Raw genomic sequence first — 57,166 nt, forward strand, 5'->3', positions numbered from 1 at the left:
TTGAGGATGCGCCACAGGCACTACAATCTGAAATTGAGGATGCGCCACAGGCACTACAATCTGAAATTGAGGATGCGCCACAGGCACTACAATCTGAAATTGAGGATGCGCCACAGGCACTACAATCTCGATGGGCTGAAGCCCTGAGATAGAGGTATCATCCTGCCCGGCGTAGAAGTTTTATGAGTAGGCGTTTAGGGGCAACCATCCTCCTGGTGTAGCTGACCTCCCGGCTTTGCCCCGGCCCGAGGGTCAGATTTCGAAGCGGTCCGTCTCTACTGCTTTGCAGGAGGGCATGGTCGCGTGGTAGCACAGGGTCTCCCCATCTGAAATATGAATAATCAACACGCCTGACAAAAAGATACCGGTGCCCCTTCAGACTCTGTTGAAGGGGCACTCACAGGGAGATGGGAGAAATGGCGGGAAAAATACGAATAGGCATTGATCGGGAGTGGCGGCATCGCCGGCGCACATACTGCGGCATATCAAAAAATGGACGACGTGGAAGTGGTGGCTGTAGCGGATGTGGTGCCGGGAAAAGCCGCAGAATTTATTCAGCGGTTCAATTTAGGGAATGCAGAGGCCTTTGATGACCATCAGAAACTGCTCCAGCTGGTCTGGATGGTGTCAGTATTTGTACACCCAATATTGCTCATCATCAAACAAGTGTCGATGCACTACAAGCCGGAAAACACGTTTTGGTGGAAAAACCGATGGCGGTTACATTGGAGCAGGCGGTGGAGATGGTGGAAGCGGAAAAGAAATCGGGTAAGATTCTCACCGTCGGTTTCCAACCGCGTTATGATCCCAATATGAAAACGGTGAAGGAGATTGTCGGATCAGGAAAGCTGGGCGATATTTATTATGTGCAAACAGGAGGCGGGCGTCGGCGTGGGATGCCAGGAGGAACCTTTATTCGTAAGGACCTTGCAGGCGCCGGAGCCATGGCGGATATTGGTTGTTATTCCTTGGACATGGCTTTGAATGCACTTGGTTATCCCAATCCGCTTTCGGTTACTGCCAGTATTTCAAACCATTTTGGCACAAGCCCGACTTATCATAAGGAAGCAGATCAGTTTGATGTAGAAGACTTCGGAGCAGCTTTTATCCGTTTGGAAGGTGGCATCGCACTCGATTTTAAGATTTCTTGGGCGATGCATATGGATACTTTAGGTGCGACCCAATTCCTCGGCAAAGACGGGGGTCTGAAAGTCACGCCTGCCGGCAGCGGGCCGTGGAGTGGAGTTTGGGATGGAGGAGTCGGTTCAATTACGCTTTTCCATGATGTTTTGGGACGACTTTCGGAAACATCGATTCCAGTCGAGCAACATCAACTTGATATTTTCTATGAAAAGGTTCGGGATTTTGTTGTGGCAATAAAAGAAAACAAACCGGCTCCCATTCCAAGTAAACAAATTTTGAAAAATCAAGCGATCATTGATGGTATTTTTCAATCTGCTGAAATAAGACGAGAAGTCGAAATCCTTCTCCCTGAGGTTTAAGACAAACACCCTTAGGAGGATGAAAAAGCCAAATGAGATCCAAATGATTGGGAGACTGTTCCTCGTTGCTTTACAAGGGAACAGTCGGTTGTTTTATTGTGGAAACGGAGTGGTGCGAAGAAATTTTGAGAAACGGAATGGGTAAATCAACCGTTCACACTGGTGAACCTCCAAAGGAGATAAAAAGGAGGTGCTGATGTTTAGACCTTGGAGGAGAAGGAAAAACTCTTAAGATTGAAGGACTTTGAATTGGACAAGGAGTGATTACGATCCCTGGAGCCCAACCCATGCAACCCGATTGGATGAATCAATTGTTTATCCCTTTGGGAGCGGATCTGGTCCTGTTTATTGTAAAAGCCTTGATTGTCGTTTTCTTGGCATCCTGGCTACTCAATAAGTATGTTAAACCCTTTTTTCCGAAGCGCTCGGAATCGGTAGTGGAGGAACAAAAGGTAGAGGAACAAAAGGCGAAGGAACAAGGTACGAATTCATAATTGGAGAACAAGTTATGGCTGCTGGCGAGCAAAAGGTCAGCGGCTGTTTTTATTTGATATCAGGGCTGTTGATTAACCAGAAAATGGGCGGCGGAAGGGAGTCGTGTGCTGCCAAAGCGACCTTTGCGCCATGGGCACTACAATTTGAAGTTAAGGATGCGCCACAGGCACTACAATCTCGATGGGCTGAAGCCCTGGAATAAAGGTAGCCATCCTACCCAGCGGAGAATCTGGAGGGAGGGCGTTTAGGGGCAACCTCTTCCCTGTGTTGCTTCCGTAAGGCTTTGCCCCTGCCCGATGGTCAGATTTGGAGCGGCCAGTTTTCACTTCCTTGCCGGATGGCAACGGTCGCGTGGGTGAACACGATCTCCCCACCCAAAATATGGCTAATCAACACGCCTGATTTGATATATAGAACTCACTGTGGTCGTGTCCGGTTCTTTTCCAATTCAAGTTTGACAAAGGGATGGGATTCTTGTGTTAAAAAAATAGGTTGGCTGAAATAACAAAACAGAGGAAGCCGATGGTCTTTTCAAATGGTTGCCGTCAGAAAAGGCGAGAAGTTCGCCATTTCAAGGCGGAGGTTCGCGTTTTAGTCGTTGTCGGTCTTTCGCATTCTGTGTCATAATAGGTCTAGGGTACACATCGGATGAGCCATACCGGAACCCCGTGATATAAAAGGAACGTTACTGCACCCAGCGGAAGTCTCCCGCGGTGCCTACTTAGTGAAAAAATTTATGCACTTTTAATTGGGAGGAACGATCTATGAAATCCACGGGTAATGTGGAGGGTCGGTATTATGAGCGCTATCAGGTGGAAGACGTCCTGACGTTCTTCTCCGGTCAACTGATCTCGGCCAAATCGGCGGACGGGATGCAGGTTCTACTCCAGGAGATTTCTCTTAAGGAGCCATTACCCCCAGGTGTGGAAAAAACGTTGACCAACCTGGAAAATGAGCATTTGGCACCGATTTTGGATGTCATTGAGGAACCGGATCGGATTGTCCTAGTCCATCCTCCGTTGACCGGTGAACCACTTTCACTGATGATTCGGCCGCGGCAGGGGATGGAGCCGGCTCAGGCCCTTTCAGTCTATCGTCAATTGTTGCGGACCACAGTTCGGTTGTCCAAGCTTTCGATCCCCCTTTATACAACATTGGATCCACGGAATATCATTATGGAGGGATCGGAACTCTTTGTGCTGTTTGTCAGTTTTGAAAAGATGACCAAAATGGAAGACGATGTGAAATGGCGTTTTCTTCTTCATTTTTTGCTTACGGGCTTCCGACTGGATAGATGGCCTGAAGATCCCGAATCGGAACGCAGTATCCGGGAACTCCCCAAACCGATGAAGGATCTGGTGTTGAAGGCGATGGATCCGGAACAATCCATGGAACAGGTATTGGAGGCGGCGGAAAAAACAGTTCCCCCGAAAACGGAAAAGGAAACTTCCAAAAAAGGAATCTCTTCTACCCGCAAGTGGGTCTATCCGGGAATTGCTATGGTTTTGCTGGTGGCAGGTGTGGTCGCAGGCAACCAGTACATACTTAATAACCAGGGGGCCGCAGCGGATCAAGAGGACAAGGAGAAACAATTAAGCATCAAAGGAAAAGGTACATACTCAAATGTCTCCTTCGCGAAGGATCAAGCGACTACAAAGGCTCTACCCCCCTCTATAGATACTTCATTCCGATTGACTGGCGAGTTTTCCCAAAAGGAGAACAAGCCTTTTTCCCTGTCGGTGGTTTCCGAGAATGTGGAGTCGGATTTCGGCGTTCGCATTAGCGGGAAGGGAAGGGTCCATCTGTTTCAGTATGTAAATGGAGAGACTTTTAAATTGGCGGATTCGGGAGACAGTTTCTCGATTCAACCCGACAAAAAGTATCAACTGGAAGTGATCTATCTACCAGGCCAACCTTTCCGGATCTCCCTCTCGGAAAAGGGAAGTTCCTCAAAGTGGGTGGCAGTGGGGCAAGTACCGGTGGATTCCGTGTTCAAGGTAGAGATGAAGGGGATGAAAGGGACTCAGTTTGCAAATCCCGAAATCGCCCAGATCGATTCAGAACCTAAGTCTTTGGCCGGTTGGATGGAAGGGCAGCCCTGGGTGTTAGTCGACGGCGACGGAATATTACATCCGGATCGCTTTGAAGTGGGGTCCAATGCACGAGTTCATATGGATCAAGAACAGTCTTCTTTTTCTTTCAAGCGTGGGGAGGACTTTGACGGGGACCCGCTTCGGTTGGAGTTGGAGAGTGTGACTGGGGAGCATTATACACTTTCCTGGATGAAAAACGGGCTGATTGAATTATCTCGAGTCGGCTATGAAACGGAAAAGCTGGGAGCCAGCTATCTGGGTACAAAGTGGGATCCCACAAAAGACTCCGGAGTCGCTATCACCAGTGATTCTAGTGAGTTTTCTATTGAGTTGACTCATCAGGATGTGAAGCGGAAGATTGAGACGCATCCGGACAAACCGGTCTCCCTCCGGAAGATCTCCATCGTGACTCAATCAGAAATCACTTTGATGAAGGAGAAATCTGATTCTCCGGAAACTGGCATTCATAGTTGAATCATCTCATAAATGTGAAAAACGCCCGATCCTGTGATCAGGGCGTTCTTTTATGGGGGAAAATAAGATCAGCTGGAGATTCGCTTTTCAAAAGCAGTTTGCAATTGGCGGGTCACTTCTCCGGGCAATCCGGAGCCCACTTTGCGGCTATCGATCGATACGACTGGGGTGACCTCCAAGGTGGTCGAGGAGAGAAACACCTCGTCGGCACGGAAGAGTTCTTCTGCGGAAAAAGTTTTCTCCCTTACGGGAATTCCTAATTCCTGGGCCAATTCGATAATGACATCCCGGGTGATTCCGCGGAGGATGAAGTGGTCGGCAGGATGGGTGATGAGCTGACCGTTGTTGACGATGAAAACATTGGTGGAGCTACCTTCTGTCACCTGGCCATCTCGGTGCAGAATGGCTTCCTGACAACCATGATCCACCGCTTTTTGTTTGGCGAGGACAGCTCCCAGCAGATTGAGGGACTTGATATCACAGCGAAGCCAGCGCAGATCCGGTTCCGTAATCGCGCGCACACCTTGTTGGAGGCTTTGCAGGGGGCGGGTGACTACTTGGGTATAGGCGACTAGCCTGGGATACACTTTTTCAGGGAAGGGGTGGTTCCGAGGGGCGGTTCCGCGGCTCACTTGCAAATAGATGGTTCCTTCCTGGAGACGATTTTGACTGACCAATTCTTCCAGCAGAGTGTCTAGACGTTCCAGGGGAAAAGGGAGAGAAAGTCCAATTTCATTGGCGCTTTTCAGCAGACGGCTCAGGTGTTGATCCTTGCAGAACATTTTTCCGCCGTAAACCCGAATCACTTCATAGACGCCGTCCCCAAACTGATATCCCCGATCTTCGATGTCCACGTGGGCTCGATCTCGAGAGATGAACTGTTCGTCAAACAGAATAACCATGTTATCTTCCTCCCATGTATTTGCACAAGTTAGAATTAGTGTGACTGATCGGCGGCAAATTGACAAGCAGTACTTTCTTAAAATCGGAAAAGGCAAACCTGAATAAAGGGGCTGAGGAATCAAGAGACCCGTGGTGTCCACTCGATCTTCAACCGACGGGCCTTATCGATGAAATTCAGATTTTATTCTATATATAGTAGTGGTATAATGTAGTCAAGTCTACATATTGCGATTTTCATCGTAGCTGAATACATCCAGTCAGTCGCAAAAGAGGGGGAGATGAGTTTTGAAGATCCAACGGTATTTTACTCGCAAGGGCGATGATCCCTTCAATAGCGTCGAGTATGTGAAACGGGATTGCCGCATCACCAATCCTGACGGATCGGTTGTTTTTGAAATGAAAGGGGCGGAAGTTCCGAAACAGTGGTCCCAAGTGGCCGCAGATATCATGATTTCAAAGTATTTCCGGAAGGCGGGGGTTCCCCAGACTGATGAAAATGGGACTCCGCTCATAGATGAAAACGGGAAGCCGGTCACCGGCCCGGAACGAAGTGTTCGCCAGGTGATTCACCGGCTCGCCGGTTGCTGGCGTGAGTGGGGTGAAAATAACGGGTATTTTGATACAAAAGAGGATGCCAAGGCTTTCTACGATGAGTTGGTTTATATGTTACTCCATCAGATGGCAGCCCCTAACTCCCCCCAGTGGTTCAACACCGGGCTGGCTTTTGCCTACGGGATCACTGGTAAAGCCCAAGGGCACTACTATGTGGATCCGGAGACGGAGGAGTTGCGTCGGGGAGAAGATGCTTACAGCCGTCCCCAACCCCATGCCTGCTTTATCCAGTCGGTGGACGATGATTTGGTGAACGAAGGCGGGATTATGGATCTCTGGGTGCGGGAAGCCCGTCTCTTTAAATACGGCAGTGGGACAGGCACTAATTTTTCCAATATCCGTGGGAAAGGAGAACCTCTCTCCGGGGGAGGGACGTCTTCGGGACTGCTCTCTTTCCTGAAGATCGGCGATCGGGCTGCCGGTGCTATCAAGTCCGGAGGAACGACTCGTCGGGCTGCGAAGATGGTCACCTTGGATCTGGATCATCCCGATGTGGAAGAATTTATCAACTGGAAGGCCAATGAAGAGAAAAAAGTGCGGACGCTGATCGAAGCAGGCTATGATCCATCCTTTAATGGAGAAGCCTACGAGACGATCTCTGGGCAAAATTCCAACAACTCCGTCCGGGTTCCCAATGAATTTTTCCGGGTGCTAGATGAGGAGGGAGGATGGGATCTGATTCGCCGGACGGATGGGGAAGTGAGCAAGACCGTGCCAGCCAAAGATCTCTGGAAACAAATCTCAGAGGCGGCCTGGGAGTGCGCGGATCCCGGTCTTCAATATGACGGGACGATCAATGAATGGCACACCTCACCTGCTGGCATGGATGGTCAACTGGGGGCCCGCCACAACCGGATCAATGGCTCCAACCCTTGCAGTGAGTATATGTTCCTGGACAATACAGCCTGCAACCTGGCCTCCCTGAATTTGCTGAAATTCTACGATGTAGAGAATACCCAATTTGACATACCGGCGCTGAAGCATGCTTCCCGTCTCTGGACGGTGGTGCTGGAGATCTCTGTATTGATGGCTCAGTATCCCTCCCAGGAGATCGCGCGGCTGTCTTATGAGTATCGCACACTGGGATTGGGTTATGCCAATATCGGTACCGTTTTGATGGTATCGGGAATCCCTTATGACTCCGATGAAGCTTTGGCGATCACAGGAGCGGTGACAGCGATCATGACTGGAACCGCCTATGCCACTTCGGCGGAGATGGCCCGGGAACTGGGGCCTTTCAAGGCGTTCCCTCTCAACCGGGAGCATATGCTCCGTGTGATTCGCAATCACCGCCGGGCAGCCTATAATGTGGCTGGTGAAGAGTACGAAGGTCTGACAGTGCCACCCATGGGAATTCACCCCACCCACTGTCCGCCGGATCTGCTGGAGGCGGCACGATGGAGCTGGGATGAAGCACTGGAATTGGGGCAGAAGCATGGCTATCGCAACGCTCAGTCGACACTGCTGGCCCCGACGGGCACCATCGGCTTGCTGATGGACTGCGACACGACAGGAGTGGAACCCGATTTCGCCCTGGTCAAGTTTAAAAAGCTGGCTGGCGGTGGATATTTCAAGATCGCCAACCAGTCGATCCAACCGGCTCTGAAGAACCTGGGTTACTCTGAAGACGAAATCCGGGAGATTTTGACCTATGTCACCGGAACCCTCAGCCTGACCGACGCTCCCCATATCAATCGGGAGACATTGAAGGAAAAAGGATTGACTGATACGGAGTTAGACCGGGTGGAAGAAGTGTTGCCCACGGTCTTTGAATTCTCCTTTGCCTTCAACCCGTGGACGTTGGGTGAGGAGTGTATCCAACGACTCGGTTTTGAGCCGGAAGAAGTGCAATCTCCAGATTTCAACTTCCTGCAGGCGATCGGATTTACACGGGCCCAGATCGAAGAGGCGAATGATACAGTTTGCGGGATGATGACTACCGAAGGAGCTCCCCATCTGAAAGAGGAGCATTATCCGGTCTTCGATACCGCCAATCCCTGTGGAAAGCACGGAAAACGGTTCATCCATTACATGGGGCATCTGCGGATGATGGCTGCGGCTCAACCGTTCCTCTCTGGAGCGATCTCCAAGACGATCAACATGCCTGGGGATTCCACTGTGGAAGATATCCAGCATGCCTATCATGAAGGGTGGAGCCTGGGTCTGAAAGCAGTGGCTCTGTATCGGGACGGATCCAAAAGCTCTCAGCCCTTGAATTCCCGCGGGGATGACCAAGGGGACGGAGAGGAAGCGGAGGCGGATCCCGAGGATCAGCTGGAGATGGCGGGATCTCTGACAGCTGCGACTTCCGGTTTGAAGGAAGTGTATGCCAATGGACATGTTCCCAGTGTGCGGCGCCGTTTACCGAAAAAACGAGGCGGAATCACCCAGGAAGCCCGGGTAGCCGGTCAAAAAATCTTTGTCCGCACCGGTGAATATGAAGATGGCTCCCTGGGCGAGATCTTTATCGATATGCACAAAGCTGGAAGCACGATGCGTGGGATGCTGGATGCCTTCGCTGTGGCAGTCTCCTTAGGATTGCAATATGGGGTTCCTTTGGAAAAGTACATTAACTCCATGACCTTCACTCGCTTTGAACCGGCGGGAACCGTCAATCATCCTAACATCAAAATGTCCACTTCCGTCATCGATTATGTGTTCCGCCTGCTCGGGATGGAGTATCTGGGACGAACTGACTTTGTTCAGCTTCCCCCGAAACAGGAAGAACTTCGCATCTATGCAAACCGGCGGAAGCGGGAGCAGGTGGAGACAGAAGAAAAGAAAGAGAGAGCCGCTACTCCGCGGCATGCCAACACGGAGTTGGAACAAGCTTTCCAAGAAGTTACCGGAAGTCGGGAGACACCCCAGGACAACCTGGAGGCGATCCGTGCCTCTAGTGGTGCCCCGATCTGTGTCGAATGCGGTGGGATGACCAAACGCAATGGCTCCTGCTATGTCTGTTTGGATTGTGGATCCACTACTGGCTGTTCCTGATGGGTATAAAGAAGTCCCGCATCTTGTTGGATGCGGGGCCTTTTTTATTCAGGAATGGATCACTCTCCACAACGTACGAGCGATCACCTCATGTCCCTTTCTGTTGGGATGGACGGGTCGATGACCGATCAGGGGGATATCGGAGATGGTTCCATTCCGATAACCGTGAATCAGTTTTGCTTCCCTGCCCAGAAAGGCCGAATGGATATCCACTAGAGGGACTCCCCACCCCTGGCATACCCCGCCGAGCACCTGATTAAATGCTCCTACCCACTGGCGGGCAAATCCGGAGTTTGGAAAAGGATTATACAGATTACAGACGAGAAACGGGCGGGAACGGGCCCAATGAATCCAGGCAAAGATTTGATCCATATGGTGGGAGTATTGAGTCAGCGCTTGTTCATACAAGTAAGGGGTTGTGGACATCATGCCCTTGATATACGTAAAGATCAGATCATTGCCACCGATCCACAAGGTTAACAGATCCGCCTGGCCCACCGCCTGCAACAGACGGGGCGAACGAGCGAGTCGAAGGAGGAGCCGGCGGCTGGTCCATCCCTTGCGGCTTACGTTCAGGAGGCGGAAGGAGGCATGTTCCTTGTGGAGGCCGTAGGACAGTAGATTGACATAGCCACGTGTGCGGGGAGCCGAATAACCTTCTGTAATGGAATCTCCCAGAGCTGTATATAGGAACTTTCCGGAAGGCGTCGTCAACAGTGTCCCCCTTCGTCAGTTGATCATAGTTATGTCTATTCACGACGAGAGAGGGAAGGAAGGGCGTATTCCTTTGGGAGTGTCATATTTCTCATGATATAATGGGGTTCGTTCTGCGAGGGGTCAGTGGATGACAGAAAAGGATGTGACCGATCATGGGCATTTATGCGATCAGCGATCTTCACCTTTCTTTTAACAAAGTGGTGGGTTTGTACGATGTCAATTTTGAACAGGATATCGATAAACCGATGGATAAATTTGGCTGGACGCGTCATTATGAACAGATCAGGGATCACTGGTTGGAAGTGGTGAGCCCTGAAGATACGGTGTTGATCCCGGGGGATATCAGTTGGGCACTCAAATTGGACCAGGCACGCTATGATTTTGAGTGGATTCATGCGTTGCCGGGTAACAAAGTTCTATCACCCGGAAATCATTGTTATTATGCCCAGAGTAAAAAAAAGGTGAGAGAGACTCTCCCCTCTGGAATGAAGTGGGTGGACGCCGATTATACCCTGGTGGAAGAGTATGCGGTGGTGGGCACCCGGGGTTGGAATTTGCCGGGGGATTCCACCTGGGATGAGGCGTCGGATCGGAAGATTTATGACCGACAAGTGGGCCGCCTGCGACTGGCGTTGGAGTCGGCTTGCAGAGAGCATCCGGATAAAGAGAGAATCGCTATGTTACATTTTCCCCCAGTGACTGCCCGAGTGAATACATCCGATTTTATGGAGTTGCTCCAGGAATATGAGGTGAAAGTCTGTATTTATGGTCACCTTCACGGGCGTGCCCACCGAGATGCGGTGGAAGGGAGAGTCGAGGGTGTGCAATTGAAGCTGGTCTCTTGTGATTATCTGAATTACAAACCGATCCCTCTACCTTTATGAATATAGCAACACTCCCCCTCTGACTGACAGAGGGGGAGTGTTTTAATCCAGCAGATCTGTTTGAAGATGTTTCCTCACAGCCTTTTCCAGACGGCCGCTCTGGATTAATTCGGCAGCTTTTTCCACATCTGTGTGCCCGACCCGGTCGTCGGTCAAAGGGGGAATCTGCTCCCGGATCAGCTGATAGGCCGCTTCCGTCCCCGTACCGAGCCGGCCTTCTCCATATTCTAACGCCTGGGCGGCACACAAGTATTCCACCGCTAATGTACGGGTTACATTTTGGATGACGGTGCGCAGTTTACGAGCGGCGATAGAACCCATGCTGACATGATCTTCCTGATTGGCGGAGGACGGGATGGAATCAACGGATGCAGGATGACAAAGGGTTTTGTTTTCCGAGACTAGGGAAGCGGCCAGGTACTGAAGGATCATATATCCTGAATGGAGCCCGCCGTTACGGGTCAGAAATGCAGGTAATCCGCTCAATTGCGGGTTGACCAGCCGTTCTGTTCTTCGCTCGGAGATACTGGCCAATTCCGCTACGGCGATCGCCAAAAAATCCGCCGCTAGCGCGAGAGGTTGTCCGTGAAAATTGCCTCCGGAAATCACTTGCTCTTCCTCAGGGAACAACAGAGGGTTGTCCGTTGCGGCATTCAGTTCTCGCAGCACTACTTGTTGTACATAGTGATAGGCATCCAAAGAGGCTCCATGTACCTGAGGGATGCAGCGGAGACTGTATGCATCCTGAACCCGTTTTTCACCGGGGAGGGTGGTCCGTTGGCTTCCGGACAGGAGTTGCCTCATTCGGTGGGCGGTTGCGGTCTGTCCCTGTTGTCCCCTGGCGTGTTGAAGAAGCGGATGAAAGGCATGGGGAATACCGTTAAGGGCTTCCAGAGTCATGGCCGAGATCACGTCTGCTGCCAGCAACAGTCGATGGGTATCCAGAATCGACAATGCGGTCAGGCTGGCCATCATCTGGGTGCCATTGATCAATGCCAGCCCTTCCTTCGCTTCCAACTGAACCGGTGAGATCCCGGCTTGCTCCAGTGCGGTGGCCGCATCCATCCGTTGGCCGTGTCGCAGGACCTCTCCTTCCCCCAGGAGAGGCAGGGACATATGGGCAAGGGGGGCTAGGTCCCCACTGGCTCCCAGAGACCCTTGGGAAGGGATGATGGGATGGATGTGGTGGTTCAGCAACTGGATTAGGGTTTCCACTGTGACCGGTCGGATCCCCGAATACCCTTTGGCCAAAGCATTGGCCCGCAAAAGCATCATTCCCCGAACGGTCTCTTTATCCAAGGGATCCCCGGCTCCACAAGCGTGACTGCGAATCAAGTTAATCTGCAGTTCTGCCGATTGGGAGCGATCGATCAGAGTATCGCTGAATTTCCCAAATCCGGTAGTGATGCCGTAGACGGTTCGGCCGTCCTGAACCAGGGATTCCACTGTAGACCGGGAGCGGATCATCTTTGCGACAGCATTTTCGGACAGGGAGACGGGAGCACCGAACCGGACTACTTGTTCAAATGATTGTAGAGTGAGATCTTCTCCGTTTAGGGAGATCGTGGATGGCGATGTTGACATATTGCTTTCCTCCTTTAGCTGAAAAAAGTCCAAGCAAAAAGGGGAGCCGGGATCGACCGGTTCCCCTTTTTGCTTGGAGAGATCAACTGATGTAATGAAATAAGCAACTTGTTTTTTTTACCGGTAAGCACCGGCCTGTGAACTTGGATCCCTTTGTACATGGGTTGCCTCCGGGTGTCCATCGTATCTGCAAACCGAAAATAGGCAGAAACGACGGGATATAGATCGGGTGCGACAGAAGCCACACTTGAATAGCATATCTTTGACACCCCCACCACACCTGAAGGGGAGAGGGCTTGTTTTTGGCACGCGTTTAGGGTGGCTCACTGGGTGATTTTTAGCACCTGAACGGATCTGCCACACCTCCTCTTTAGTTTAACCATGGAACACGCGTTTGTAAATGGGTGTGGATTTCAGGGCGCAAGTAGCGCAGAACTTCTGTTTTCACTTCATACGTCCCCTGGGAGTTTTTTATAACTGCACACTGAGGAGAGGATTTTATGAATTGTCCCCAACGCAATATCCTGAAAAACGGCGGCTTTCAAAGCGGGTTGTCATCCTGGCAGGGAAAAGGAGTCCAGTTGGCTCCCAATCCGATACGCCGTGGGGATGTGTCTGTTCGATTAGAGAATGAGGGATTGCTGTACCAATACGTCCCAGGTCCTTTTCGCAGTAATTGCAGCTATTATCTCTATTTTCGCATCTATAATAACCGGCGTTCTTTGAAGCCGCCTCTCGTATTGGTCAGTGTGGCCTATATGGACCGCAATAAAAAGCTGTTGCGGACCACGCCAGTGTTGGTGGAACCCCCCTACACCCAGGAAGCTCATTTCAGTTCCTATTTTTCCATTGTTCCCCCCCCGCCGGTAGCCACCCAATATACTGCAGTCATCTTCCAAGTGCAAAAGGGTTCAGTTCTTGTGGATTATATTGCTTTAACGCCTCATGATGTATGAGCTGGGGGCCACTCTTAGGAGTGCCCCAGATTCCTGTGGGACCCCGGGGCGACGCCTTGACTTCTGGGAAAACTCAGAACATCAGTTTGCAAACTTTTTGGCCACTGGATACAATGAAATGAAGGAATTTTAAGTGCCTGAGTCGAATGGTTCACTACATATCCTCATTAGAGAATAACCATGTCATGTATAATAGGATAGACAGATTATGTGAGGCCCAAGTCGGAGCCACAGGAGATGTACCGATTCGGGATGGCCTGGACAGGAGGAGTTTCATGCCGACGCCAAGTATGGAGGATTACTTGGAAGTGATCTATAAACTGATTGAAAAAAAGGGGTATGCCAGAGTTTCAGATATCGCTGAAGCACTGGAGGTACACCCTTCTTCGGTTACTAAAATGGTACAAAAACTGGATCACAGCCAGTACCTGATTTATGAGAAATACCGGGGCTTGGTTTTGACGCCGAAAGGAAAAAAAATCGGCAAAAGACTGTTGGACCGTCACACGCTTCTTGAAGAATTCTTACGGATTATTGGTGTGGATGAAAGCCGGATTTACGAGGATGTGGAGGGAATAGAACACCACCTCAGTTGGGATTCCATCAACAATATCGAATACTTGGTGGAGTATTTCCAAAAGAATCCGGCGCGTGTAAGAGAATTGCAAGCCTTCAAACAGGAAAATGAGCTGGAGGAAATTGATTCCTGAATAACCCTGTGGTTTTCCATGGGGTTTTTTGCTCTCCAAAAGGCATAAACATGATACAGGGTAGCCCGACTGGTAGCCTAGCCTCTCTAACAATGTTGTGAATAAGTCGTCACAGGTAGGGTGGGGGGGCACATGGTAGGTTTTTGGCTCGTCAGAACTTGGGTACCGAAATGTGAAACCTCATCCCGACCGTCTAAAAGATGTAAATCACAACGCTTCTAAGGGGGTGATCCGGATTTTTGCCGATGCAGTGTTGGAAGGAGGAGGGATCAAAGCTTTTGGATTGGTGGGGGCTTTAAGTGTGGCCGAAGAAAAAGGATATGAGTGGAAACGACTGGCTGGAACCTCGGCTGGGTCTCTGGTCGCCGCTCTGCTGGCAGCAGGGTACCGAAGCGAGGAATTATACCGAGCGATGGAGGAGTATGATTTTACTCTGCTGACGGCGACGACGTGGTACCATCGTCTTCCCTATCTCGGCCCGAGCATTCGCCTATGGGTGAAAAAGGGGTTATACTCTGGCCGCCCCTTGGAACGGTGGGTCGGGGAAATGCTGGCCAAAAAAAATGTTTACACATTTGCCGATTTGAAGGAACGGAAGCTTTCGATTATCGCTTCAGATCTCAGCAGGGGAAGTCTGTTGGTACTTCCCCATGATTTAGAGGAGTATGGAATCCCACCGGAAAAATTATCTGTGGCTCGGGCAGTTTTGATGAGTTGCTCCATCCCTTTCTTTTTCGATCCCGTCCGAGTGCTCCACCAACCTTCCAAACAGACCAGTTATGTGGTGGATGGTGCCGTGCTCAGCAATTTTCCTGTCTGGTTGTTTGATCAAAAAAATCCCCGGTGGCCCACCTTTGGCTTTCGCTTTTTATCAGAGGAAACGGGAGGCCATCCGATCGAAGGTCCCATCTCTTTGTTACGGGCGATGTTTCTGACAATGATGGATGCTCATGATAACCGGCATATCAAGGATCAGGACCGGCTTCGGACGATTCAGGTACCCACCCAAGGGATTAAAATGACTGATTTTGACCTGGATAAAGAGAAGCGGAAGGGATTGTTCGATGCGGGGGTTGAAGCGGCGGAAAATTTCTTTAAACACTGGACATTCAAACAATATTTGGCGCTACGCGGATACGATCGGGGTCCTTCTTGGCGGCTTCATACGTTAGATTCTTAAAGGGGGGTGAAAAATGGGGAGTGGGGGAAAGCAGGCGGGGGAGTTCTCCTACCGGATTTTAACCAACAAAGAGCAGAAAAAATTACCGGGAGATCTCCGCAATTGGCTGGAAGAAGTGAAGCAGAGACGGGGAGTCCATCTCTATCAGCACCGTGGACATCAGTATTTGATGATTTCCGCCGGGATGAAGCCCAATCCGGGACATCGGTTGGAGTTGGTCGGTGTTAAAAAAGAAAGGGGGGAGCCTGGATTTCTCGTTCGTGAAGTGGCTCCCGAACCCGGTAAGATGCATCCCCAGGTGATCAGCTTTCCCTACTTGGTGATCCGTGTCAAAGGTCCTGTCCCAAAGATCCTTCATGCGAATTCCGGGGATATTTTCACCCAGGGAGCGGTTACCGAGGCCGATCCAAAAGCAAAGCAGATCACTGAATCTCCGAAGGACTGAGGTAGCCCTTCGGTTTTCTGTTCTATAGACTGGATGTTCTAGAAACGTTTGTGAAAATGTTGTCACACCCACAGGACACAAAATGCCTGAGGAGAGCGAAGCGATCCCCAGGCTAATTTCATTCAACGCTTTGAAGTTAAGGCATCTTGGTTTTATTCGATGAGCGGTTTCCGTTGCCGTTGATGACGCGAAAACGTCTCTTTTTCCGCTCCCGCAATTTTTCTTTTTGGGTGGTGGCCCTGGATTTCCGGGCCATGGCGGGGGTGGAGGGATGACTCAATCGAATCAGCCATCTGGGCGGGTGACGATATAGGTACCAGATCAGAACCACCGCGGCCAGAATCCCTAAAAAGAGGATCGTATCGGTGATCAACTTGGAAACCAACCCGATTGCGACAAGGGTCAGGATCACGCTGCGCCAAATTTTTGTTTTTGTGCTCAACACGGCGTATCTCCCTCGTTTCATAGAACCCAAATAGTTAACTCGAATGGACAATAGTGGATCCGTGGATCGGTTCTGTGGCCTTTTGATCCAGTTGAACCATTCGGTTGAAGGCGGCGATGGCCACCTCCACCTGATCATCCTCCGGTTGCCGCGTGGTCAATTTCTGAAGCCATAGACCGGGATAGCCGAGCCAGGTGAGGACTGGAACATCCCGGACCGCGTTGGTGATCCGGAGCAGTTCGTAGGAAAGGCCGATCACCACGGGAATCAGAAGCAACCGAGTGAGGACGCGGTCCCAGACGCTGTCGTATGAGAAGAAGGAGTAAAGGATTACCCCTACGATCACAGTCAGAATGATGAAACTGCTACCACAGCGATAGTGAAGTGTCGACTGTTTCTGTACGTTCTTCACTGTTAAGTCTGCCCCGGACTCATAAGCGTTAATCACTTTATGTTCCGCTCCGTGGTATTGAAACAGGCGTTTGATGAGGGGGGTCTGGGAGATGGACAGTAAGTACCCCAACAGGAGAAGTGTCTTGATCGCTCCTTCGATTAGATTCTGCAGGATCAAGTTGGTGACGATCCCATCAAAGAGGATGCTGGCCAAAAACGCGGGTAAAGCGGTGAAAATCATTTTCCCGATCACGAGGGAGAGAACACCGATCGCGGCGACGCCGAGGATCAATTCCAGCCGGGAGGTTGTTTCTTCTACTTCTTCTCCAGGTTCTAAATCATATCGGTCTGTTGCGAATTGAAGGTGGCGGGAGCCGGAGGCGCTAGATTCCACCAAAGCGATCACTCCGCGGATGAAGGGGATTTTTTTCAACAGATTCAAGCGGGTGTGATGGTTACGGGTCTGTTCAAACATCTCGATTTCCCCGTTTTTTCTCCGAATGGCGGTGACTTGGGTGTGGCGTCCGCCGAACATGACACCTTCCACCACTGCCTGACCGCCATATGCCACTGCTTTGGTTTCCATGAAGGTTCCACCTCCTGGTGGGATGTCCTTGGTTTGATGGACTGTTAAGATGTGGTTATACTATTGTAACACAATCTGTCCTTTGATCGCTTGGCTATGCAGGTTACAGGGGTTGAAGCGAGCAGGTATCCTCCATGTTTTCCGGGATTTTGTGGTATAATGGCGAAGGGTGGAAGAGAGGGGAAGGGGGGAATCTCATGACCAAAGTACTCGTTTTGCACGGACCCAATCTGAATGGATTGGGGAAACGGGAACCGGACATTTATGGAGACGGGACACTGACAGAGCTAAACGAGCAACTTCGTAGCAAAGGCAGGGAACTGGGACTGGAGGTGGAGACCTTTCAGTCCAATCATGAAGGGGATCTGATCGATCAAATCCACGGGGCCAATGAAAGGGTCGATGTGTTGGTGATTAACCCCGGTGCATTTACTCACTACAGTTATGCGATCCGGGATGCCCTCGCCTCTGTATCCGTTCCTGCGATTGAAGTACATATTTCCAATGTACATACGAGAGAACCCTTCCGGGAGCACTCTGTCACCGCACCAGTCACACGAGGGCAGATCATCGGATTTGGCTTCCTCAGTTATGAGCTGGCTTTGACCGCAGCTGTCACACTGGTCGGAGAGACTTGAATTCAAGGCTGTCGAAGATGATGGGATAGATCCTGTGCTACCTGTGCGGCGTCTCTGATCCAACCATTCGGTGCAAGGGTTCTCCCAGGATTCAACATAGCTGAATGTCCAGACAGCATCTTCCCCTTCCAAAACGTGGCTAATCAACAGACTTGGATGTAAAAAGGAGCGAAAAATATGGAAAAACGATTGGCTCGATTGCGCCGATTGCTGAAAGAACACGACATCGAAGCCCTGTTGATCTCCCAACCTGCCAATCGCCGGTACTTAACAGGGTTTACCGGTTCTTCCGGCTGGGTGGTGGTGACGCAACAGGAACAGATTTTGATTACGGATTTTCGGTACAGGGGGCAGGTGAAAGATCAAGCACCTCATTTTGAATTTGTGGAACATCAGGGGAATCCCTTTGCCGATATAAAACAGATTCTGGATCGTTCAGGCATCCGCTCCCTCGCCTTTGAGGAAAACCACCTCACTTTCAGCCAGCATCGGAAGCTGATCGAGTCGCTGGAGGGTTTGCAAACGGTCCCCGTATCCGATTTGGTGGAAAGACTGCGGTTGATCAAGGATGAGGAAGAAATCCAACGGATTCGGGACGCTGTTGCCATCTCTGACGGAGCATTTGCACAGATTCTGAAAGAGATTCGTCCCGGAGTGACGGAACGGGATATTTCTCTGCGCCTGGAATTCCTCATGCGGGAGGCGGGGGCGGAATCCTCTTCCTTTGACACGATCATCGCCTCTGGTCCACGCTCTGCTCTGCCCCATGGGGTTGCCAGTGACCGCGTGTTGGAAGCAGGGGATCTGGTCACAATGGATTTCGGTGCTTATTATCAGGGGTATTGCTCTGACATGACCCGAACCGTGATGATTGGAAGTCCCTCAAAGCAGCAACGGGAGATTTACGGGATCGTCCTCGAAGCCCAGAAGCGGGCGATTCAGGCGATCCAAGCCGGAATCAGCGGCAAGGAAGTGGATGCGACGGCAAGAGAGTATATCCGGGACCACGGATATGGGGAAGCCTTCGGCCACGGAACCGGTCATGGATTGGGGTTGGAGCTTCATGAAGGCCCCACCTTATCCTACCGGAATGAAAAGACATTGGAAGCGGGAATGGTGGTCACCGTGGAGCCGGGCATTTACCTGCCAGAGGTGGGCGGCGTCCGGATTGAGGACAATGTTTTGGTCACGGATGAAGGGCATGAAGTGTTGACGAAAAGCCCTAAAGAACTGATACAGATCGATTGATGACAGCAGAGGAGGCACAGATCGATGATTTCTACCAGTGAATTTCGTACCGGTCTTACGATTGAATTAGATGGAGATGTATGGCAAGTCATGGATTTTCAGCATGTCAAACCAGGGAAAGGGGCGGCTTTTGTCCGTTCCAAACTGCGGAATCTCCGCAATGGGAACATCCAGGAGCGTACCTTCCGTGCTGGCGAAAAAATGGCTCGGGCCCATGTGGAGAGCCGCCAGATGCAATTTCTATACGAGAGTGGCGGCGAGTATACCTTTATGGATAATGAGACCTATGATCAAGTGACACTTCCGGCGGGGCGACTGGAGCGGGAAGTCAAGTTTCTCAAGGAGAATATGAACGTCAACTTGGTCATCTATAACGGTGAGACCTTGGGAGTGGACCTTCCCAATACGGTGGAGCTAGAAGTGGTGGAGACCGATCCGGGGATTCGGGGGGATACCGCCACTGGCGGATCGAAACCGGCCAAACTGGAGACTGGTTTGGTGGTGCAGGTTCCTTTGTTTATCAACCAGGGGGACCGACTGATTGTTGACACTCGCAAAGGGGAATATGTCTCCCGAGCCTGAATTTAAAAAACCTGCCGGCATCTGTCGGCAGGTTTTTTATCAAGGCCAGATCCATTGGAATATTTTCATCAAAAAGGCAGTGATTCCCGCTGCCATCAGTGGACCCACAGGAATTCCCCGTAAAAAGAGGATGCCGAATATAGACCCGATCACCAGTCCGATGATCATTTGGGGATCCAGCTTTAAAAGATCCAATCCCTTCCCGTTCATATACGTGGCGATGGCACCTCCAGCGAGGGCCAGGATTCCGGGGACCGAGGTGAATACCTGGAGGACTTCTTTGAGGGAGATGCGTCCGGTAGCGAAGGGGACCAAAACGGCGATGGTCAGGAACAACAGCCCGATCTCCAATCCTCTACGCTCAACGGCGGGAAAAAAACGTTCCAGATGGGTTAATTTTAAGATGAGCAACAAACTGGCAGCAGTCGCGATAATAGGCGAGCGGCCGAGGAGCCCGATGATGATCAACAATACCAACAAGAGATCTGGATTCATACGCATCCCCTGTCCAACTTGGTTATTACAAGATATGTGAGGACAAGGGAGGTTATGAACTTTCATCTGTCATGAAATGATTCGCCCCTGTTGCCAGCGAGGGACGATGTCGTATCGATCCTTCTGCAGACAGTCTAAGAGATCCCGGCGATACCCCCGGGCGATTAAACGTCGCCCGGCCTGACTCATGGTCAAAATTTCGGTAAGATGTTCTCGACAAGAGAGATATCCCAACCGGAGTGCATGGGCCTGATCACTCAATTCAGCGGCGGGATTTATCTCCAAGAGATGGTGGAGGATGCAACCGGCGGCCATCCCATCTTCCAGGGAAAAACCTCCTCGAGTTCCTGCACAGAGAAAGATGACGTCCCGGTGGAGGCCCCGGATGGCTTTTGCGCAGGAGGAGGCATTCAAAAAACAGCCCACCCGGATTTCCGATGCCCGATTCGCTTTTAGAAGAGCCCGGGTTCCATTGGTAGTGGTCATGACAATTCCCTTGTTTTTCACTCGGTCTTTAGAGTAATCCGCTGGTGAATTTCCAAGATCAAACCCTTCCAAGCTTTTGCCGAATCGCTCTCCACCGCTTAACGTCCCGACTGTGGCCAGTTCCCGGGCTTTGGAAACCGTTTCGGCAGGAAGGATGAACAAAGCTCCGTTAGCCAGAGCGGTCACTATACAGCTGGAAGCGCGGAAGACATCAATCATGACGACGGTTCGGTTGACCAATTGGTCGGCGTGGAGATCATCCACGTGGGGGATGATCGAGGCGATCATAGGGTAGCTTCCTCTTGAGGGGAACCAAAGGTGTAAAAGGTGTCGGAACGCAATCCTCTGCGCAGAGATTCCACTGATAAGACTTCATGAGCGGGGATGTTGCCCAGATTGGTGTCAGCACCGAGGAGTTTCAGGAGGGTGATCTGTTGTGCGAGTTGAGGGCATTCCCACCAAATCCGCGAAGGATCCAGCTGTTTTTCCACGCTCAGAACGTAATCGGTGTCCACATCCCCTTTTTCATTAAACATCCCGATATCCCGCCCGGACTCTCTGCCTTCAACGATGATAAATTCTGCTCCATTCTCCCGGTCTTGGTGATAGGTTTCCACTAATTCAGCCACCGGGGTGATGGAGCCTTTTTGTTTTTTGCCGATTTCTGTGATCACCCGGAAAGAAGAGTCCCTGGCTGCTCGGATTGATTCTGAGCGTTGCTCGGGAGACAGTGTGATGGTACCGTCGGAGATCTCCAACCATTGAAATCCGATCTTAAACAGGGTTTCAAAATAGTGGTTCATCCCATCCTGATTATAAGCGACTTCAAAGAACGTGCCTCCGGGGTATAGATGTACATGATATGCTTCGGACAAACGAAGCTTCTCTCGCAACAGGGGGACCGGGGTCAGGCTGATGGTACCAAAACCCAGTTTGATGAAATCGATGTAGTCAGCTGCCAATTCCAGCAGGTCCCTAAAGGCGGAGAGACCCATGCCCTTGTCGATCACCATCGTCAGTCCCCTAGAACGGGGTTTCTCCTGTCTAGTAAGGGAAGGGTCCCGGAGTGGTCGTCCCCAGATCGGTTTTGCTAGTGGCTCCATATGGTTCCTCCTCTTCCTGAGTCATATACTACCCTATGCTATGCAGGAGAAGAGGTACAGGTGCCCGCTACTTTTTTAAGTGGGTCCGAGTCGATTCCGTCTCAAATAAACGCGACTGTGACCATGGGGGCTGCGCAGGCGTTCCGGCTTGCGGATGGCCCAAATCGCCAGGATGCCAGTGATTAAGGCCAATCCGGCATTTCCTAGATACAAGAGATATTTAGCATTGGCTAACGCGCCGAATACCGGGGGCCCCAGAGCAACACCGAGGAAACGGACGCTACCGTAGAAGGAGGTGACAATCCCCCGTTCTTTGGAGCCCACCGCCGACGTGATCAGGGTATTTAAACAGGGGAGAATCAGTCCACTGCCGATTCCGATTCCCACCAGATCTGTGATTAATAAATAGGTGTTGGACAGAAAGGGAACCAGCGCCATCCCGATCGTGACGATAAAGAGCCCAGTAACTATAAAGCGCTTCATGGTTTGGATCTTCTCTTTGACATGGTTTCCAGCCCACAAGGAGACGGAGCTCATCGCCAACAAGGGAATGGCCAGAATCAACCCCTTTATCACTCCCTCAATTCCGTAACGCTTCTCCAGAAAATCAGAGAGGAAAAACAAAACACCAAACAGGATAAACAATGTCAATGCGCCAGCGAGAAAGGTGACCAATAGCCATCTGCCATCTCGTTTCCATGTTTTTATAATGTTATCCTTGTATTTGGAAATGGGTTGAGGGTTCCGGCTTTGCTGCGGTTCTTTAATGAAAAACCAGAGAGCTAGGGCGATGGGGACCGTCAGGATCGGAAATGAGAAGAAAAGAGCATACCAGGTGATCAGAGCGAGCAAGGATCCCAGAATAGGGCTGACCACTTTGCCGAATCCGTTGGCTGCTTCGATTACGCCCAGGGCACTGCTTCGTTCTTCTTTTTTATACAGATCACTCACCAAAGCCATGGCGATCGGGGCTGTCCCTGCGGCTCCGATGCCTTGGATGATTCGCCCTGTCAGCATCAGCCAATAAATCCCTCCGCCCCAAATAGCGGCAAAACCGGTGAGCAATCCCCCGGCTCCATAGAGGAGAAGAGAAGGGGCGATCACCATTTTCCGCCCGTAACGATCTGAAAGGATGCCGCTCAAGGGAATGATGATACCTGCAGGGATGGAAAATAGGGTGATCAACAGACTGACCTGCAACGGACTGATTTTCAAATCCGATTGGATAGTGGGCAGAACGGGAATCAACATGGAATTTCCCAGTACCATGATGATGGGTACCGCACTTAAAATGGAAAGGACGAGTACTTTGCTTTGCTTCTCCTGTTGGTTTTTTCCAGACGCTGTCACATTGTTCACCTCACGACTTATTTCACTTTACTTCGTATAGATTGACCCAAATCCCCGGGAACTATTTTGATGTATGGCGGAGTGAAAAATGGTGAAGATGATAACAGATGTAACCCAACCTGAAGGGATGAGATGTCCATGGAATACCAAACTCATGTTTCATCCAGCCGCCTGCGGAGGGATTTGGCCTTCATCAGTGGACTGTTGGAGGGACAGGGACACGCAGAAGAGACACCTGAGGGGAAAGTTCTGGGGCGTTTGGTTCATGCGTTGGATGATCTGGCACAGGAGAATGAAAAACTGACGGTACGCCTTTCTGAATTGGAAGAGTACGTGGAAGCGGTGGATGAAGACCTGAATGAATTGGAACTGATCTTTTATGATGATGAGGAACTGGAAGACGAAGATATTGGCTTTTGGGAGGTCAAGTGCCCCCATTGCGATGAGTCTGTACTGGTGAACGAGGACGTTTTCGATACCGCCGAAGAGGCGGATCTCATTTGCCCTCGGTGCGACACGGTTCTTCGTGTCAATGATGAAGGAAATATTCAGGGAGAATCCACGTTGATCCAACAGTGATGGAAATCGTTTTTATCGGGCCCCTATGAGGGCCTTTTTTATTTTTAATTTGCTAGATTGAGGCGGCCTTTCATTTTTGCTTGACGGGGGGAATAATGATTGTCCTTTTGCCATATGGATTAGGTAAATCCAGTGTGGACAGGAGGTCAGAGGATGCTCGCTCCCATATTGGAAGTACTCCCTCTGTCCATTCGCGGGTTGATAGAATCCCTTCCCTCCCGGGTGTATGAATCTTTGGAAGAGATTCGGGTGCGTCAGGGAAGCCCGTTGGAAGTGGCCACTCCGTTTCAATCCATGTTCCTTAGCCCCCAGGGTCAGGTGGTGACACGAGAGCGGGAGGGGTATCGGCCGGACAGAGAGGACTGTCAGAAGATGCTGAACCTGGTCAGCCGCCATTCGCTGTATGCTCTGGAAGAAGAGTTGCGCAGGGGATACGTCACGATTTCGGGAGGTCACCGTATCGGTTTATCCGGTCGGGTAGTGGTGGAGGCCGGCAGAGTAAAACATATCCGTGATGTCACGGGATTTAATTTGCGTGTGGCCCGCCAGGTGAAGGGAGCCGCGCGGCGATGGCTTCCCCGGATCCTTCCAGGGGGACAGCTGGAAAATATATTGATCATCTCTCCGCCTCAATGTGGTAAAACCACCTTGCTCCGGGATCTGACCCGGATCGTCAGTTCAGGGGAGACGATCCCCTCCCGGAAGGTCGGGGTGGTGGATGAACGCTCGGAGATCGCCGGATGTATGGAGGGAGTTCCCCAACATGATGTAGGTCCCCGGACGGATGTACTGGATGGATGTCCCAAGGCAGAGGGGATGATGATGTTGATTCGTTCGATGTCCCCGGAGCTCCTGGTAGTGGACGAGATCGGCCGACGGGAAGACGGGGAAGCCGTCTTCGAGGCGGTGCACGCTGGTGTTTCTCTCTTTACCACGGCCCATGGAAGTTCGATGGAAGAAGTTTGTCGACGGCCGGGAATCGCTCAATTAGTTCGGGAAGCTGTGTTTGCTCGTTATATTTTGCTAAGCCGAAAACAGGGACCTGGGACGATTGAGGCGATTTATGACCGGGAGCTGAACCTGGTACAGGGATCCAGGGTGGTGAAGAGGGGATGTTGAAAATGATCGGTGCTTGTATGATCCTCCTGTCCACCACGACCTTCGGCTTTCGACAGGCTCGGGCCTATGCGGAACGACCTCGGCAAATCCGGCAAATGCGAGGGGCGCTCTCCCTGATGCGGACGGAAATCTCCTTTGGATCTAGACGGTTGGACCAGATTTGTGAACAGATTGGTCACCGGGAAAAGGAGCCGGTCCGAAGTTTGTATGCCCGCTGCGCACACTATCTCAGGGAGATGGATGGGGTTTCCGCCTTTGAGTGTTGGAAACGGGCGGTGGAAGAGACTTGGCCTGCCACTGAACTGAAACAGTCGGAGAAGGAAGTGATTACAGACTTTGGAAAAACTTTGGGAATCTCCGATCGAGAGGACCAATTGGCCCATCTGGCTCGGACACAGACGCACTTGGAAGTGGAGGAAGGCCGGGCGCGGGAAGAGCAGGAGCGTTACGAGAAGATGTGCAAAAGCCTGGGCATCCTGGGGGGAGCACTGATCGTGATCCTGATTTATTGAAGGCGGGGGGAGAAACCGATGCCTTATAACGTCGACGCCATCTTTCAAATCGCAGGCATAGGCATTGTCGTGGCTATGTTGCACACGGTCTTGAAACAGATGGGAAAAGAGGAATATGCCCAGTGGGTTACGTTGATCGGTTTTATCGTCGTATTGTTCATGGTGGTGGTGTTGGTAGACGATTTGTTTCAAACCATCAAAAACGTGTTTCTATTCTCATAGCAGCGGGGGGCGATCCACTTGGAAATGATCCAGGTGGTGGGCCTTGGATTGATCGCCACCTTCTTGATCCTAGTCATCAAAGAGCAGAAACCGGTGTTCGCCTTCCTGTTGGCCACTTTTACCGGTGTGGTGATCTTCCTCAGCCTGATCGACAAAATTGCTGATGTTCTTGGGATTCTGACCCAACTAGCTGAAAAAGCCCGGGTAAACTCCATGTTCTTGGAAACTGTTTTGAAAATTATCGGCATTGCATATATCGCAGAATTTGGGGCGCAAGTGACCCGAGATGCGGGTCAGGGCTCTATCGCCTCCAAAATCGAGTTGGCTGGAAAAATTTTAATCATGGTGATGGCGATCCCCATTATCACGATGATGATCGAAACTGTAGTGCAAATACTTCCTTCATGAGGATGGTTTCCATGGGTGTTTGGATCCGCCTGCTCAGCCCGGTGTTCCTTCTGCTTGTCCTGTTCCCTCCTCCTGTTGCGATGGCAGAGGAAGGGGGAGGGGTGGAGGACAGGGTGGTTCGAACTCAGCTGGATCAACTTGATACCGAGGAGTTGGAATCTTTCTGGGAGGAGCTGAGGAGGGAATACGGTCGTTATTTCCCCGGAGATCAGCCCCAGGATCTCTTCGATCTGGTGAGTTCCTCCGGCAAAGGGGCTACGGATTGGAAGGCGTATCTGATCGCTTTCGGCAAGTATCTGTTTCAGGAAGTTCTTTATAACGGCAAGCTGTTGGGGACGATTATGGTACTCACCGTATTCAGCATGATTTTGCGAACGTTGCAGTCTGCATTTGAGCGGAACCAAGTGAGCCAGATCGCCTATGCTATCGCTTTTATGGTGATCATCATTCTGGCAATGGACAGTTTCACTGTAGCGGTGGAGGCCGCTCAAACGGCGATCTCCCACATGATCCATATCATGATGGCTTTGGTGCCGTTGATCTTGACATTATTGGCTTCCATGGGAAACCTGGGTGCAGTCGGGATGTTTCATCCGATGGTCGTCCTCATGATCCACCTCATCGGAACCCTGATCCACGCGGTCGTATTCCCCATCCTCTTTTTCTCGGCCATTCTGAGTATTGTCAGTTGCCTGTCCGAGAAGTACAAGGTAAACCAATTGGCAGGATTGTTGAGAAAAGTGAGTGTGGGGATTCTGGGAAGCTTGTTGACCATTTTTTTGGGAATCATTTCGGTGCAGGGAGCTACCGCGGCGGTAGCAGACGGTGTGACCGTTCGGACCGCCAAATATGTCACCGGCAACTTCGTTCCGGTGGTGGGCCGCCTATTTTCTGACGCTGCAGACACCGTGGTGGGCGCCTCTCTGTTGGTGAAAAACTCCATCGGTTTGGTAGGTGTGATTCTCCTCCTACTGATCATCGCGTTTCCGGCTTTGAAAATCCTTTCCCTGGCTCTGGTGTACAGTTTCTCTGCAGCTGTCATGCAACCACTTGGAAATAGCCCGATCATCGAATGTCTCAGCATCATATCCAAGACTTTGCTCTATATTTTCGCCGCCTTGGCTACTGTGGGGATGATGTTTTTCCTGGCGATCACCATCATAGTAGCTTCTGGCAATATCTCGGTGATGATCCGGTAGGTGATACCATGATCGAACTGTTGAGCGGTTGGCTGAAACAAATCGTGGTCCTAGTTTTGCTCGCTGTCTTTATGGATCTCCTTCTGCCCAACAATTCCATGGACAGATATGTCAAGTTGGTCATGGGACTGTTGATCATTTTGGCCATGATTTCTCCGATCTTCCAATGGATTCGTCAAGATTTGGATCTAACCCAACTGACTTTGGATACGGCCCAGACGGAGGAAAAAAAACTTCCCTCTCTGTCCGGGATTCAACAGGAAAGCAAACGTTTGACTCGGACGCAAGACCGATTGGTGCGAGAGGAAGCCCAGCGGCGCCTGGAGCAGACGATTACAACAGAGGTGGAGCAACGCTTCCGGGTAAAAGTAGATCAAATCCGGGTTCAGACCGAGGCAGAGGCAAAAAAAGTCGGGATCTCCCAAGTGTCACTCACGGTGCATCCGGCTGAAAAGGAAGCGAAGGAGGAAATCTCCCCTGTCCAACAGGTGGAAGAAGTCAAACCTGTGAGGATTGATGGAGGCGGGGAGAGGAAGCGTGGAGGTGTGGAGAAGGAAAATTCCTCTTCCACACAGAGCGTGTGGGAGAAGAAAATCACCCGCTACCTGGCGAAAACACTCCAACTCCAGGATAGACAAGTACACGTGGAAGTTCTTCAGGGGAATCAGGGGAGGTGATCGATCGTGTTAAAGCAACTCCTGGATCGAGTGGAAAAATCCCTTGGAGACGGGGGAAACGGTGGAAAACGGGTGAGTGTCTTTCGTTGGTTGATCCTCATCGGGTGTTTCGGGGCGGCTCTCATGATCCTTTCATCTTTCTTCTCGGTTCGTGAAGAGGCGGGTTTGCCTGAAACCCCAACTTTGAAGAAGAGGGAGTCCAAAGAAGTCTGGAACAAAGAGGAAAAAAATATGACGATCAAAGATTATGAATCTCTCTATGAAGCGCGTTTGACCGAGGTATTGAGCAAAATTGTAGGCATCGATGACGTGGCGGTGATGGTGAACCTGGATTCCTCGGAAGAGACCGTGGTGGAGAAAGATGTTCGCAGATCCAATCAAGTGACAGATGAACAAGATCAAAAAGGGGGGACCCGGAAAAGTAATCAGGAAAATTCCGATGCAAAGGTGGTGTTGCGGAGAAACGGGGATGGGGAACAACCGATTGTGCTCAAGAAGTTGAAACCCGAGGTGAGAGGGGTGCTGGTGGTGGCCAGAGGTGCAGAAAATTTGAAAGTCAAAGCGGCTATGATCGAAGCGATCCAACGGGTGCTGGACGTTCCGATGCATCGCATATCCGTAATGCCCAAAGGATGAGGAGGGGAACGGGATGAATATGAACAAACAGACGGTCTGGCTGGTGACGATGCTGACATTGATGGTGGTTTTGTCCGCCTACTATATTGTGACAGGGCCGGTGGAACCGGCAGTGGATCAGACGGTATCGGAGGAGTCGGGGGATATTCAGGTAGAGACACAGGAGAAAGATGACGGGGATAAGAAAGATCATGAAGACAAGACAGATGACGGGAACAAGATCAAAGAGAAAGAAGAGAAGAAAACTGAGGATCAGTCGGCTTCAGCCAAGTCTGACAACGATTACTTTGTGGGCTATCAACTTCAGCGAAGTTCTCTTCGCTCTAAGATGACAGAGGAATATATGAAGGTGCTGACAGATCCCAAAGCATCCAAGAGTTCGTTGAAAGAGGCTCAAAGTAAGATTGACGAACTGATGAAAGTGGACAAATCAGAATCGGTTATGGAAGACTTAATCCGTGAAGAAGGGTTTCGTGATGCGGTGGTGATCACCAACGATGATCACTTTGTCGATGTGATCGTTCAAAGTGAGAAACTGAGCAAAAAACAGGTGGTCAAACTGATTGGGATGGTGAAAAAACAGTTGGGAGTTCCTGCCACGCAAGTTTCCATTGCACATCGGGGCTGAAGGAAAACCCTCCGTGGGAGGGTTCTTTTCTTGCAATCAGGAGAGTTTTCGACCTGAGCCGGATGACAAGATTGATTCCGTGGAATCTAAAACGTACAATGAACATAGTGCAAAAGATAGTGGCAAAAGTGAAATATTCGGGGGGAGGGAAACCTCGTTTTCGGTTGTGCCGTACTGATGAATTGATATAAAATCATACGGGTGGCAGGGGAGTTCGCTGACCTAGCTTGATGGTGTGTGGCAATGAACTCTCTTTATTCAGGAATTAAGGAGGAGTGATTGGACTGTGCCGATGAAGATGCATGAATTGCGGGAACTGATCCGGCTGGTAGATAAGTCTAAAATCGAAGAGTTTGAACTGGAGAATGACGGAACCAAAGTATTGATCAAGAAAGCGCTGCCGGAGAGGCAAGAGGTCGTTGCGGACTCTCCTAGCCTCCAGGTGCAACCTGCGGAGCCAGAGTCAGGAAACCGGGCGGAAGCCGCCCCCGTTGTTTCGGCTACGGAAGGGACTTCTCCTCAGCAGGCGCCTGCGGCCACCAAGGAAGAAGAGGAAAATTTGCATAAGATCGTCTCTCCGATGGTCGGGACTTTTTATCGCGCTCCTTCACCCGATGCGGCCCCTTATGTTAAGGATGGAAGCCAGGTGGATGAGAAGACGGTGGTCTGCATCGTGGAAGCGATGAAATTGATGAACGAAATTGAGGCTGAAGTACGGGGCGAGATCGTTAAAGTACTCGTGAAGAACGGACAACTGGTCGAATACGGTCAGCCGCTGTTTCTGGTTAAAGCCGACTAAACAGCGGAGGAGGAGAGAATGATGTTTAACAAAGTGCTGGTGGCCAATCGGGGAGAGATCGCCGTTCGCGTGATTCGGGCTTGTCGCGAATTGGGGATCAAGACCGTGGCTGTCTATTCCGAAGCGGACTGGGATGCGCTTCATGTCACTCTGGCAGATGAAGCCTACTGTATCGGGCCGGCGGCATCCAAAGATAGCTATCTGAATATGACCAACCTGATGAGTGTGGCTACACTGGTCGAAGTGGATGCGATTCATCCCGGATACGGTTTCCTGGCGGAAAATGCCGATTTTGCTGAGTTATGTGCAGCTTGCAATATCACCTTTATCGGTCCGGATCCGCAAGCTATTGTCAAAATGGGGGATAAAACGACGGCCAGGGAAACAATGAAAGTAGCAGGTGTTCCTGTGGTTCCCGGAACCGAAGGTGTGATCGAAGATTTGGAGACTGCCATGGAGACGGCCCAGGAGATCGGTTATCCCGTCATTGTGAAGGCGACAGCTGGCGGTGGCGGCAAGGGGATGCGGGTTGTACATACAGAGGAGGAGCTGAAGCGGGCGATTCAGACGGCGCAACAAGAGGCGGAGATCAATTTTGGGAACTCTGGCGTCTATCTGGAGAAGTTTCTCGTGGAGCCCCGGCATATCGAAATCCAGGTAATGGCGGATTCCTATGGAAACACCGTCTACCTGGGAGAACGGGACTGCTCCATTCAACGCCGGTATCAGAAGCTGGTGGAAGAAGCCCCTTCTCCGGCGCTGGATTCCACCTTGCGGGAAAAAATGGGACAGGCAGCCGTGGCGGCTGCGCAAGCCGTCAACTACTCCGGAGCGGGAACGGTGGAGTTTCTCCTCGATAAAGAAGGAAACTTCTATTTTATGGAGATGAATACCCGAATCCAAGTGGAACACCCGGTGACTGAACTGGTGACGGGGATCGACTTGGTGAAAGAACAGATCCGGGTAGCGGCAGGATCCCCTCTTTCCGTGGAACAGGAAAAGATCGTGATCGATGGCTGGGCCATCGAATGTCGAATCAATGCGGAAGACCCGGATCGAAACTTCATGCCTTCGCCGGGAACGATTCAATTCTACCTGCCACCGGGTGGAACCGGCGTTCGTGTGGACAGTGGTGTCTACCCCGGCTATTCGATCCCTCCCTTCTACGACTCCATGGTGGCCAAACTGATCGTATGGGGGAAAGACCGGGAGGAAGCCATTCTGCGAATGGAAAGAGCTTTGGAGGAATTCGCTATCGACGGCGTCCGCACGACAATTCCATTTCATTTAAAACTGTTGAACAACCCGAAGTTTCAGCAGGGAGATTTCCATATCCAATTTCTTGAAAAAAATGATTTGGAGGAGAGCTGACATGGAGAATGAGCAGCATCCGTATAGTGAAGCGAAGAGCACCGAACTGGGCAAGGTGGAGATCGCTCCAGAAGTACTGCAGATTATTGGGGGATTGGCAGCCCTGCAGGTGAATGGAGTGGCGGGAACGAGCGGGGGAGTTGTCTCCGACATCACTCAATTTTTAAGGAAGAAGAACCCGAGACAGGGGATCAAGGTGGAGCTGGAAGATGAAGTGCGGATCACAGTTTCCATCATTGTTTCCTATGGATTCCACATTCCCGATGTGGGACGAGAAGTACAGGAACAGGTCAAACACGCAGTGGAGTCGATGACGGGGCTTCAAGTGTCTCAGGTATCGGTTCGCGTAGTTGAAGTCAGATTCGGAGGAGAAGAAACTGCCGCAGATGATCAGGAGGCATCACAACGGGTGAAATAATCGAATAAGGGACCGAGAGGAGGTACAGGGATTGGGTGCACTGAATCGGCTCCTCTTATTTGCATACAGCCTGCTATTCCTGATCATCACATCACTGGGTACCAGCATGGCCTTAAATGTGGGCTTTGGGCAGGAAGAAGTGGTAGGGAACTGGCTGGATCGGTTCTATCGAACGCCGGAAGCCCGCTGGTTGATTCTAGCCCTGAGTGTGCTGGCCTTAATCTTCAGCCTCCGGCTTCTGTGGGTCTCTCTTCAGATCCGAAAAGAAGACCCCGGTATCGATCGTTTGACGGAGTTTGGACATGTACGAATCTCTCTGGAAACCCTGGAAAGCCTTGCGGTCAAGTCTGCCCGCAAGGTTCAAGGTGTCCGGGATTTAAGTGCCAGGGTCCGGCGGGAGGGAGATCATACCTCCATCGGAATCGGTTTAAAATTGACGGTGGACGGAGACACTCCTATTCAAGCCCTGTCGGAACAATTACAGCAATCAGTCAAGACCTACGTTGAAGAGATTGCCGGTGTGGACGTCAGCCAGATCTCTGTTTATATTGCGGATACGGTAAAGAAGGAAAGATCCCGGATCCGGGTCGAGTAGGTGGTGGACTGAGTGGATCGGATATGGGAGACGTACGGCGGGAGGATCACAGGATTGATCGCCGGTTTGTTGTTCGGATTCATCTTTCTCTTTGTGGGATTTTGGAAAACCCTGATTTTTGGTTTTTTTGTTCTATCCGGTTATGGTTTCGGACAGTGGATGGACAGCCGGGGGGAATGGAGGGAAGTCCTGGAGGAGATCGTTCCGGACAAGTGGTTCAGGAAATAGATTTGTTCCCGGCTTCGGCTGGGACTATTTTTTTAAACGGAAAGGTGAGGTTTCCATGTCCAGGCGTATGGCGAGAGAAAAAGCCCTACAAACCCTGTATCAAAATGAGCTCAATCCTGACGGAGTGGAGCGAGCGATGAACAAGGGAGCTCGGTACCTGCGCGCTGAAGCAGGAGGAGGAGCATCCGACTTCTTTCTCCGCTTGGTCCAGGCCGTGATCCAGAACATGTCCCGGCTCGACCCGGTGATCCAAGGATATTTGAAAGAGGATTGGACGTTGTCTCGACTCTCCCTTGTGGATCGTTCCATTCTCCGGATGGCGGTATGTGAACTCCTATATGAAACGGAGATCCCCGAAGGGGCCAGTCTGAATGAAGCGGTGGAGCTGGCCAAAACCTTTAGTACCGAGGAATCGGCCCGGTTTATCAACGGGGTGTTGGGAAGTGTGGTAAAAAACTTGGATGAGGTTCGGAGAGTGGCAGTCCCCGAGGATCTCACGTGAGTGGAAAAAAGAAAGCCCTGCTCGGGATCGATACCAGCAATTACCGCACTTCCTTAAGTTTAGTGGATGAAGAGGGAAAGCTCCTGGCAGATGAACGAGCTTGGCTGAAAGTAGAGTCCGGAGAACGGGGGTTGCAACAATCCACCGCTTTTTTTCAGCACGTGAACTGTTTGCCGGAGCTTTTTGCACGGATTCCTCTGGATGGAGTTCGTCTGGTGGGAGTGGCTGCCAGCCAAGCTCCTCGGCCGGTAGAGGGGTCCTATATGCCGGTGTTCCGGGCGGGTGTCTCTTGGGGACGGAGCTTGGCTCACGCTTGGGGAGTCCCTTTTTTCGGGACGACCCATCAGGAAGGCCATATTGAGGCAGGGTGGGTCACCGCAGATCGGAAGCTGGCGTCGGATCGATTTTTGGCCTTCCACCTTTCTGGAGGCACGACAGAGCTGTTGGATGTACGCCGGCAACCGGGAGGTTATGAAATCCTGAAACTGGGAGGAACCCGGGATTTGAACGCCGGGCAGATGGTGGATCGAATCGGAGTAGCGATGGGATTCTCCTTTCCCGCCGGTCCGGAATTGGAGGTAGCGGCTGTTGGGGAGGAGAGCTCTACTTTGACGATCCCTTCCAGTGTCAGTGGATTAGAATGCTCCTTTTCCGGTCCGTTATCCGCATTGGAGAGGGCTTGGCAGAGAGGGGAGGGAACCCGGGGGGAAATTGCTCAGGCAGCTTTGGCTTGTATAGCTAATACTTTGGAGAAAATGGTATTGAACGCTTTTGACTCCGGGTTTCCCAAGAGCCTCTTGATTGTGGGGGGAGTGGCGGCCAACCGATGGCTGATCGCCCGTCTGAAGTATCGCTTGGAGCATCGGGCGGTGGGTGGAAACCTTTCCTTTGCGGATCCACGGTTCTCCGGTGATAATGCCTTGGGCGTCGCCTGTTTGGGGTTGAAAAAACGAATGTTAATTTGATTTATTGCGGGTAATGTTCGTGTTTCTTTACATTGCTGACTGGAAAGAGTAAACTGGGTGCAAATCTCAACAGAGAGGAGTTTTCAAGTGAAGCGGGGAAATCTTATCGATGGAAAAGGGATTGCAGGTCAGATCAAAGATGAGTTGAAGGATGAGATCCAAGCTTGGTCTGCCGAATCGGGCCGACGCCCCGGCTTGGCGGTGATTTTGGTAGGGGAAGATCCAGCTTCCCGTACTTATGTAAGGGGAAAAGTACAGGATTGTGAACAAGTGGGGATTTATTCCAGATTGATTCGAAAGCCCGATACCATTGAAGAAGAAGAGTTGCTTTTTGAAATTCACCGCTTAAATGAAGATCCGGCCATGGATGGAATTCTGGTGCAGTTACCTCTTCCGGATCATATCTCTTCCGATCGCATCATTTCCGAGATCCGTCCGGAGAAAGATGTGGATGGATTTCATCCGATTAATGCCGGGCGCTTGAGTACCGGCCTAAAGTCTTTGTTACCCTGTACTCCCCATGGGATTTTACAGATGTTGAAAAGAACGGGGATTTCCATTGCTGGCAAACATGCAGTCGTGGTCGGCAGAAGTAATATCGTGGGCAAACCGGTCTCCCTCTTACTTCAGAAGGAAGACGCCACAGTCACCATGTGTCATTCCCGGACACAGGATCTAGCTCATTATACACAGCAGGCCGATATTCTAGTAGCGGCGGTGGGACGGTTGCAATTCATCACCGCTGAACATGTGAAGCCAGGAGCGGTGGTGATCGACGTGGGAATGAACCGGACACCAGAGGGAAAGCTGGCGGGAGATGTGGACTTTGAGTCGGTCCGGGAGCAGGCTTCCTTCATAACACCGGTGCCTGGAGGCGTCGGTCCCATGACCCGGGCGATGTTGTTGTACAATACAGTACAATCCGCCAAGGAAAGAGGATGATAGATCGTATTAGCTAGGTCCATTGGTTTGGTTTCACATAGAGTGATCCATGTGAAACCCAATCGATGTTTAGCCGCTGGAGGTGTTCGGCGTTGCGGGAGAGAGAACAGGATGTCCTGACCGTTTCGGGGCTGGTACAGCACCTGACACAGGTGATCGATGAGGATCCGGGGTTGTCCCGGGTTTGGGTGCAGGGGGAAATCTCCAATTTCAAACACCACGGACGTGGACACATGTACTTTACACTCAAGGATCATCAGACCCGGATCCGGGCGGTAATGTTTGCAGGAAACAACCGGCGGCTTCGGTTTATGCCGAAGGACGGGGATGACGTCTTGGTCCGGGGACGAGTCGGGGTTTTTGAACGGGACGGACAGACACAGCTTTATGTTACCCACATGCAACCCAACGGGGTGGGGGAACTCTATGTCGCTTTTCAACAGCTGAGAGACAAGCTCGATGAGGAAGGACTCTTCTCTCCCTCCCTGAAAAAAAGACTTCCCTTCTTTCCCCGCCGCGTGGGGGTGATCACCTCTGCTCACGGTGCAGTGGTACGGGATATTATCACTACGATCCAACGTCGGAGTCGGGGGGTGGATATTCTTGTGGACCCGGTGCCGGTACAGGGACCCCAAGCTCCTCTGGAGATCGCTCAAGCTCTCGGCCGGATGAATCAGGCAGGAGAGGTGGATGTGATCATTGTCGGACGGGGAGGAGGATCCCTGGAAGAATTGTGGGCCTTCAATGAAGAAGAGGTGGCTCGCAGCATCCGCCAATCTCGAATTCCGGTGGTTTCAGCAGTGGGACATGAAACGGACACCACTATCGCCGATTTTGTGGCCGATGTCCGGGCGTCGACTCCGACGGCGGCAGCGGAGATGGTGGTCCCTCATTTCGCAGAGTTGCAAATCGGTCTAAAAACTGTCCAGGAACGCTTAATCCAGGGGATGAACCAGTGTTTGATCGCGGAGAGAGTGAGGTTGAATCGCTGGCTGGACCGACCTGTTTTTCGTCGACCCGCCACGGGGTTGGAGCAGGCTGAACAGCGTCTCGATCTATTGAGGGGGAAGCTGGTGCGGGGAGCGAGAGAAGGTTTGGCTCCTGTTCGCTCCCGTTTGGAAAGCCGGACATACCGACTGCAAGGACACCATCCCGCTCTCCGCGTTCCTCGGTTGAAGGACCGGTGGCTGCGTCTTCAGCGTCAATCGAAGACGGGGATGATCCGCCTTCTACAGGACTATCACAGGCGATGGCAGGGGAAAATGGAGCATTTGGACGCCTTGAGTCCGTTAAAAGTAATGAATCGGGGATATTCCCTTCTTTATCGCTATGATGAGCAAGAACTGATCCAATCTGTGAAGCAGGTGCAAGCGGGAGATCTGGTCCGGATCCGCTTGTCGGACGGAAGGCTAAAATGCCAAATTTGGGGAATGGAGGAGGATTCCAATGGAAAAAGCCGATAAGCAGAAGGAAGCCGGTTTACCGGAAAACCTGTCCTTTGAAGAAGCGATGGATCGTCTGGAAGAAGTGGTGGAGCATCTAGAAAGCGGAGAGGTACCCTTGGAAGAATCGATCCGTCTGTTTGAAGAGGGTATGAAATTGTCCCGTTATTGTGGTGAGAAATTGGAGAAAATGGAGCAACATGTGGAAATGTTGGTCCAAGAAAATGGGGAATGGGTGAAGAAACCCTTTCAACCAGAGGAGGAAGTGGAGTAAACGTGGAGGAAATCCAACGATATTTAGAAGAGAAGGCGAAAAGTATCGAATCCAGATTGAAAGAGTATGTGGAAAGTCCGGTGGGAGTCCCCGGAAAATTACGGGAGGCGATGGCCTACTCCTTGCTGGCCGGGGGGAAACGTCTTCGACCCGTTTTGACCTTGGCTACTGCCGAGGCTTTGGGAGGGAGTGAGGAGAAGGCTTTACCCTTTGCCTGTGCCGTGGAAATGATCCATACATACTCCCTGATCCATGATGATCTTCCAGCAATGGACGACGATGATTTTCGCCGGGGAAATCCCACCAATCATAAGATATACGGGGAGGCGATGGCCATTCTAGCCGGGGATGCCTTATTGACTCAGGCTTTCGGTTTGATGGCTGAAGGAGCTCTGGAGGCGGAATTGCCTCGGGAGACCGCACTCACTCTCATTCAAGAATGTGCTGCTCGGGTGGGAGCGGAAGGGATGGTAGGCGGACAGGTGAAGGATATTCAGGGGGAAGGTCGCGAGGTCTCCCTAGATGAGTTGCAGGACATCCATCGTTCCAAGACCGGAGATTTGATCACCGGGTCTGTCCGCATGGGGGCGATGGTGGCTGGGAGCGGAGAGGATGAGCTCCAGGCGTTGACCGGATACGCCGAACGGTTGGGACTGGCCTTTCAGATCCAGGATGATGTTCTGGATGTGGTTGGGGATCATCAAAAGCTGGGGAAACCCGTGGGTAGCGATGAGGTGAAAAATAAATCCACTTATCCATCCCTCCTCGGATTGGATTCCTCTAAGGAGCGGGTCAGATCTTTGATCGAGGAAGCCAAACAGTTGATCACTTCTCAAGAACGGATCCGTCCGGACCGGTTGTTGGCGATTGCCGACTATCTAATTGTACGGGACAAATGAGCTTGTCTCCTTCATTTGTCTGGGGTCACAAGGTTATGATATAATGTCTGCAATTCAGAAGTGGAAATTCGTATATCCAGGTTTCACCCCGCCTTGAAGGCGGGGTGAACATCCGTCGCCGGGCCCGGTATTAAGGGCGTTGTCTTCAGGTGGGCCGGGCATTTCAGCCAGTGATGGTGTTCCACTCCATGACCGTCCTCCCAACAACCCCTGTGCGAATTGTGATTCCGGTCAGATCGGCCGTGGCAGACCGGTGGAAAGCCGTTGGTCCAGCCGGAACGGAATGCCGGCCGCCGCATGCGGCCGGCATTCCGTTCTTTTTGCCTTTTGGGTCGTTCACGGTCGCGACTGGTTTTCAATTTTTGCAAATTATGCTCGGGAGAGGAGTTGGCTGACGATAGCCCACTTGACAAGCCTGGTCAGGATCGAGGTTCAGCAGACGGAAAAGTAGCGGGAAATATTCGATTAAGGAATGCCATCTTTTGGCTCAGTAAAGTCTTTTATATACCTGAAAAAAGTTTTACATCGACAGAGAACAGCCAGCAAACGAAAACGAAAGCGAGGCGTTTTTCGTGCACCTCGAGCAGATCAATTCACCGGAACAATTAAAAAAACTTCCTGTCCAGGAACTTCCCCGCTTGGCCGAGGAAATCCGCCATTTTCTGATTGAAAGTTTATCTGTGACGGGAGGACACTTAGGGTCTAATTTGGGTATTGTGGAACTGACTCTTGCATTGCATTATCTTTTTGATAGTCCCAAGGATCGCCTGCTGTGGGATGTGGGACATCAGGCCTATGTTCACAAGATCCTGACCGGACGCAGGTCCCAATTTGATACTCTCCGACAATACAAGGGGTTGTGCGGATTTCCCAAAATGGTGGAAAGCGAGCATGACACTTGGGAGACCGGTCACAGTAGCACCTCCCTGTCGGCGGCGATGGGCATGGCGGTTGCCCGGGATCTGAAGGGAGAAGATCACCGAGTGATCCCGATTATAGGTGACGGGGCTCTCACCGGAGGAATGGCGCTGGAAGCGCTTAACCATATCGGAAATGAAAAACGGAACATTATGGTGATCCTCAATGACAACGAGATGTCCATCTCCCCCAACGTAGGTGCCATTCACAATTATTTGGGCAGACTGCGGACACATCGTCACTATCACAAACTGAAAGAAGAAGTGGAGTATTTTCTCAAAAAGATTCCCTCGGTGGGAGGAGCTTTTGCCACCGCAGCGGAACGAATCAAAGACAGTATGAAATACCTGGTGGTGTCCGGAGTTCTGTTTGAAAAATTGGGCTTCACTTATCTAGGGCCTGTCAGTGGGCACAATCTGGATGAACTGATGGAGTGTTTGCGGCTGGCAGATCAGACGAAGGGACCGGTTTTGGTTCATGTAGTCACCGTGAAAGGAAAAGGGTATTTGCCAGCGGAAAATGATGTAGAAAAACTACATGGCGTATCTAAAGGATATAAATTGGAAGCGAACCAAGAGGTGAAAACAGAGGCGAAAAAAGAGAGTCCCGTCAAATACCCCAAGGTGTTTGGAGATACTCTGATTCAACTGGCACAGACAGATCAGCGTGTCGTAGGGATCACACCGGCTATGCTGGGAGGCTCGGGGATGAATGAATTCGCCTCGAAGTATCCAGACCGTTGTTTTGATGTGGGCATCGCCGAACAACATGCCGGCACCTTTGCAGCAGGCTTGGCCACTCAGGGGATGAAACCGGTGCTGGCGATCTATTCTACTTTTCTGCAGAGGGCTTATGATCAGGTGATCCACGATATCGCCCGTCAAAAACTGGACGTGGTCCTGGCTGTAGACCGAGCTGGTTTTGTCGGGGCCGATGGAGAGACGCACCAAGGGATTTACGACATCGCCTATCTGCGTTGCATCCCCAACATGGTGGTGATGATGCCCAAGGACGAAAATGAATTCCGGCACATGCTGTATACCGCCTATCGATACAACGGACCGATCGCTGTCCGTTTCCCGAGAGGGACAGGTGTCGGGGTGGAGATAGATCCGGAACTGAAGGAACTTCCCATCGGCAAGTCTGAAGTGTTGCGGGAAGGCCGGGATGTGTCTCTGCTCGCCTTTGGGACGATGGTTCCCCTGGCCCTGGAAGCGGCGGAGCGGCTAGCAGAGGAAGGGGTGGAGGCGAAGGTGGTCAACGCCCGATTCGCCAAACCCCTGGATACGGAGCTGTTGGATCAGTTGAACATGGAAGGAGCTCCCGTGATCACGATCGAAGAGGGGTGTGTCAGCGGCGGGTTTGGCAGTGCAGTGTTGGAATATTTCTCGGGTCTAGCGAATTGCGATGTTTCGGTGCAAACCATGGGGGTACCGGACTATTTTGTCGAGCATGGAGATGTGAAGGATCAACTTGCCGAAGTAGGTTTAACCGCGGAAAATGTCGTCCAAAACGCCCGTCAGGTCATCGCTGGCCAGCGGCAACGGGTTTGAGGAGTAATGGTGGCCAAGGAGCGGTTGGATCTCGTCCTCGTCAACAATGGATATTTCCCCACCCGTCAACAGGCACAACGGGCGGTCATGGCGGGCTGGGTCCGGGTGAATGGGGAACGGATGGACAAACCAGGTACCCGGATCCCCCTCGAGGCAGCGGTTGAGGTTGCCAGACGGGAGCATCCCTATGTGAGCCGAGGGGGGCTGAAGCTGGAACAGGCTTTGAAGGTATTTCCGTTGGATCTCGGTGGACGAACTGTCTTGGATGTTGGGGCGTCCACTGGAGGTTTCACCGATTGTGCCCTTCAAAACGGGGCGGTTAAAGTGTATGCCGTGGATGTGGGGTATGGGCAATTGGCCTGGAAGTTGCGTCAGGATCCACGGGTGGTGGTGATGGAACGAACCAATTTCCGTTATATGCAAGCGGAGGATTTGCCAGAGGAGACGCCGGATTTTGCGACAGTAGATGTCTCCTTTATCTCCCTGTCCCTGATCCTGCCCCCATTGAAGGCTCTGCTGAAAATGCCCGGGGATGTGGTCGCCCTGGTGAAGCCGCAGTTTGAGGCAGGTAGAGAACAGGTGGGTCGTAAAGGGATAGTCCGTGATCCCCAGGTACACCAGAAGGTACTCGCCCGCTTTGCCGAGATGGCAACCACGGCAGGATTCTCCCTCAAAGGATTGGCCCCTTCTCCCATCACCGGTAGCAGGGGGAACATTGAGTTTCTCAGCTGGTTGCAACGAAGTCCAATGGAAAACTCCTTACTTCCGACGGATCTGGAAAACTTGATCGAGGAAACTGTAGAGAAAGCCCATTCCCTACAGGGATGAGCTCTGACAGGATTTTCTGTCCCAAGGGTTGAATAAGTGGAAAAAGGAGGGATTCCTTTGTTGAAACCCGGGGATGTGGTGGTCCTTTTTCTGCTTATGACCCTGGCTTTCTGGTTGTTGTTCCGATCGTGGCGGAAAGTGAAGAGCCGTCCCTTAGTTTTGGACTCACAGCAACCGGTGCAGGGGGAGATTCCCGATTGGTTGGAACGGGAAGGTTACGAGGTGATTGCGGCCAAACAACGGTTGCCTCTTTGGATTCAGGTCGGAGGGAATCAATATGAAAGCCGGCTGTACGCGGATTATGTGGCCTTGGAGGGGGAAGAGACCTATGTGGTCGTGCTGGCCAAAGCTAAGAGAGCCCTCCGCTGGTCCGGCGCAGCGATTCGTGATCGATTTCTCGGCCATGTTCTTGCCTTTCAAGCTACAGGGATTTTATACGTTGACCCGATACAGGGCACCTTGAAAAAAATCACCTTTGAGATTCAGGGAGTTCGGACTCCGGAGAGACGGCGGGGGTGGACCTCCCATCTCATCATGATGGCTCTGGGGGCCTTGATCGCAATTCTGGTCCGATAAATCTTCGGGGCGGATGGAGGTGTAGTCGATTTGAAGAGGTTCGGGATTCTGGTGAACAAGGGGAAACCCAAAGCGAGGGTGGTGCTGAAAGAACTGGTTCTCCTCCTGGAGAAGCGAGGGGTAGTGGTATGTCTAGAACCCGAAATCGCTGAAAGCATCGCACGCACCGATCTGTCCTTGGCGGTGGATCGTTTTCCGGATGTGGTGGAGATTGTGTTTGTATTGGGCGGGGATGGGACGTTGCTGGGTGTGGCGCGACGCTTCGCCGACTCCAACATCCCTATTCTGGGATTTAATCTTGGCAATCTCGGGTTTTTGTCAGAGGCGGAACCAGATAGTCTGTCCACTGCGGTAGATCGAATCCTGTCTGGTGATTACTACATAGAAGAACGATTGATGTTGGATGCGGAAGTGGTCCGAGACGGGAAAGTGTTGGAGAAAAACGTGGCCCTCAATGATGTGGGGATTGCGAAGGGATCTTTTAGCCGGATGATCACTGGGACGGTCTATATGGACGGTGTATATCTGGGCACCTATTCAGGGGACGGATTGATCGTGTCCACTCCTACGGGATCGACAGCTTATTCCCTCTCCTGTGGGGGGCCGATTGTCTGGCCTGGAGTCCAATGCATCCTCTTGACTCCGATCTGTCCTCATACACTGACCGCCCGACCGATGGTTCTGCCAGCGGACAGTACCTTGGAAATCCGGGTCAGTGCCACTCATCGGGATCTCGGGGTCACCATCGACGGACAACTCGGTTATCACCTAAAAGTGGATGATGTGATCCGGGTGGCGAAATCCCAGAATTTCACCCATCTGATCAAATGGGAAGAAAGAGATTTCTTTGAAGTGGTTCGCAAAAAGTTGCAAGGTGAACCAGATGAAGGTGAAGAGCTGGAGGACAGGGTATGAAGGGACAACGGCATATCAAAATTCGTGAAATCATCACCCACCGGGATGTGGAAACACAGGAGGACCTGGTGGCCGAATTGAAGAAAGCAGGGTACAATGTAACCCAAGCGACGATATCCAGAGATATCAAAGAGTTGCATTTGGTGAAAGTCCCGACGAATAATGGATCATATAAATATTCGTTGCCGGCGGACAACCGTTTCAATCCCCACGAAAAGCTGAGGCGCATGTTGACGGAAGCCTTTGTGGGCATTGATCTGAGTGAAAATCTGATTGTGATGAGAACCATGCCCGGCAATGCCCACGCTATCGCTGTCCTGATCGACCATCTCGCATGGCCTGACATCCTGGGAACGATCGCCGGGGATGATACCATCATGTTGATCTGTCGGGATCGGGAGCAGGCTCCCCACATCAAGAACCGTTTCATTGAAATGTTGTAGGAGTGGATGACTGATGCTGCGGGAAATCTCCATCCGTGATTTTGCGATCATCGAACAGGTGCATGTCACCTTCGACAACGGATTTCATGTATTGACTGGTGAGACAGGCGCAGGAAAGTCCATCCTGTTTGATGCCCTCAGCCTGGTGACCGGCGGACGGGGTTCCACCGATTTTGTCCGACATCATGCTAAAAAAGCTATGGTTGAAGCCTTATTTGAGCTAGAGGAAAATCATCCGGCTCGGCGGGTGCTCTCCGAGTTGGGGTTGGAGCCGGATGACCATCATCTTCTGATCCGGCGGGAGATCTCCAATTCGGGGAAGAGTACTTGTCGAATCAACGGGCAAATAGTGACCTTGGCGATGTTGAAACAAGTGGGGACCCACCTGGTGGAGATCCATGGGCAACATGAGCATCAAAAGTTGTTGCAGGTGGAAGAACACTTGAGATGGTTGGATGCTTTCGGAGGCAACCAGCTGAAAAAGCGTTTGCAGGTGTATCAGGGTATCTACGTGGAATACCGGGACGTTGTAAACCAGTTGGAGCGTATCGATGCCGATCAAAAAGAGGTCAGCCGCCGCATCGACATGTTGACCTTTCAAAGGGATGAGATCGCTGCCGCCCGTCTGGAAGCCGGCGAAGACGAGACGCTTGAACAGGAGCACAGCCGATTGGCTCATGCGGAACGTCTGATGCAGAATGCTGCCGACTCTTATGAAGCTTTATACGGGGAAAATCAAGGAGCGGAAAGTATCAACCGTGCGGTCCGGGATCTGGAAGAGATTATCCCCTATGATGAATCCCTGAGCAGCGTGCTGGAATTGATCCAATCCGCCTATTACCAGGTGGAAGAAGCGGCCCGGCAATTGGGAAGATACCGGGACGAACTGGAATTTGATCCCGCCCGCCTCGCTCAAGTGGAGGAACGGTTGCGTCTCGTCGATGACCTGAAACGAAAATATGGGGAAACGGTACAAGAGATTCTCGCATACGGACAAAGTGTGGAAACCGAGCTGGAAAAGTTGGAACACCGGGACGAACGAAAGGCGGAACTGAAAGAAAAGCATGATCAGTTGAGCATGCAACTGACAGAGCAAGCGGAAGCGTTGAGCACTTTGCGGCGGGCTGCAGCAACCGAATTGGAACAGTTGGTGGAGTTGCAATTATCGGATCTCAATATGAAAGACACTCGTTTTTCTGTCGCCTTTCATCCAACCGATGCATCTGAATTTACTCCTCACGGGATCGATCAGGTGGAATTTATGATCTCCCCCAATCGGGGTGAACCTCTTCGCCCTTTAGTGAAAATCGCTTCCGGCGGGGAGCTTTCCCGGATCATGCTTGCGATGCAAAGCATCTTCGCGAAAATGGAGGGTGCGGCGGATACATTGATCTTTGATGAGGTGGATACAGGGGTCAGTGGGAGAGCTGCACAGGCGATCGCGGAAAAGATTGCGCGACTCGCTCGCAATTGCCAGGTGTTGTGTGTGACCCATCTGCCTCAAGTGGCTTGTATGGCCGATGTCCATTTCCATATATTTAAAGAAAACCACGGAGAATCCACCCGCACCCGGTTGAAGTTGCTGACCGAAGAGGGACGGACGATGGAGCTGGCACGGATGCTCGGAGGCGTGGAAGTGACAGACACAACCAAAAATCATGCGTTGGAGATGCTTCGCCTGGCTGAGCAAACCAAAAAAGCGATATGATCCAAATCGATCCCTCCAAATGCGGGGGGATTTTTCATTTGGGAAGCGGTTGAGGAATCATTTGCGTAACATAAAAGGAAGCCGGGCGCGGCAAACTGACAAATACGATGGGAACATCGAGGTGGAGGTGTAGGCAGGAAGCAGGAGAGTGAGATGTGTGGGGCACAGAAAAATATATAAGAAGTGGGCAGGCATGCTTTTGGTTTTGTTGTTAATCCTGGGGGGAGTGAGTACACCTTTTCGTCAATACATGGCTCTTCCCGCGGAAATGCGACTGTTTACAGGCAGTCCAAAGCAGCTTCACCTCACCCTTCCCGCATCGGCCACCGTTTCCATCGCCAATCCCGATGTCGTGGCTATAAACGGCGCCCGGCAAAATCCGGTTCGTGTGAGTCTGAACCAACCGCTGACGTTGATGTCCAAACAATTGGGGCAAACCCAGCTCACATTGCGCTTGTTTGGCAAGGTTCCTTTAAAGCGGATGATGGTGCGTGTGTTGCCGGAGACCCGAGTGATTCCCGGAGGGCAATCGATCGGGGTGAAATTGGCCTCGGATGGGGTATTGGTTGTCGGTCATCACTTGGTGGGAAGTACCCGTCCTTCTCCAGGGGAAAAGGCGGATATCCGGGTAGGGGATTACATTGTGGAGATGGATGGGCAGCCGGTGAATGAAGTGAATCAAGTGGCACGGATCGTGAAAAAAGCAGGTGATGAAAAGCGATCGGTCCAGACCGTGATCCGTCGGGGGCATCAGCGGAAGACGGTGCCGTTGCAACCGGAATTGGATCAGAAAGAAAATACATTCCGCATCGGTTTGTATGTGCGGGATTCCGCAGCCGGAGTGGGGACGTTAACTTTTTTTGATCCCAGAAAAGGGGTCTACGGAGCTCTGGGACATGTGATCACTGATATGGACACCCGCCAGCCTATTCAAGTGGGGGGCGGAAAAGTGGTTCACTCCAATGTCACTTCCATTGAAAAGGGACAGACAGGAGATCCGGGGGAAAAAAGAGCTATCTTTTTCCGGGAAAATCAGGTGTTAGGATCGATCACAGGCAATACGCAGTTCGGTATTTTTGGGAAAATGCCTCAAAACCCGACTAAGGGTTTGTATGAGCAAGCGATTCCTGTAGGGTTGTCGGAGGAAGTCAAGGAAGGACCTGCTGAAATTTTGACGGTGGTGGAAGGAGAAAAGGTGGAACGCTACCGCATTGAAATTGTCCATCAGATTCATCAAAAATATCCTGCCACCAAAGGGATGATCATTAAAGTGACCGATCCCCGATTATTGAAAAAAACCGGTGGAATTGTGCAAGGGATGAGTGGCAGTCCGATCATTCAACAGGGGAAGTTGGTGGGGGCCGTCACCCATGTCTTTGTCAACGATCCCACATCGGGTTACGGTACCTATATTGAATGGATGCTGAAGGATGCAGGTGTAATGGAAAAAACGGGTCTCCAAGATGGAGCCCGTTTTTTTTATAAATAATTCCCTGCATCAGGAAATTTCCAAAAAGGAAGGAGGGAATGACCGGTTTTTTGTCGAAGCCATGTAGTAAAGTGACAAGGACGTTTTACAGAGAGGGAGGGGGACCTGTTTTGGATAAGATGCGTGTGTTGCTGGCTGATGACAACCGCGAGTTTGCGGATCTTCTGAGAGAACATCTGGATCTTCAAGAAGATATCGAAGTGATCGGCATCGCTTATAATGGCAATGAAGTGATGGAGTTACTGGAGAAAGAGAGACCAGATGTATTGGTCCTGGATATCATCATGCCCCATCTCGATGGTCTGGGGGTGTTGGAGAAACTGAATGGCCGGCCGGAACCGATGCCGAAAATCATCATGTTGACGGCATTCGGTCAGGAAAATATTACACAACGGGCAGTGGAGTTGGGGGCGGCGTACTATATCCTCAAGCCCTTTGACATGGATGTGTTGACAGACCGGATCCGGCAGATGCAGGGACGTCCAGTCACAACCACCCAGGGAAGTGCAGTAGCTACAACAGGTGAACGATCGGACAATCTAGACGCACACATCACCAGTGTGATTCATGAAATCGGTGTTCCCGCTCATATCAAAGGTTATCTGTATCTACGGGAAGCGATCACCATGGTCTACAATGAAGTGGAACTGCTGGGGGCGATCACGAAAACTTTGTATCCTCGGATCGCGGAAAAATACAACACCACCCCGAGTCGGGTCGAACGGGCGATTCGCCATGCTATCGAGGTAGCCTGGAGCCGGGGAAATATGGAATCCATTCGCAAGCTCTTCGGATATACAATCAATGTCAGCAAAGCGAAGCCCACCAACTCTGAATTTATCGCCATGGTTGCAGATAAGCTGAGGATTGAACACAAGGTGGGTTAAAGGATGGGATGGATCGAGACGGTATGCTTTTGCATGCCGTTTTTTTATTTGCGATCTCGAGGGGAACTTTAGTCTTTTGCGGAGGCGAATCGGTCTCTTGTAAAGGAAGGGTATGAAGCAGAAGGAACTCTTACATAATATAAGTAGTCAACTGGAGGCAAAGGAGCCCGTCTTCGATGCTGTTTTCTTATGGACTACCGGTCCGTAAACGGATTTGTCATGGATCTGCAGCGGTGGATCGTCAGACTAAACGGTTGATACAACGGGTCCGTCCCGGTCAGATTGCTGTGATCCATCATCGGGATTTGGATGAAGTGGCTGCGGAGGGCCTGATTAAGAAGAGAGTGGGCGGGGTGGTGAATGTCGCTCCCTCCATCGGAGGAACCTATCCAGCTCGGGGAGCCGGGTTATTGCTGGAGGCCGGGGTTCCTTTGCTCGAGGATATGGGCAGTGAAGTTCTGGACCAGATTGTGGAGGGAGATGAACTTTGTATCCATCGGGACCGTCTGTACCATAAGCAGTCGGGAACTTGGGTGGAGGTGGCTCAAGGGCTTCGCCTGGATCCGAGTCATTGGCAACAGAAGATGGAAGAGGCGACAGATCATCTGGATGAAACCCTGGAATCCTTTGTGGATAACACCCTGGATTATGCCCAGCGGGAACGTTCCCTTGTCAGCCGGCGGTTGCCTATTCCTTCCCTGATCACAAAGATGAGGGGAAGAGATGTGGTGATTGTGGTGAGGGGAGGAGGCTATGAACGGGACTTGCAAATATTGCGCTCTTATCTGCGGGAGGCCGATCCGGTACTGGTGGGTGTGGATGGGGGAGCCGATGCCTTGTTAGAATGTGGTTTCCGCCCGGATTTGATCTTGGGAGATATGGATTCGGTCTCGGATTCGGCTCTGCTAGCAGGTTCTGAACTGGTAGTGCATGCCTATCCCGATGGACGGGCCCCGGGTATGAATCGGGTGGAGAGACTGGGGTTGACGGCCCATTTGATTCCCTGTCCAGGGACAAGTGAAGACGTAGCCATGTTGATGGCGGACCAGGAAGGGGCACAGCTCATCGTCGCCGTCGGCTCCCACTCCCATGTCATCGATTTTCTGGAGAAGGGGCGGAAGGGGATGTCCAGCACGTTGTTGACCCGCATCAAAGTAGGGCCTAAACTGGTGGACGCCAGAGGGATTCATCGCCTGTACAGCCGAAGTAGAAAGCTCCCGATCAAAGAGATGGCTGGGTTGACCCTTGCCTCTGCTTTCCCGATTTTGGCTTTGACGACAGTAAATCCGCATTTGTTTTATATGGCCAGACTGATGTGGTTAAACGTCAAAATCTTATTTTCCTCCTGGGTGTGATGTCATGATTTCGAACCGTACCCTCTTTTCTGTTCTGATCGCGGTTTTCCTTTCCCTTGGAGTGGGGATCTTTCTCGGAGGTAGCGGGGGTCACTCCTGGTTGGAACAACGGGAGGGAATTCTGGTGGAAAAATTGGAACTGAGAATGGATCAGCTCTCCAAGGATCAGGACCGCCTTCGCAAGGATCTACAGGGGCGGGAAAAAACCCTGAAACGTCTGCGCGGACAAAATCGGGCGCTGCTGCGAGAGGCTGTCAAAGGTCGGTTAAAAGATCGCTTGGTTCTTGTGCTCGGGGGATCGGATACGGAAGTGAGCCAGTTGAGGGAGGCGATCCAAGCGGCGGGAGGGGGGATTGCCCGTTTATCAGCCTTTCCCAGTTTGCCCGATCGTTTTGATGCCATTGTGGTATTGCCAGACCTCTCTGACAAAATCCCTCATGACTCCCAATGGATGCGAGATGTTCGGATGAGTTATTCGGGACCGGTGCTCATACCGCGCCGGGGGGAGGAAACTTCCCGCCCAGTCTTTGGAATGAACTCGGAGAAATCCATCTTTCTCCCCGGTCCCTATACAGGGGAGTCCCTGCAAACCTTTGAATGGATTCGATGGATTCAAGATGCGACCAACGGAAGAAAAGAGGCATCCCCATGAGAGAGACTCTACTTGTCAGCGCCATCATTCCCGCCTTTGACGAGGAGAAGCGAATCGAAAGGACACTGTCAGCCCTGCAACAGGTGAAGGAAGTCGATGAGATTATCGTTGTGGACGATGGCAGTCGGGATCAGACGGCTCGAAAAGCGGAATTTTTGGCAGATCGGGTGATTCGCCTTCCGCAAAACGGAGGCAAGGGAGTGGCTCTCACCAAGGGGCTAGAGGTGGCGGCGGGAGATGTTTTTTTGTTTGTGGACGCAGATCTGGAGGGATATGCCCGATTGTGTGGTGCCTTAGTGGGTCCTGTTCTAAAAGAGGATGTGGATATGACGATTGCCTCCTTTCCTGCCGCTCGGAAAAAAGGGGGATTTGGCTTGGTTAAAAAATTGGCTCGCTATGGGGTCCGCCGATTGACGGGTACCACCGTGGAGGCAGTTTTGTCGGGGCAGCGGGCGGTCACCAGGGAACTGATGGAGAGTTTGGGGGTCGTCTCTGGTGGTTTTGGAATGGAAGTGGGCATGACGGTGGGGGCGCTCCGGAAGGGATATACACTCCAGGAGATCCCGTTGCCACTCAGTCACCGGGAGACAGGCCGGGATTGGAGGGGATTTGTTCATCGGGGGAAACAGTTTGCAGCGATTTTGGGAACATTGATCCGACTCTGGAGGCAACCTGCATGAACCAGCTTTTGTCCATCCTTCTGTTGCTCATATCCTATGGTGTGGGTCGCTTTTTCCTCGATCCGGGGAGGCGTTTTTTGTTGTCGGCGGGTGTGACAGCTGTCAATTACAAAGGGGAACGGGTACCTACTTCCTTGGGGGGATTTCTGGCCGTGCTCTTATTATTTTTATCCGCAGTGATCCTCGGCTTGTCCCGGTGGATTCCCCTGTTCTCCTTTTCTCTCTTTGCTGCGGTAATGTTAGCATCGATCACCGTAGCCTTTCTCGGGTGGCTGGATGACACCTTGGGAAACCATCGGGATAAGGGTTTTGCGGGGCATTTTCGAACATTGATGGAGGAAGGAAGGTTGACCACCGGACTGCTAAAAGCGGTGGGGGGCGGGGTGGTGGCGGCAATGGCGGCGATCATCACTGCCGATGGGAATGGGTTTCTCTGGTTGTTACATACACTTCTGATCGGATTGATGACCAATTGGCTCAACTTGCTGGACCTTCGTCCGGGACGGGCATTGAAATTTTATCTGGTTTTAGGGGGAGTACTTTTTGTTCTGCATCTGGGTTCAGGGGAGGGTCTGTTGTTTCTCCCGCTTCTCGGTTTGGCGGCAGCGGTGTTGAAAGGGGATTTGTCTGCCCGGTTCATGTTGGGGGACAGCGGCTCCAACCTGTTAGGCATCCAATTGGGAATCTGGTTGGCCTGGCTCTCTCCCCCCTGGCTGATTATTCTGCTGGATCTTCTGCTGGTGCTGGGTCACGGGTTGGGTGAGGTGATTTCCTTTACCCGAGTGATCGAGAACAGCCGTTTTCTCTCCTACCTGGACCGGGTGGGGAGGCGATAACCCTTTGCGAACCCAAAAAACCACGGGGGAGGTCCCGTGATTTTTTGGGTTACTTGACGATTTGCAGTTCCTTGGGGAACCGGGTCAACACCTGATGACCGTCTGCGGTGATCACCAGATCGTCCTCGATCCGGACACCGCCGATTCCAGGAACGTAAATTCCGGGTTCTACGGTGATGATCATTCCTTCGGAGAGAAGGTCCTTGTTTTTTCCGTGAAGAGAAGGATACTCATGAGAGGAGATTCCCAGTCCGTGGCCAATCCGGTGGGAGAACTGGGGACCGTAACCGGCTTCTGTTATCACCTGACGGGCCGCCTGGTCCACCTCCATCATCGGAGTTTGCGGACGGCATTGATCCAGGGCCGCTTCCTGGGCTCGACGTACCGTTTCATAAATGCGATTCGCTTCTTCGCCGATGGAGCGAAAGGCAACGGTTCGGGTAATGTCCGAGGCGTAACCCTCGACGATCACCCCCAGATCGAACAGCACCAAATCCCCTTCCTGTAACTTGCGTGTTCCCGGTTTGCCGTGGGGGTCGCCAGATTTTTCTCCAAATAAGACCATGGTAGAAAAGGACATTTCCCGGATTCCCTGTCGTTTCATCTCATATTCGATTCGGGCCACCACCTCCAATTCCGTACAACCGGGTTTCAGTGCTTCGATCCCGGTTTCCACAGCCAAGTCGGCAAAGCGGGCGGCTTTTGCGGCGGATTGGATTTCAGTTTCATCTTTGATGGCTCGCATCGCCTCCAGTTGAGGAGAAAGGGAGAGCAACTTGGCTTCCGGGGATAACTGGAGGAGGGCTTGAGAACGGTTATAGGAGAGGTGGTCCGGTTCCACCGCCACGCTTTGGAAAGGAAGGAGTTTGCGATCATTCAGCAGGGAATGGATTGCCTCCCAGGGATTGTCAGTATCTTCGTAGGGAGTAATTCCATAGGCCCACCCGGAATCCTTCAGGCGATCCATTTCCAGCTTCGGCAAAATGATGAAAGGCTCTTGCTCTGGAAAGGCAAACAGGCTTATCAATCGTTCATGGGGTTCACATTCAAATCCGGTGAGATAAAAGAGATTGGCGGGATCCTGGATCATCGCCAGCTCGATTTGCTCATGCTTCAGCCAACCGGACAGTTTTTCTAGACGGTGATTCACATGCATCAGCCTCCTTCGAAGGGTGATTTTTCCCTCGATTCAGGATGGTCTTACTCACCATAACACTCCATGATAGAGAGCGGAAGGGAACATAACGGTGAGACTGGTGTCCGTTTCCAGGTCAAACAAGCAGGAGTTTCCCTTGTTTTGCGGAAACCCCTGCTTGTTCAGACTCTATTTTTCCACCCCGTTTTTGGGAGTCAGTTTTTTCTTTTTTCGAGGGAGAAGCATGGGTTGCACATTGTTTCTTTTGGATTCCCGATAGAAGAGAAAACCGGCGATAAAGAGCATTCCGAGAACAAAGAGCAACAGCCCTCCCAGAAAAGGAAGCCAAGCGAAAGGCTTTCCTGCGAGGGTCTCGAAAATGACATTCTTCATCAGGGTCCAGCCGTAGACTCCCGCTACACCAGGGATACACAGCAAGACTAATGCTAATAATCGTTGATATAGCATGAGACCACCCCTTATCCACTCCTTATCCTACCCTATTTCAACGGGGAATGCCATGCCCCCCATCCCTTACCTTGGGTTGTGATAAGATGAATAACGGAGACTGGAGACGGGAGGGCGGCCGATGAAAAAGTTTCTGATCGTGGGTGGGGGAAAAGGCGGCACCGCCTTTTTCCGGACACTGTTCCAAATGGAACGGATTCACGTGACCGGTGTAGTCGATCTCAGACTAGACGCACCGGCGATTCTGGAAGCGAAACGGCATGGGGTCCCGACCGGCCAAGAGGTGTATCCGTTTCTGAAAGAAGGGCCTGATGTGGTCCTGGAGGTGACAGGGGATCCGAGGGTCTATCGGCATCTGTGCGAGGTCAAAGGAGAGGGCACGTTGGTGGTTCCTGGAGAAGTGGCCCACCTGATCATGCAGTTGATCGCGGAAAAAGAGCAGTGGTTTGAAGCTTGGCGTCTGCGCCAGCGCGAACTGGATGCCATTGTGAACTCTACCCATGACGGCATGATCGCAGTCAACCGTGAGGGACGGGTCACTCTGTTCAACCGGGCCGCAGAACGACTCATCGGACAACCGGCAGACCGGGTGATGGGCCAAAAGGTGGATCAAGTGTTGCCCGATGCCCGTCTGAATCAGGTGTTGCAGACCGGGAAACGGTCGTTGAATCAATCGCTGGAACTGGATAACGGCAAAAAAATCGTCACCAACCGGGAACCGGTGACCGACCGGAAAGGTCAGGTAATCGGTGTGGTTTCGGTTTTCCGTGATATCACGGAAGTGACTTCCCTCGCGCAACAGGTGACCGACTTGAAAAGTATGAAAAGTCAACTGCAGGCGATCATTGACTCCTCCGATGATGCCATCTCTGTCGTGGATACGGAAGGACTCGGCATCCTGATCAATCCGGCCTATACCCGGCTGACGGGACTGACGCCTTCGGAAGTGATTGGAAAACCGGCGGATACGGACATCTCTGAGGGGGAGAGCATGCACCTGAAAGTCATCCGGACAGGCAAACCGGTCCGCGGGGTGCCGATGAAAGTGGGATCCCACCGGAAAGACGTGGTGGTCAATGCGGCTCCGATCACAGTGGAAGGCCAATTGAAAGGGAGCGTCGCCATCATACAGGATCTGTCGGAAATCAAGGAATTGTACCGGGAACTGGAACGATTCCGCCGTTTGATTCGCACTTTGGAAGCAAAATACACCTTTGATGATATTATCGGCGAGAGCCAAGCGATGCAGTTGGCACTGGAAGAGGCTCGCCAAGGTGCCCGCACTCGGGCCACTGTTTTGTTGCGGGGGGAGTCGGGAACGGGAAAAGAGCTGTTCGCCCATGCCATTCACAATGACAGTGACCGAAAGTACAATCAATTCATCCGAGTCAACTGTGCTTCCATTCCAGAGTCGCTGTTGGAGAGCGAGCTGTTCGGCTATGAGGAAGGAGCCTTCACCGGAGCCAAAAGAGGCGGCAAAAAAGGTTTTTTTGAAGAGGCTGACGGGGGGACGATCTTTTTCGATGAAATCGGAGAGCTTTCTCCTTCCACTCAAGCCAAACTCCTCCGTGCTCTGCAGGAGAAAGAGATTGTCCGGGTGGGGGGAGCCAAACCTGTCCCCGTGGATGTGCGGGTGATTGCCGCCACCCATGTGGATCTGGAGCAAGCGATTCAAGAAAAGCGGTTCCGGGAGGATCTCTACTACCGTCTCAATCTGCTTCCTATCCATATTCCGCCCCTTCGTCAACGGGTGACTGACATCCAGGCGCTTTCTCTCCATTTGGTAAAAAAATTTAATCAAGAGTACGGACGAAATGTGACTTCGATTCATCGGGAGGCTCTCGATGTATTGGAAGCTTATCGTTGGCCCGGAAATGTGAGAGAGCTGGAAAATGTGCTGGGGCGGGCGATGATCCACATGCATTACAGTGAGCGAGAGATCCGTAAGGAACACTTATTGCCCCTTCCTTCCTCTATGGAACCTCCCGCATTGCCAGAGCCTGGGACGGGAGGGAGCCGGACGTTGCAACAAGTGGTTTCCCAGGCGGAGCGGGCTCATATTCTTCGGGTTTTTGAGGAGACTTGGGGCAATAAAACGGAGACAGCCCGGCGTCTCGGAATTTCAGTCCGAAATCTGTATTACAAGTTGGAGCGATATCAGATTTCAAATCGTGGGACGGAATCGAAGACCTAAAATCTCAATTGCAATCTTTTGCAGGAAATATGGAGCAGAGTCACTGCAAGATTTTGCAGAATCTCTCCTGCCGAGTCGATTTATAGCTGAAATCCCGCTTATTTACCCTTTGGTATGGATATTGCTTCATTTACAAGGGAGTGGCAGCATGAGAAAGTAAAGAGGGACTGCTCTGGTATGAGGGAAAGATGGGGATCAATACGTAGGAAAGCGTTTTCATTTTTATTCTCCTTTCCCACTCATACCGAAATCAATCCAGTGTGGGGTGGCTCCCAAAGTCCTGTGGATTTTTTTTTGATGTGACAGGATCGATGGGTTTGCTTTCGGGAGCCACAAACAAACAAGGAGGCAAATTTCTGTGAAAATCTTTGATTACATGGGCAAATATGATTACGAACAACTCCTGTTCTGTCAGGATGAAGCATCCGGTCTGAAAGCGATTATCGCAATTCACGACACTACCTTGGGGCCGGCCCTGGGGGGGACGCGGATGTGGACATATGCTTCGGAGGAAGATGCGATTGAGGATGCACTCCGTCTCGCACGGGGCATGACCTATAAAAACGCGGCGGCGGGTCTCAATCTGGGCGGCGGAAAAGCCGTGATCATCGGGGATCCTAAGCAAGATAAAAGTGAAGCGATGTTTCGTGCTTTCGGGCGTTTTATCCATGGCTTGAACGGACGGTATATCACGGCGGAGGATGTGGGTACCACGGTGGAAGACATGGATCTGATCCATGAAGAGACCCCCTATGTTACCGGCATCTCCCCTGCCTTCGGTTCCAGCGGCAATCCTTCTCCCGTCACTGCTTACGGTGTCTATCAGGGGATGAAAGCAGCGGCCAAAGAGGCCTTTGGAGACGATTCCTTACAAGGGAAGACGGTGGCGATACAGGGTGTGGGAAATGTAGCCTACCGACTTTGCCAGCATTTGCATGAGGAAGGGGCGAAATTAGTCGTCACCGATATCAGCCAGGATAATATGGAGCGAGCGGTCCGGGATTTCGGAGCGGAGACAGTGGCCCCTGACGCGATTTATGATGTAGAGTGCGATATTTTTTCCCCTTGCGCTCTAGGTGCCGTCATCAATGATGACACGATTCAGCGCCTGAAATGCAAAGTAGTCGCCGGTTCTGCCAACAATCAGCTGAAAACTGATGAGCACGGGGATCTTCTCACGGAAATGGGGATCGTTTACGCCCCGGATTATGTAATCAATTCCGGTGGTGTCATCAATGTGGCAGATGAGCTGTTGGGGTATAATCGAGAACGGGCGATGAAAAAAGTGGAGGGCATCTACCAGACGATCCGTCGGGTGTTCGAAATCGCCAAACGGGACCACATTCCCAGCTACAAAGCTGCGGATCGCATGGCTGAGGAACGGATTGCGACCCTGAGCCAATCCCGTAGCACGTTTTTGCAAAACGAGCGGACGCTCCTGAACATGCGGGTTCGCTGAAAACTATCAACCGGGAAGAAAAAGGGAGTGGAAAGAAACCATGGCTGATAACTACGACCTCGTCGTTTTGGGAGCTGGCCCGGGCGGTTATGTTGCCGCGATCCGAGCGGCCCAACTGGGCATGAAGACCGCGGTGGTGGAAAAGGAGAGAGTGGGCGGGGTTTGCCTTCACCAGGGATGTATCCCCAGCAAGTCCCTCTTGCGAAGTGCAGAGCTCTATCACGAGATGAGGCAGAGCGAAGACTATGGGATTCGGGTCGGAGAGGTCCAACTAGAAATGGACCTGGTTCAAGGACGAAAAAACCGGGTGAAGGATCAGCTGCATAAAGGGATCCAGCAACTTTTGCATAAAAACGGGGTGACTGTGATCGAAGGGACCGGGCGAATTCTGGGTCCCTCCATCTTTTCGCCCATGCCGGGAACCATCTCTGTGGAGAAGGCCGACGGAAGCGAAGCAGAGATGTTGGTTCCTGAGCATGTGATCATCGCCACTGGCTCTCACCCTCGGTCTCTCCCCGGGTTGGAGGTGGACGGAGAGTATGTGATGTTCTCCGATCATGCATTGGAGATGGAAAGTCTGCCACGATCGATGGTGATTGTCGGCGGAGGTGTGATCGGGGTTGAGTGGGCCTCGATGTTGAGTGATTTCGGTGTAGAGGTGACTGTGGTTGAGTTTGCCGATCGGATTCTTCCTTTTGAAGATGCCGATGTGAGCAGAGAAATGGCCCGGCTACTGAAAAAACGGAAGGTGAAGGTCCTCACCGGAGCCAAGGTCTTGTCGGAGTCGGTCCGGGTGGAGGAGGGGCGGGTGGCGTACCAGGTGGACAAAGGCGGAGAAAAACTGCCTTTGGATGCCGAACGGATGTTGGTCTCCGTCGGTCGCGAGCCTAACACGGAAGATATCGGCTTGTCCAACACATCGATTCAACTGGAGAAAGGATGCATCCAGGTGAATCCCTTCATGCAAACTACGGAATCCCACATCTACGCCATCGGGGACGTCATCGGCGGATATCAGTTGGCCCACGTCGCTTCCCATGAAGGCATCCTAGCAGTGGAACATCTAGCCGGCCATTCACCTCATCCTCTGGATCCCACCCTGGTGCCTCGTTGCACCTACAGTCGTCCCGAGGTGGGGAGTATCGGTCTGTCCGAGAAAGAGGCAAAAGAGAAGGGCTACGATGTGAAAGTGGGGAAATTTCCCTTCCGAGGTGTGGGTAAATCATTGGTTCTTGGGGAATCCGACGGGTTTATCAAACTGGTGGCGGATCAAAAGACAGAGGATATCCTGGGGGTACATATCATCGGTCCCCATGCCACCGACCTGATCTCCGAGGCCGGACTGGCCAAGGTACTGGATGCCACTCCCTGGGAGATCACCCAGGTAATTCATCCCCATCCGACCTTATCAGAAGTGTACGGAGAGGTTTCCACAGCCTTGGAAGGACTGCCGATTCATTTTTAAAAGCAGATCAAGAACGGAGGGATCCGTCAATGGGTAACGAAGAACACCAAGCGTTGGGCTTGTCCGACGATCAGGCGTTGGAAATGTATCGTATGATGCTGTTGGCCCGGAAAGTGGACGAGCGGATGTGGTTGTTGAACCGGGCGGGGAAGATTCCCTTTGTGATCTCCTGTCAGGGACAGGAGGCGATCCAAGTGGGAGCAGCCTTCGCTCTGGACAGGGAAAAAGATTGGCTGTGCCCTTACTATCGGGATCTGGGAATGATGCTGGCATTCGGTCAATCCGCCCGTGATCAGATGCTGTCCGCGTTTGCCA

The 57,166-nt window shown here is 51.7% G+C and carries 60 protein-coding genes and 1 pseudogene (1 of these 61 cut by a window edge); 50 read left to right on the plus strand and 11 right to left on the minus strand.

From position 1 onward, the window contains the following. Positions 1–492: 492 nt before the first annotated feature. From JOD24_RS07735 to JOD24_RS07755, 5 genes and pseudogenes are all read left to right on the plus strand, one after another. Positions 493–731 (plus strand): annotated as a pseudogene (locus tag JOD24_RS07735) (Gfo/Idh/MocA family protein); the annotation flags it as partial. A gap of 81 nt (positions 732–812) precedes the next feature. Continuing rightward, positions 813–1,502 carry a Gfo/Idh/MocA family protein gene (locus tag JOD24_RS07740; protein WP_429246724.1) on the plus strand — a complete coding sequence of 230 codons (690 nt, stop codon included), beginning with the start codon at positions 813–815 and terminating at the stop codon, positions 1,500–1,502. Positions 1,503–1,789: 287 nt separating this feature from the next. Next, positions 1,790–1,996 carry a hypothetical protein gene (locus JOD24_RS07745; protein ID WP_380163765.1) on the plus strand — a complete coding sequence of 69 codons (207 nt, stop codon included), beginning with the start codon at positions 1,790–1,792 and terminating at the stop codon, positions 1,994–1,996. Between the two features lie 14 nt (positions 1,997–2,010). Beyond that, a complete protein-coding gene (locus JOD24_RS07750) occupies positions 2,011–2,199 on the plus strand; it encodes a hypothetical protein (RefSeq protein WP_380163767.1) in 189 nt (62 codons plus the stop codon). Between the two features lie 562 nt (positions 2,200–2,761). Further along, complete coding sequence (locus JOD24_RS07755) at positions 2,762–4,564, plus strand: serine/threonine-protein kinase (RefSeq protein ID WP_429246698.1); 1,803 nt, start codon at positions 2,762–2,764, stop codon at positions 4,562–4,564. A 68-nt stretch (positions 4,565–4,632) separates the two neighbouring features. Here the strand turns inward: JOD24_RS07755 and dat are convergent, their stop codons facing one another. Next, the gene (gene dat / locus JOD24_RS07760; RefSeq protein WP_380166577.1) at positions 4,633–5,466 is read right to left on the minus strand and encodes a D-amino-acid transaminase; all 834 of its coding nucleotides are present in this window, start codon (positions 5,464–5,466) and stop codon (positions 4,633–4,635) included. A gap of 286 nt (positions 5,467–5,752) precedes the next feature. Here dat and JOD24_RS07765 point away from each other — a divergent pair, with 286 nt between their 5' ends. After that, positions 5,753–9,073, plus strand: coding sequence for a vitamin B12-dependent ribonucleotide reductase (locus tag JOD24_RS07765; protein WP_429246699.1), 3,321 nt, complete (start codon positions 5,753–5,755; stop codon positions 9,071–9,073). A 48-nt stretch (positions 9,074–9,121) separates the two neighbouring features. On the opposite strand, the gene JOD24_RS07770 is transcribed toward JOD24_RS07765, so the two are convergent. Further along, the gene (locus JOD24_RS07770) at positions 9,122–9,787 is read right to left on the minus strand and encodes an SGNH/GDSL hydrolase family protein (RefSeq protein WP_380166581.1); all 666 of its coding nucleotides are present in this window, start codon (positions 9,785–9,787) and stop codon (positions 9,122–9,124) included. Positions 9,788–9,942: 155 nt separating this feature from the next. Between JOD24_RS07770 and JOD24_RS07775 the strand changes: the two genes are divergently transcribed. Continuing rightward, complete coding sequence (locus JOD24_RS07775; RefSeq protein ID WP_380166583.1) at positions 9,943–10,674, plus strand: metallophosphoesterase; 732 nt, start codon at positions 9,943–9,945, stop codon at positions 10,672–10,674. Positions 10,675–10,716: 42 nt separating this feature from the next. Here the strand turns inward: JOD24_RS07775 and hutH are convergent, their stop codons facing one another. Beyond that, positions 10,717–12,258: a histidine ammonia-lyase gene (gene hutH, locus JOD24_RS07780; RefSeq protein ID WP_380166585.1), complete on the minus strand. Its 1,542-nt coding sequence runs from the start codon at positions 12,256–12,258 to the stop codon at positions 10,717–10,719. Positions 12,259–12,758: 500 nt separating this feature from the next. On the opposite strand from hutH, the gene JOD24_RS07785 reads away from it, so the two are divergent. From JOD24_RS07785 to JOD24_RS07800, 4 genes are all read left to right on the plus strand, one after another. Beyond that, a complete protein-coding gene (locus JOD24_RS07785; RefSeq protein WP_380166587.1) occupies positions 12,759–13,214 on the plus strand; it encodes a hypothetical protein in 456 nt (151 codons plus the stop codon). Positions 13,215–13,489: 275 nt separating this feature from the next. Beyond that, positions 13,490–13,924 carry a transcriptional regulator MntR gene (gene mntR / locus JOD24_RS07790; protein ID WP_380166589.1) on the plus strand — a complete coding sequence of 145 codons (435 nt, stop codon included), beginning with the start codon at positions 13,490–13,492 and terminating at the stop codon, positions 13,922–13,924. Positions 13,925–14,096: 172 nt separating this feature from the next. Further along, entirely contained in the window at positions 14,097–15,104 is a 1,008-nt protein-coding gene (locus JOD24_RS07795) for a patatin-like phospholipase family protein (RefSeq protein ID WP_380166591.1), read from the plus strand. Between the two features lie 13 nt (positions 15,105–15,117). After that, positions 15,118–15,549, plus strand: coding sequence for a protease complex subunit PrcB family protein (locus tag JOD24_RS07800; RefSeq protein WP_380166593.1), 432 nt, complete (start codon positions 15,118–15,120; stop codon positions 15,547–15,549). Positions 15,550–15,685: 136 nt separating this feature from the next. Here JOD24_RS07800 and JOD24_RS07805 read toward each other — a convergent pair whose 3' ends face one another. Then, positions 15,686–15,991 carry a hypothetical protein gene (locus tag JOD24_RS07805; protein WP_380166595.1) on the minus strand — a complete coding sequence of 102 codons (306 nt, stop codon included), beginning with the start codon at positions 15,989–15,991 and terminating at the stop codon, positions 15,686–15,688. A 37-nt stretch (positions 15,992–16,028) separates the two neighbouring features. Then, complete coding sequence (locus JOD24_RS07810) at positions 16,029–16,973, minus strand: DUF1385 domain-containing protein (protein WP_380166597.1); 945 nt, start codon at positions 16,971–16,973, stop codon at positions 16,029–16,031. Positions 16,974–17,170: 197 nt separating this feature from the next. On the opposite strand from JOD24_RS07810, the gene aroQ reads away from it, so the two are divergent. The 3 genes from aroQ (at position 17,171) to efp (ending at position 19,441) form a co-directional block, all read left to right on the plus strand. Then, positions 17,171–17,611, plus strand: a complete 441-nt coding sequence (gene aroQ / locus JOD24_RS07815) for a type II 3-dehydroquinate dehydratase (RefSeq protein WP_380166599.1) — start codon at positions 17,171–17,173, stop codon at positions 17,609–17,611. Between the two features lie 177 nt (positions 17,612–17,788). Then, complete coding sequence (locus JOD24_RS07820; RefSeq protein WP_380166601.1) at positions 17,789–18,859, plus strand: M24 family metallopeptidase; 1,071 nt, start codon at positions 17,789–17,791, stop codon at positions 18,857–18,859. Between the two features lie 24 nt (positions 18,860–18,883). Then, the gene (gene efp / locus JOD24_RS07825; protein WP_380166603.1) at positions 18,884–19,441 is read left to right on the plus strand and encodes an elongation factor P; all 558 of its coding nucleotides are present in this window, start codon (positions 18,884–18,886) and stop codon (positions 19,439–19,441) included. A 39-nt stretch (positions 19,442–19,480) separates the two neighbouring features. Here the strand turns inward: efp and JOD24_RS07830 are convergent, their stop codons facing one another. The 4 genes from JOD24_RS07830 to JOD24_RS07845 form a co-directional block, all read right to left on the minus strand. Beyond that, entirely contained in the window at positions 19,481–19,936 is a 456-nt protein-coding gene (locus JOD24_RS07830) for a DUF441 domain-containing protein (protein WP_380166605.1), read from the minus strand. 69 nt (positions 19,937–20,005) lie between these two features. Beyond that, positions 20,006–20,710: a 2-phosphosulfolactate phosphatase gene (locus JOD24_RS07835; RefSeq protein ID WP_380166607.1), complete on the minus strand. Its 705-nt coding sequence runs from the start codon at positions 20,708–20,710 to the stop codon at positions 20,006–20,008. Beyond that, positions 20,707–21,525 carry a phosphosulfolactate synthase gene (gene comA, locus JOD24_RS07840; RefSeq protein ID WP_429246700.1) on the minus strand — a complete coding sequence of 273 codons (819 nt, stop codon included), beginning with the start codon at positions 21,523–21,525 and terminating at the stop codon, positions 20,707–20,709. The genes JOD24_RS07835 and comA overlap by 4 nt, the downstream gene beginning before the upstream one ends. Before the next feature lie 75 nt (positions 21,526–21,600). After that, a complete protein-coding gene (locus tag JOD24_RS07845) occupies positions 21,601–22,875 on the minus strand; it encodes an MFS transporter (protein ID WP_380166611.1) in 1,275 nt (424 codons plus the stop codon). A 138-nt stretch (positions 22,876–23,013) separates the two neighbouring features. On the opposite strand from JOD24_RS07845, the gene JOD24_RS07850 reads away from it, so the two are divergent. The 32 genes from JOD24_RS07850 (at position 23,014) to JOD24_RS08005 (ending at position 50,130) form a co-directional block, all read left to right on the plus strand. Then, a complete protein-coding gene (locus JOD24_RS07850; protein ID WP_429246701.1) occupies positions 23,014–23,454 on the plus strand; it encodes a CD1247 N-terminal domain-containing protein in 441 nt (146 codons plus the stop codon). 153 nt (positions 23,455–23,607) lie between these two features. Next, a complete protein-coding gene (gene spoIIIAA, locus JOD24_RS07855) occupies positions 23,608–24,573 on the plus strand; it encodes a stage III sporulation protein AA (protein ID WP_380166615.1) in 966 nt (321 codons plus the stop codon). After that, positions 24,567–25,085: a stage III sporulation protein SpoIIIAB gene (spoIIIAB, locus tag JOD24_RS07860; protein ID WP_380166617.1), complete on the plus strand. Its 519-nt coding sequence runs from the start codon at positions 24,567–24,569 to the stop codon at positions 25,083–25,085. The genes spoIIIAA and spoIIIAB overlap by 7 nt, the downstream gene beginning before the upstream one ends. A gap of 18 nt (positions 25,086–25,103) precedes the next feature. Next, complete coding sequence (gene spoIIIAC / locus JOD24_RS07865; RefSeq protein WP_380166620.1) at positions 25,104–25,307, plus strand: stage III sporulation protein AC; 204 nt, start codon at positions 25,104–25,106, stop codon at positions 25,305–25,307. Between the two features lie 18 nt (positions 25,308–25,325). After that, positions 25,326–25,715 carry a stage III sporulation protein AD gene (spoIIIAD, locus tag JOD24_RS07870; protein ID WP_380166622.1) on the plus strand — a complete coding sequence of 130 codons (390 nt, stop codon included), beginning with the start codon at positions 25,326–25,328 and terminating at the stop codon, positions 25,713–25,715. Between the two features lie 11 nt (positions 25,716–25,726). Further along, entirely contained in the window at positions 25,727–26,914 is a 1,188-nt protein-coding gene (gene spoIIIAE / locus JOD24_RS07875) for a stage III sporulation protein AE (protein ID WP_380166624.1), read from the plus strand. A gap of 8 nt (positions 26,915–26,922) precedes the next feature. Further along, complete coding sequence (spoIIIAF, locus tag JOD24_RS07880) at positions 26,923–27,591, plus strand: stage III sporulation protein AF (protein WP_429246702.1); 669 nt, start codon at positions 26,923–26,925, stop codon at positions 27,589–27,591. Between the two features lie 6 nt (positions 27,592–27,597). Beyond that, on the plus strand, positions 27,598–28,227 hold the full coding sequence (gene spoIIIAG, locus JOD24_RS07885; protein WP_380166628.1) for a stage III sporulation protein AG: 630 nt from the start codon (positions 27,598–27,600) through the stop codon (positions 28,225–28,227). Positions 28,228–28,240: 13 nt separating this feature from the next. After that, positions 28,241–28,855, plus strand: a complete 615-nt coding sequence (locus JOD24_RS07890) for a SpoIIIAH-like family protein (protein ID WP_429246703.1) — start codon at positions 28,241–28,243, stop codon at positions 28,853–28,855. A 292-nt stretch (positions 28,856–29,147) separates the two neighbouring features. Further along, positions 29,148–29,654 (plus strand): acetyl-CoA carboxylase biotin carboxyl carrier protein, encoded by a 507-nt coding sequence (gene accB / locus JOD24_RS07895; RefSeq protein ID WP_380166706.1) that lies wholly within the window; start codon positions 29,148–29,150, stop codon positions 29,652–29,654. A 21-nt stretch (positions 29,655–29,675) separates the two neighbouring features. Further along, on the plus strand, positions 29,676–31,025 hold the full coding sequence (gene accC / locus JOD24_RS07900; RefSeq protein ID WP_380166632.1) for an acetyl-CoA carboxylase biotin carboxylase subunit: 1,350 nt from the start codon (positions 29,676–29,678) through the stop codon (positions 31,023–31,025). Between the two features lies 1 nt (position 31,026). Then, positions 31,027–31,443 carry an Asp23/Gls24 family envelope stress response protein gene (locus JOD24_RS07905; RefSeq protein WP_380166634.1) on the plus strand — a complete coding sequence of 139 codons (417 nt, stop codon included), beginning with the start codon at positions 31,027–31,029 and terminating at the stop codon, positions 31,441–31,443. A gap of 31 nt (positions 31,444–31,474) precedes the next feature. Next, the gene (gene amaP, locus JOD24_RS07910) at positions 31,475–32,038 is read left to right on the plus strand and encodes an alkaline shock response membrane anchor protein AmaP (protein ID WP_380166636.1); all 564 of its coding nucleotides are present in this window, start codon (positions 31,475–31,477) and stop codon (positions 32,036–32,038) included. A 12-nt stretch (positions 32,039–32,050) separates the two neighbouring features. Continuing rightward, positions 32,051–32,266, plus strand: coding sequence for a DUF2273 domain-containing protein (locus JOD24_RS07915; protein ID WP_380166638.1), 216 nt, complete (start codon positions 32,051–32,053; stop codon positions 32,264–32,266). A gap of 55 nt (positions 32,267–32,321) precedes the next feature. Continuing rightward, positions 32,322–32,768 carry a transcription antitermination factor NusB gene (gene nusB / locus JOD24_RS07920; RefSeq protein ID WP_380166640.1) on the plus strand — a complete coding sequence of 149 codons (447 nt, stop codon included), beginning with the start codon at positions 32,322–32,324 and terminating at the stop codon, positions 32,766–32,768. Further along, on the plus strand, positions 32,765–33,733 hold the full coding sequence (locus JOD24_RS07925) for a tRNA (adenosine(37)-N6)-threonylcarbamoyltransferase complex transferase subunit TsaD (protein WP_380166642.1): 969 nt from the start codon (positions 32,765–32,767) through the stop codon (positions 33,731–33,733). Before nusB ends, JOD24_RS07925 begins: the two co-directional genes overlap by 4 nt. A gap of 87 nt (positions 33,734–33,820) precedes the next feature. Further along, a complete protein-coding gene (folD, locus tag JOD24_RS07930) occupies positions 33,821–34,675 on the plus strand; it encodes a bifunctional methylenetetrahydrofolate dehydrogenase/methenyltetrahydrofolate cyclohydrolase FolD (RefSeq protein WP_380166644.1) in 855 nt (284 codons plus the stop codon). Positions 34,676–34,767: 92 nt separating this feature from the next. Further along, complete coding sequence (gene xseA, locus JOD24_RS07935) at positions 34,768–36,138, plus strand: exodeoxyribonuclease VII large subunit (RefSeq protein ID WP_380166646.1); 1,371 nt, start codon at positions 34,768–34,770, stop codon at positions 36,136–36,138. Then, on the plus strand, positions 36,122–36,391 hold the full coding sequence (gene xseB, locus JOD24_RS07940; protein ID WP_380166648.1) for an exodeoxyribonuclease VII small subunit: 270 nt from the start codon (positions 36,122–36,124) through the stop codon (positions 36,389–36,391). Before xseA ends, xseB begins: the two co-directional genes overlap by 17 nt. Before the next feature lie 2 nt (positions 36,392–36,393). Next, positions 36,394–37,290: a polyprenyl synthetase family protein gene (locus JOD24_RS07945; protein ID WP_429246704.1), complete on the plus strand. Its 897-nt coding sequence runs from the start codon at positions 36,394–36,396 to the stop codon at positions 37,288–37,290. Between the two features lie 572 nt (positions 37,291–37,862). Further along, entirely contained in the window at positions 37,863–39,761 is a 1,899-nt protein-coding gene (gene dxs / locus JOD24_RS07950) for a 1-deoxy-D-xylulose-5-phosphate synthase (protein WP_380166652.1), read from the plus strand. 6 nt (positions 39,762–39,767) lie between these two features. Continuing rightward, complete coding sequence (locus tag JOD24_RS07955; RefSeq protein WP_380166654.1) at positions 39,768–40,589, plus strand: TlyA family RNA methyltransferase; 822 nt, start codon at positions 39,768–39,770, stop codon at positions 40,587–40,589. 57 nt (positions 40,590–40,646) lie between these two features. Beyond that, the gene (locus tag JOD24_RS07960) at positions 40,647–41,165 is read left to right on the plus strand and encodes a hypothetical protein (protein ID WP_380166656.1); all 519 of its coding nucleotides are present in this window, start codon (positions 40,647–40,649) and stop codon (positions 41,163–41,165) included. Between the two features lie 30 nt (positions 41,166–41,195). Next, positions 41,196–42,080: an NAD(+)/NADH kinase gene (locus tag JOD24_RS07965; RefSeq protein WP_380166658.1), complete on the plus strand. Its 885-nt coding sequence runs from the start codon at positions 41,196–41,198 to the stop codon at positions 42,078–42,080. Further along, positions 42,077–42,523 carry a transcriptional regulator AhrC/ArgR gene (ahrC, locus tag JOD24_RS07970; protein WP_380166660.1) on the plus strand — a complete coding sequence of 149 codons (447 nt, stop codon included), beginning with the start codon at positions 42,077–42,079 and terminating at the stop codon, positions 42,521–42,523. The genes JOD24_RS07965 and ahrC overlap by 4 nt, the downstream gene beginning before the upstream one ends. Positions 42,524–42,536: 13 nt before the next feature. After that, entirely contained in the window at positions 42,537–44,231 is a 1,695-nt protein-coding gene (gene recN, locus JOD24_RS07975; RefSeq protein WP_380166662.1) for a DNA repair protein RecN, read from the plus strand. 157 nt (positions 44,232–44,388) lie between these two features. Continuing rightward, positions 44,389–45,720 (plus strand): SpoIVB peptidase, encoded by a 1,332-nt coding sequence (gene spoIVB, locus JOD24_RS07980; RefSeq protein WP_429246705.1) that lies wholly within the window; start codon positions 44,389–44,391, stop codon positions 45,718–45,720. 110 nt (positions 45,721–45,830) lie between these two features. Next, positions 45,831–46,607, plus strand: coding sequence for a sporulation transcription factor Spo0A (gene spo0A, locus JOD24_RS07985; RefSeq protein ID WP_380166666.1), 777 nt, complete (start codon positions 45,831–45,833; stop codon positions 46,605–46,607). Between the two features lie 176 nt (positions 46,608–46,783). After that, entirely contained in the window at positions 46,784–47,962 is a 1,179-nt protein-coding gene (steA, locus tag JOD24_RS07990) for a putative cytokinetic ring protein SteA (RefSeq protein ID WP_429246706.1), read from the plus strand. A gap of 4 nt (positions 47,963–47,966) precedes the next feature. Continuing rightward, positions 47,967–48,614, plus strand: a complete 648-nt coding sequence (locus JOD24_RS07995; protein ID WP_380166670.1) for a copper transporter — start codon at positions 47,967–47,969, stop codon at positions 48,612–48,614. Then, positions 48,611–49,294 (plus strand): glycosyltransferase family 2 protein, encoded by a 684-nt coding sequence (locus tag JOD24_RS08000; protein ID WP_380166672.1) that lies wholly within the window; start codon positions 48,611–48,613, stop codon positions 49,292–49,294. Before JOD24_RS07995 ends, JOD24_RS08000 begins: the two co-directional genes overlap by 4 nt. Further along, the gene (locus tag JOD24_RS08005) at positions 49,291–50,130 is read left to right on the plus strand and encodes a hypothetical protein (RefSeq protein WP_429246707.1); all 840 of its coding nucleotides are present in this window, start codon (positions 49,291–49,293) and stop codon (positions 50,128–50,130) included. The genes JOD24_RS08000 and JOD24_RS08005 overlap by 4 nt, the downstream gene beginning before the upstream one ends. Before the next feature lie 49 nt (positions 50,131–50,179). Here JOD24_RS08005 and JOD24_RS08010 read toward each other — a convergent pair whose 3' ends face one another. Both JOD24_RS08010 and JOD24_RS08015 read right to left on the minus strand, forming a co-directional pair. Next, positions 50,180–51,280: a M24 family metallopeptidase gene (locus tag JOD24_RS08010; RefSeq protein WP_429246708.1), complete on the minus strand. Its 1,101-nt coding sequence runs from the start codon at positions 51,278–51,280 to the stop codon at positions 50,180–50,182. 174 nt (positions 51,281–51,454) lie between these two features. Beyond that, on the minus strand, positions 51,455–51,733 hold the full coding sequence (locus tag JOD24_RS08015; protein ID WP_380166678.1) for a DUF2627 family protein: 279 nt from the start codon (positions 51,731–51,733) through the stop codon (positions 51,455–51,457). A 121-nt stretch (positions 51,734–51,854) separates the two neighbouring features. On the opposite strand from JOD24_RS08015, the gene JOD24_RS08020 reads away from it, so the two are divergent. From JOD24_RS08020 to JOD24_RS08035, 4 genes are all read left to right on the plus strand, one after another. Next, complete coding sequence (locus tag JOD24_RS08020; RefSeq protein WP_429246709.1) at positions 51,855–53,927, plus strand: sigma 54-interacting transcriptional regulator; 2,073 nt, start codon at positions 51,855–51,857, stop codon at positions 53,925–53,927. 358 nt (positions 53,928–54,285) lie between these two features. Then, positions 54,286–55,386, plus strand: coding sequence for a Glu/Leu/Phe/Val family dehydrogenase (locus JOD24_RS08025; protein WP_380166682.1), 1,101 nt, complete (start codon positions 54,286–54,288; stop codon positions 55,384–55,386). 40 nt (positions 55,387–55,426) lie between these two features. Further along, on the plus strand, positions 55,427–56,851 hold the full coding sequence (gene lpdA / locus JOD24_RS08030; protein ID WP_380166684.1) for a dihydrolipoyl dehydrogenase: 1,425 nt from the start codon (positions 55,427–55,429) through the stop codon (positions 56,849–56,851). Positions 56,852–56,880: 29 nt separating this feature from the next. Further along, on the plus strand, positions 56,881–57,166 hold the beginning of the coding sequence (locus tag JOD24_RS08035; protein WP_429246710.1) for a thiamine pyrophosphate-dependent dehydrogenase E1 component subunit alpha. 707 nt of this gene lie beyond the right edge of the window; only the first 286 of its 993 coding nucleotides appear in the window; its start codon is at positions 56,881–56,883; the stop codon falls past the right edge of the window.

Source organism: Kroppenstedtia sanguinis (assembly GCF_050433445.1).
Taxonomy (GTDB): Bacteria; Bacillota; Bacilli; order Thermoactinomycetales; family DSM-45169; genus Kroppenstedtia; species Kroppenstedtia sanguinis.

Excerpts from the sequence above, each read along its gene's own strand:
- spoIIIAA (WP_380166615.1), top strand. The coding sequence starts at position 23,608 with ATGCTCGCTCCCATATTGGAAGTACTCCCTCTGTCCATTCGCGGGTTG.
- hutH (WP_380166585.1), bottom strand. The coding sequence starts at position 12,258 with ATGTCAACATCGCCATCCACGATCTCCCTAAACGGAGAAGATCTCACT.
- JOD24_RS08015 (WP_380166678.1), bottom strand. The coding sequence starts at position 51,733 with ATGCTATATCAACGATTATTAGCATTAGTCTTGCTGTGTATCCCTGGT.
- spoIIIAF (WP_429246702.1), top strand. The coding sequence starts at position 26,923 with ATGATCGAACTGTTGAGCGGTTGGCTGAAACAAATCGTGGTCCTAGTT.
- steA (WP_429246706.1), top strand. The coding sequence starts at position 46,784 with ATGCTGTTTTCTTATGGACTACCGGTCCGTAAACGGATTTGTCATGGA.
- dat (WP_380166577.1), bottom strand. The coding sequence starts at position 5,466 with ATGGTTATTCTGTTTGACGAACAGTTCATCTCTCGAGATCGAGCCCAC.
- ahrC (WP_380166660.1), top strand. The coding sequence starts at position 42,077 with ATGAAGGGACAACGGCATATCAAAATTCGTGAAATCATCACCCACCGG.
- JOD24_RS07750 (WP_380163767.1), top strand. The coding sequence starts at position 2,011 with ATGGCTGCTGGCGAGCAAAAGGTCAGCGGCTGTTTTTATTTGATATCA.
- efp (WP_380166603.1), top strand. The coding sequence starts at position 18,884 with ATGATTTCTACCAGTGAATTTCGTACCGGTCTTACGATTGAATTAGAT.
- aroQ (WP_380166599.1), top strand. The coding sequence starts at position 17,171 with ATGACCAAAGTACTCGTTTTGCACGGACCCAATCTGAATGGATTGGGG.
- lpdA (WP_380166684.1), top strand. The coding sequence starts at position 55,427 with ATGGCTGATAACTACGACCTCGTCGTTTTGGGAGCTGGCCCGGGCGGT.
- JOD24_RS08020 (WP_429246709.1), top strand. The coding sequence starts at position 51,855 with ATGAAAAAGTTTCTGATCGTGGGTGGGGGAAAAGGCGGCACCGCCTTT.
- spoIIIAC (WP_380166620.1), top strand. The coding sequence starts at position 25,104 with ATGCCTTATAACGTCGACGCCATCTTTCAAATCGCAGGCATAGGCATT.
- spoIIIAE (WP_380166624.1), top strand. The coding sequence starts at position 25,727 with ATGGGTGTTTGGATCCGCCTGCTCAGCCCGGTGTTCCTTCTGCTTGTC.
- nusB (WP_380166640.1), top strand. The coding sequence starts at position 32,322 with ATGTCCAGGCGTATGGCGAGAGAAAAAGCCCTACAAACCCTGTATCAA.
- accB (WP_380166706.1), top strand. The coding sequence starts at position 29,148 with ATGAAGATGCATGAATTGCGGGAACTGATCCGGCTGGTAGATAAGTCT.
- JOD24_RS07740 (WP_429246724.1), top strand. The coding sequence starts at position 813 with ATGAAAACGGTGAAGGAGATTGTCGGATCAGGAAAGCTGGGCGATATT.
- JOD24_RS07775 (WP_380166583.1), top strand. The coding sequence starts at position 9,943 with ATGGGCATTTATGCGATCAGCGATCTTCACCTTTCTTTTAACAAAGTG.
- JOD24_RS07830 (WP_380166605.1), bottom strand. The coding sequence starts at position 19,936 with ATGAATCCAGATCTCTTGTTGGTATTGTTGATCATCATCGGGCTCCTC.
- JOD24_RS07745 (WP_380163765.1), top strand. The coding sequence starts at position 1,790 with ATGCAACCCGATTGGATGAATCAATTGTTTATCCCTTTGGGAGCGGAT.
- xseB (WP_380166648.1), top strand. The coding sequence starts at position 36,122 with ATGGAAAAAGCCGATAAGCAGAAGGAAGCCGGTTTACCGGAAAACCTG.
- JOD24_RS07835 (WP_380166607.1), bottom strand. The coding sequence starts at position 20,710 with ATGATCGCCTCGATCATCCCCCACGTGGATGATCTCCACGCCGACCAA.
- JOD24_RS08005 (WP_429246707.1), top strand. The coding sequence starts at position 49,291 with ATGAACCAGCTTTTGTCCATCCTTCTGTTGCTCATATCCTATGGTGTG.
- JOD24_RS07955 (WP_380166654.1), top strand. The coding sequence starts at position 39,768 with ATGGTGGCCAAGGAGCGGTTGGATCTCGTCCTCGTCAACAATGGATAT.
- JOD24_RS07800 (WP_380166593.1), top strand. The coding sequence starts at position 15,118 with ATGGGGAGTGGGGGAAAGCAGGCGGGGGAGTTCTCCTACCGGATTTTA.
- accC (WP_380166632.1), top strand. The coding sequence starts at position 29,676 with ATGTTTAACAAAGTGCTGGTGGCCAATCGGGGAGAGATCGCCGTTCGC.
- JOD24_RS07810 (WP_380166597.1), bottom strand. The coding sequence starts at position 16,973 with ATGGAAACCAAAGCAGTGGCATATGGCGGTCAGGCAGTGGTGGAAGGT.
- JOD24_RS07850 (WP_429246701.1), top strand. The coding sequence starts at position 23,014 with ATGGAATACCAAACTCATGTTTCATCCAGCCGCCTGCGGAGGGATTTG.
- JOD24_RS08000 (WP_380166672.1), top strand. The coding sequence starts at position 48,611 with ATGAGAGAGACTCTACTTGTCAGCGCCATCATTCCCGCCTTTGACGAG.
- JOD24_RS07785 (WP_380166587.1), top strand. The coding sequence starts at position 12,759 with ATGAATTGTCCCCAACGCAATATCCTGAAAAACGGCGGCTTTCAAAGC.
- JOD24_RS07820 (WP_380166601.1), top strand. The coding sequence starts at position 17,789 with ATGGAAAAACGATTGGCTCGATTGCGCCGATTGCTGAAAGAACACGAC.
- JOD24_RS07755 (WP_429246698.1), top strand. The coding sequence starts at position 2,762 with ATGAAATCCACGGGTAATGTGGAGGGTCGGTATTATGAGCGCTATCAG.
- comA (WP_429246700.1), bottom strand. The coding sequence starts at position 21,525 with ATGGAGCCACTAGCAAAACCGATCTGGGGACGACCACTCCGGGACCCT.
- JOD24_RS07995 (WP_380166670.1), top strand. The coding sequence starts at position 47,967 with ATGATTTCGAACCGTACCCTCTTTTCTGTTCTGATCGCGGTTTTCCTT.
- JOD24_RS07890 (WP_429246703.1), top strand. The coding sequence starts at position 28,241 with ATGAATATGAACAAACAGACGGTCTGGCTGGTGACGATGCTGACATTG.
- recN (WP_380166662.1), top strand. The coding sequence starts at position 42,537 with ATGCTGCGGGAAATCTCCATCCGTGATTTTGCGATCATCGAACAGGTG.
- mntR (WP_380166589.1), top strand. The coding sequence starts at position 13,490 with ATGCCGACGCCAAGTATGGAGGATTACTTGGAAGTGATCTATAAACTG.
- JOD24_RS07905 (WP_380166634.1), top strand. The coding sequence starts at position 31,027 with ATGGAGAATGAGCAGCATCCGTATAGTGAAGCGAAGAGCACCGAACTG.
- spoIIIAB (WP_380166617.1), top strand. The coding sequence starts at position 24,567 with ATGTTGAAAATGATCGGTGCTTGTATGATCCTCCTGTCCACCACGACC.